This is a genomic window from Streptomyces sp. NPDC051582, from assembly GCF_040681715.1.
In the GTDB taxonomy this organism is placed as follows: domain Bacteria; phylum Actinomycetota; class Actinomycetes; order Streptomycetales; family Streptomycetaceae; genus Streptomyces.
Genome location: NZ_JBFAZJ010000018.1, coordinates 55,811 through 112,248, shown reverse-complemented (window position 1 = coordinate 112,248; position 56,438 = coordinate 55,811). Strand labels below are relative to the sequence as shown.

Genomic DNA, 56,438 nt, shown 5'->3' with positions numbered 1-56,438 from the left:
CGTCGGCCCGGGCACGGCAGCCTCGACAGGAACTCCAAGGTCACCGTCCTGACCGCCGCCGCGGCCGCCGCCGCGGCAGCCCTGACGGGCGCGACGGCCAGCGCGGCCCCCACCCTGCCGCAGGAGCCGGCGGGCGGTGCCCGCGCCCAGGTCGACCGGCTCTTCGAGGAGGCCGAACAGGCCACCGAGCGCTACAACCGGGCGGGCGAGCGGGCCGAGAAGCTGCGCACCGAGATCGACCGGGCCCAGGACGCGCTGGCCCGCGGCCAGGACCGCATCAACACCATGCGCGGCCTCCTCGGCACCTTCGCCGGAGCCCAGTACCGCTCCGGCGGCATCGACCCCGCCTTCGAGCTGATGCTCTCCGAGAACCCGGACGAATACCTCGACAAGGCCTCCCAGCTGAACCGGCTGACGAACCGGCAGACCTGGCAGCTCGACGAACTGCGCAAGGAGCAGCGCCGGCTGGGCCAGCAGCGCCACGAGGCCTCCGAGAAGCTCGCCGAACTCGACGCCGTACGGGCCGACGTGGCCCGCCAGAAGCGCGCCGTCACGGCCAAACTGGCCTCCGCCCGCCGGCTCCTGGGCGCCATGCCCAGCCAGGAGCGGGCGGACTACGAGCGGGCTTCGCGCTCCGGCGGGCGCCCCGACGGCCTGCCCGAGCTGGACTCGCTCGGCCCCTCCTCCGGCCGCGCCGCGACCGCCGTGATGGCCGCCCGGGCCGCGGTCGGGCGCCCGTACATCTGGGGCTCCACCGGCCCCTCCGGGTTCGATTGCTCCGGGCTGATGGTGTGGTCGTACCGGCAGGCGGGGGTCTCCCTGCCGCGCACCTCGCAGGCCCAGCGGTACGCGGGCCGCCAGGTCCCGCTCTCGCAGGCGCAGCCGGGCGACCTGGTCACCTACCGCTCCGACGCCAGCCACGTCGGCATGTACGTCGGCAACGGCCAGGTGGTCCACGCCCCGTACCCGGGGGCGCGGGTGCGCTACGACCCGGTCGGGATGATGCCGGTGTCCTCCGTGACCCGTCCCTGACCCGTCCCCGACCCCTGCGCGGCGCGGGGCGGGGCGTGCGTACGATCGTCGGATGCCCCCGGTCCGTCGGCCCCTCCTCGTACGCGTCCTGCCGCTCCTGCTGAGCGTGCTGCTCGCGGCGTGCGGGGCGCCCGCGGTACGGGACCCCGCCGAACCCGCCATCCGCGAGGCCGTCGCCGCCTGGTCGCGGACCCCGCCCGCGCGGCTCGCCGGGATCCCGCTGGAGGGATGGGCGTACGAGGTCACCGCGGTCCGCCGGGACGGCGACCGGGCCACCGCCCGCGCGCAACTGCGCTACCGGCTCGGCGGCTACGACGCGGCCCCGGCCGGATCGGCGCGCGAGGTGCGGCTCGGCCGCGACGGCGGGGCCGGCGGGGAGTGGCGGGTCACCGGGGACGCCGCGGCGCCGGGCGCGCCCGCGCAGCTGTGGGACCAGGGGCCGGTGGAGGTGGTCCGGGGCGCGCACGCGCTGGTGCTCGGCGCGGGCCGCTCCGCGCGCGACCTGTCCGACATCGCGGCGGAGGCCGAGCGGGCCGTGCCCGCGGCGAGCGCCGCCTGGCCGGGGAAATGGGCGGGCCGGGTGGTGGTGCTGGTGCCGGGCTCCCTGGAGCGGATGGCCGAGCTGCTGGGCCGGCCGACCGCCGAGTACCGGGGCATGGGGGCCGTCACGACGGGCCGCGTGGGCGCCGCGGCGGCCCCGGCCGACCGGGTCGTCGTCAACCCGGAGGGCTGGGCGGAGCTCAGCGCGGCGGGCCGGGGCGTCGTCCTGACCCACGAGGTCACCCACGTGGCCACCCGGGCCGCGACCACCGCCAAGACCCCGCTGTGGCTGTCGGAGGGCTTCGCGGACTGGGCGGCGTACCGCGGCGGGGCCGTCACCGCGCAGCAGGCCGCGCCGGCGCTGGGCCGGGCGGTCCGGGCCGGGCAGCTGCCGGCCGCGCTCCCCGCCGACGGGGCGTTCGCCTTCGGCGGCGACCCGCAGGAGCTGGCCCGCGCGTACGAGGGCGCATGGCTGGCCTGCCGGCTGATCGCGGCCAAATGGGGCGACGCCACGCTGGTCCGCCTCTACGAACGGGCGGGCCGCGAACCCCTGGCGACGGCCCTGGAGGACACCATCGGCGGCGATCTGCCCGGCCTGACCCTGGCCTGGCAGGCGAGCCTGCGCCAGGAGCTGGGCGCGCGGTAGGGGGCGTCCGGCGGCTGGGGCGGGGCCGCGCGGGGGTGTCCGGTACTGTCGGCAGGCGATGCACAAGACCCTGATCGTGACCAACGACTTCCCGCCGCGACCGGGCGGCATCCAGGCCTTCCTGCACAACATGGCACTGCGGCTGGATCCCGACCGGATCGTCGTCTACGCCTCCACCTGGAAGCGCAGCGCGGAGGGCCGCGAGGCCACCGCCGCCTTCGACGCCGAACAGCCCTTCCACGTGGTCCGCGACCGTACGACCATGCTGCTGCCGACCCCGCGGGTGACCCGGCGCGCGGTCGGACTGCTGCGCGAGCACGGCTGCCGGTCGGTGTGGTTCGGGGCGGCGGCCCCGCTGGGGCTGATGGGCCCCGCGCTGCGCCGCGCCGGGGCCAAGCGGATCGTGGCGACCACCCACGGGCACGAGGCGGGCTGGGCGCAGCTGCCGGCGGCGCGGCAGCTGCTAAGCCGGATCGGCGAGGGCACGGACACGCTGACGTACCTGGGCGAGTACACGCGCTCGCGGATCGCCTCGGCGCTGACGGAGCAGGCGGCGGCGCGCATGGTGCAGCTCCCGCCGGGGGTGGACGAGAAGACCTTCCACCCCGGGTCGGGCGGCGCGGAGGTCCGGGCCCGGCTGGGTCTGACGGACCGGCCGGTGGTGGTCTGCGTCTCGCGGCTGGTCCCGCGCAAGGGACAGGACACCCTGATCGAGGCGATGCCGCGGATCCTGGCCGCGGTGCCGGACGCCGTACTGCTGGTGGTCGGCGGGGGCCCGTACGAGGCGGACCTGCGGGCGCTGGCCGTCTCCACCGGGGTCGCGGACTCGGTGGTCTTCACGGGCGCCGTCCCCTGGGCCGAACTGCCCGCCCACTACGGCGCCGGGGACGTCTTCGCCATGCCGTGCCGGACCCGGCGGGGAGGGCTGGACGTGGAGGGCCTCGGCATCGTCTACCTGGAGGCCTCGGCGACGGGCCTGCCGGTGGTCGCGGGAGACTCGGGCGGGGCCCCGGACGCGGTACTGGAGGGCGAGACGGGCTGGGTGGTCCGCGGCGGCGTCCCCGAGGACGCGGCGGACCGCGTGATCGCCCTGCTCCGGGATCCGGAGCTGCGCCGCCGCATGGGGGAGCGGGGCCGCGCCTGGGTCGAGGAGAAGTGGCGCTGGGACCTGCTGGCCGAGCGCCTGCGCGCACTGCTCTGACACTCCCGGGCCGGGGAGCGTCCGCAAACCGCCGCGGTATTACGCCGACCGGGGCGCGACGGCGGCGCGGCCGTGCGGGCCCGTGGCCCTCCGCCCGCGGGCCCGTGATCCTCCGCCACACCTGACTGTTCCTCAGATGTCTGTCAACACCGCCTCTGGGTGGACGGCCCGATTCCGCCCATGATGCGGCCATGACACCTCAACTGACGCGCCGTCACTTCTTGGGCATCGGCGCCCTCCAGACCGCCGCGGTCCTCGGCTTCACCCGCATCGGGCTCCAATCCGCGGCCGCCGCCGAGCCACCCGCCGCCCAGTACGCCCCCGCCATCGTCGTGGGCTCCGGCTACGGCTCGGCCGTGGCCGCCCTCCGGCTCGGCCGGGCCGGGGTGCGGACCGTCGTCCTCGAAATGGGCCGGCTCTGGAACACCCCCGGCCCGGACGGCAAGGTCTTCCCCTCCACCTCCGCTCCCGACCAGCGCTCGATGTGGTTCCGCACCCGCACCGAGGCCCCGCTCGCCCAGTTCCTCTGGCTCGACGTCGTCAACCGGGACATCAGCCCCTACCCCGGGGTCCTCGACCGCGTGAACCACGCAGACATGTCCGTCTACCTCGGCCGCGGCGTCGGCGGCGGATCCCTCGTCAACGGCGGCATGGCCCCCACGCCCCGGCGCTCGTACTTCACCGAGGTGATGCCCCGGGTCGACGCCGACGAGATGTACGGCACGTACTACCCGCGCGCCCGCGCCATGCTCGGCGTCAACGACATCGACCCGGCCTGGTTCGAGTCCACGGAGTGGTACCGCTTCGCCCGGATCTCCCGCAAGCACGCCCGGAACACCGGCCTGAAGACCACCTTCGTGCCCAACGTCTACGACTTCGGGTACATGCAGCGCGAGGCCGCCGGCACCGCCACCCGCTCCGCGCTCGCCGGCGAGGTCATCTACGGCAACAACTTCGGCAAGAAGAGCGTCGACAAGACCTACCTCGCGGCCGCGATCGGCACCGGCAACGTCACCATCGAGACCATGCAGCGCGTCGTCGGCGTACGCCAGGACCCGGCCGGCGGGTACGTGGTGACGGTGCAGACCAGCGATGTGACGGGGAAGGTCACCCAGGTCAGGGAACTCGGCTGCAAACAGCTCTTCCTCGGCGCCGGCAGCCTCGGCACCACCGAGATCCTGCTGCGCGCCCGCGAGCGGGGCACCCTGCCCGGGCTCAACGAGAAGGTCGGGCTCGGCTGGGGCCACAACGGCAACGTCATGACCGCCCGGGCCAATCACCTCTGGGACACGGTCGGCTGCAACCAGGCCACCATGCCCGCCCTGGGCATCGACGACTGGGACAACGCCGCCAACCCGGTGTTCGCCGAGATCGCCCCGCTGCCGATGGGCTTCGAGCACTGGATCTCGATGTACCTGGCCATCACCAAGAACCCCGAGCGCGGGCACTTCACGTACGACGCGGCCACCGACTCGGCGCGGCTCAACTGGAGCCGCGACCAGAACACCCCGTCCGTCCAGGCCGCCAAGAACCTCTTCGACCGGATCAACCGGGCCAACTTCACGATCTACCGGTACGACCTGTTCGGCGACAACAAGAACTTCGCCGACAACTTCACGTACCACCCGCTCGGCGGCTGCGTCCTCGGTGACGCGACCGACGACTACGGGCGCGCCAAGGGCCACCAGGGGCTGTACGTCGTCGACAGCTCCCTGATCCCGGGCTCGCTCGGGGTGAACCCGTTCGTCACCATCACCGCGCTCGCCGAGCGGAACATGGAGCGGATCCTCGCGGAGGACCCGCGCTAGCCCGCGCGCCGGCCCGGCGGCCGAGCGGCCGAGCGGCCGAAAGGCCGGACTCAGCCGCGGTACAGGGCCTCGATCTCGTCGGCGAAGTCCTTCGCCACCACATTCCGCTTCAGCTTCAGCGAAGGCGTGATGTGACCCGACTCCTCCGTGAACTGGGAGGGCAGAATGCGGAATTTCCGTACCGATTCCGCCTTGGAAACCGCCGCGTTGCCGTCGTCCACGGCCTGCTGGACGGCGGCGATGAGGTCCGCGTCCTCGCGCAGCTCCGCCGCGGTGACCCCGGCCGGCTTGCCGTGCTCGGCCGCCCAGCGGCCCAGGAACTCCTCGTCGATCGTGACCAGCGCGGCCACGAACGGCCTCGCGTCGCCGACCACCATGCACTCCGCGACCAGCGCGTGCGCCCGGATCCGGTCCTCGATCACCGCGGGGGCCACGTTCTTGCCGCCCGCCGTGACGATGAGCTCCTTCTTGCGCCCGGTGATCGCGAGGTAGCCGTCCTCGTCGAGGGTGCCGACGTCCCCGGTGTGGAACCAGCCGTCGGTCAGCGCCTCGGCGGTCGCCGTCTCGTTCTTCCAGTACTCCTTGAAGATGTGCTCGCCGTGCAGCAGCACCTCGCCGTCGTCGGCGATGCGCACCACGGAGCCCGGCAGCGGCTGGCCGACCGTACCGATCTTCGTACGGTCCCAGGGGTTGAAGGCGGTGGCCGCGCAGGACTCCGTCAGGCCGTAGCCCTCCAGGACCGTGAAGCCGATGCCGCGGAAGAAGTGGCCGAGCCGCTCGCCCAGCGGGGCTCCGCCGGAGATCGCGTACTCGCCGCGCCCGCCGAGGACGGTGTGCAGCTTGCTGTAGACCAGCTTCGAGAACAGCTTGTGCTTCAGCTTCAGGCCGAAGGAGGGGCCGCCGGGGGCGTCCAGCGCGCGGCTGTACGCGATCGCCGTCTCGGCCGCCGCGTCGAAGATCTTGCCCTTGCCCTCGGCCTGGGCCTTGGCGCGCGCCGAGTTGTAGACCTTCTCGAAGACGCGCGGCACGCCGAGGATCAGCGTGGGGCGGAAGGACTGCAGCTCGTCGGTGAGGTTCTTGATGTCCGGTACGCAGCCCAGGCGGATCGGCGCGAGGACGGCCGCCACCTCCACCAGGCGCCCGAAGACGTGCGCGGCGGGCAGGAAGAGCAGCACGGAACACTCGCCGGTGCGGAACAGCGGGCTCAGGCGCTCCACCACGTTGCCGCACTCGGCGAAGAAGTTGCGGTGGGTCAGCACGCAGCCCTTGGGGCGGCCGGTGGTGCCCGAGGTGTAGACGATGGTGGCCGGGTCGTCGGCGTTGGCCAGCGAGCTGCGCCCGTCGACCTCGGCGTCGGTGACCTCGCTGCCCGCGGCGTTCAGTGCCGCGAGCGCGCCCTGCTCGATCTCCCAGACCTCGCGCAGTTCCGGCAGCCGGTCGCGCAGGGAGGCCACGGCCGCGCTGTGCGCCGGGCTCTCGACGATCACGGCGACGGCGCCGGAGTCGCCGAGGATCCACTGGATCTGCTCGGGCGAGCTGGTCTCGTACACGGGGACGGTGACGCCGCCCGCGCTCCAGATCGCGAAGTCGAGCAGGACCCACTCGTAGCGGGTGCGGGAGATCAGCGCGACGCGGTCGCCCGGCCGGATCCCGGCCGCGATCAGGCCCTTGGCGGCTGCGCGCACCTCGGCGAGGAATTCGGTCGCCGTCACGTCCTGCCAGCCGCCGTCGACCTTGCGGCCCATGACTGCGGTGTCGGGATGCTGAGCGGCGTTGCGGCGGATGAGATCCGTCAGGTTCCCGTCCGACGGGACCTCGTACAGGGCCGGAAGGCTGAACTCGCGCAAGACTGCTGCTCCTCTGGGCGCCATCGCCACCATGTGGACCGACCGGACGTTACCCACCGGTAGTGGGTTCCGGATAGAGGGAACCGGCCAGATGTTCCGTGCGTCACATGACGCGGCCGTGCCATGCCGACAGTAGTCGACCCCGCTGACGACTTGGAAGTAACCGCAGGTAGGCAGCCTGTGAAGGTTCCTCTACCCGCTGCCCCCAAGCCCCCCTAGGGTGGGGCGCATGGGTGGCAGGAAGAGCAGCACGAGAGTCCACGTCGTCAGCGACGTCCACGGCAACGCCGAAGCGCTCGCCCGGGCCGGAGACGGCGCCGACGCGCTGATCTGCCTCGGTGACCTCGTGCTCTTCCTCGACTACGCCGACCACTCCCGCGGCATCTTCCCCGACCTGTTCGGCGTCGAGAACGCCGACCGCATCGTCGAGCTGCGCACCGCGCGCCGCTTCGACGAGGCGCGCGACCTCGGCCGCCGGCTGTGGGCCGGGCTGGACCGGGAACGGCTGATCGAGGGCGCGGTGCGCCGCCAGTACGCCGAGATGTTCGCCGCGTTCCCGCAGCCCACGTACGCCACCTACGGCAATGTCGACATCCCGGGTCTGTGGACCGAGTACGCCGGTCCCGGCACCACCGTCCTCGACGGGCAGCGGGTGGAGATCGGCGGCCGCGTCTTCGGCTTCGTCGGCGGCGGCCTGCCGTCCCCGATGCGCACCCCGTACGAGGTGGACGAGGAGGAGTACGCCGCCAAGGTCGAGGCGCTCGGCGAGGTGGACGTGCTGTGCTCGCACATCCCGCCGGAGGTGCCGGAGCTCTGCTACGACACGGTCGCGCGCCGCTTCGAGCGCGGCAGCGAGGCCCTGCTCGCCGCGATCCGGCGGACCAAGCCGCGGTACGCCCTGTTCGGGCACGTCCACCAGCCGCTGGCCCGGCGGATGCGGATCGGCGGCACGGAGTGCGTGAACGTCGGGCACTTCGCCGCCACGGGAAGGCCGTGGGCCCTGGAATGGTGATCCCGGGCCCCGGAGCGGTGGGACCGGGCCCTGGAGTGGCGACCTCCGCACGCACGGTAGCCTGCACGCGGCGGCCGCAGGCCGCACACTTCCTCGAAAACTCCCCGGAGGGGCGACCGCCATGGCCGAACACACCAGCTCGAGCATCACGATCGAGGCGGCGCCGGCCGACGTGATGGCCGTGATCGCCGACTTCGCGCGCTACCCCGAGTGGACCGGCGAGGTGAAGGAGGCCGAGGTGCTGGCCACCGACGCCGAGGGCCGCGCCGAGAAGGTCCGGCTGCTGCTGGACGCGGGCGCGATCAAGGACGACCACACCCTCGCCTACAGCTGGAAGGGCGCCGACGAGGTCAGCTGGACCCTGGACAAGTCGCAGATGCTGCGCCAGCTCGACGGCTCCTACCGGCTCGCCCCGCTGGACGGCGGCAAGCGCACCGAGGTCACCTACCAGCTGACCGTGGACGTCAAGATCCCCATGCTCGGCATGATCAAGCGCAAGGCCGAGAAGGTCATCATCGACCGCGCCCTGGCGGGCCTGAAGAAGCGCGTCGAGTCGGCCTGATCGATGCGCATCCTGCTCGTCACCGGCCCCGGAGGGGCAGGACGGACCACGGTGGCCGCCGCCACCGCCCTCGCCGCCGCCGGGAACGGCGCGCGGGTGCTGCTGCTCTCCGGCGACCCCGGGGATCCCCTCGCCGCACTGGTCGGAGGGCCGGCGGGGGAGCCCGTCGAAGCCGCGCCCGGGCTGGCCGCCGTACCGGCCTCCGGGGTGCTCGTGGCCCGCGTGGACTCCGGCGAGGAGTTCCGCGCGGAGCTCGTCGCCCTCCAGGAGCGCGGATCCGCCCTCCTCGGCATGGTCGGGGCCCGGCCGCTCGGGGCCGAGGAGCTCACCGAACTGCCCGGCGCCGAGCAGTTCGCCCTGCTGCGCGCGCTGCGGCGGGCCGCCGCGGCCCCCGCCGTCGACCTCGTCGTCGTCGACCTGCCCCCGCTCCACCAGGCCGTTGCCACCCTCGCCCTCCCCGCCCAGCTGCGCCGCTACCTGGCACGGCTGCTCCCGGCCGAGCGGCAGGCGGCCCGCGCCCTGCGGCCCGTGCTGGCCCAGCTGGCCGGCGTACCGATGCCCGCGCAGTGGCTGTACGAGGCCGCCGCGCGCTGGGACGAGGAACTGGCCGCCGTCCAGGCCGTCGTCGAGGCCGGCACCACCTCGCTGCACGTGGTCGCGGAGCCGGGGCCCGGCTCCGACGCCGCACTGCGGACCGGGCTGCTCGGGCTCGCCCTCGAACAGCTCCCGGTCTCCGCGGTCGTCGCCAACCGGATGGTGCCCCAGGGTTCGCCCGACCCCTGGCTGGCCGGGCTCGCCGCCCAGCAGGAGAAGTACGCCGCCCAGTGGGCCGGGGCCGAGTGGGCCGGGGCCGGACCGGCCGGGGACGTGCCCGTGCTGCCGCTCGGCCACCTGGGGCGGGACCCGGCGGGGCCGGACGACCTGACCCGGCTCGAAGGGGCGCGGGGCCTCGTCCCGCAGGCTGCGGGGGACTCCCGCGCCCGCCGTGAGTGGGCCGTCGAGGACCGGCTCGCCGACGACGGGGTACTCGTCTGGGTGGTGCCGCTGCCCGGCGCCCGCAAGCAGGACCTCGACCTGGTCCGGCGCGGCGACGAGCTGCTGCTCGCGGCGGGCCCGTACCGCAGGATCGTTCCGCTCCCCTCGGTGCTGCGCCGCTGCACGGTCTCCGGCGCCGCGCTCGCCGACGGGGTGCTGCGCATCCGTTTCACACCGGACCCGGACCTGTGGCCGCGCCGGGCCTGAACCCGGCGCGGGGCGGTCCGCGGCCCTGAAACGCGTACCCCCGTTCGGGTACCGTCGAAGGTAGTACGTACCGCACGCCCAGCAGCTGCCGCAGGAGAGTCCGCCATGAGCGAGGCCACCGACCGTCCCACCGACGACGACGCCTGGGCCAAGGCCTGCGCCGAGGACCTCGCCGCGGAGCAGGAGCGCCGCCGGGCCCGCGAGGGCTCGGGCGCACCCGGCGCCGGGAGCGGCACCGGGACCGCCGCCGAAGAGCTCTTCAAACTGTTCGAGGCCGTCGCCGACAAGGTGTCCGCACTGAACAACCCGCTGCTCGGCGCCGCCGCCCAGGGCGCCGTACGCCAATTCGTCAACCAGGCGAAGGCCGCCGCCAAGCCCGTCGTCGAGCGCAACCCCGAGGTCTTCGACCACCTCGCGACCGCCGGCTCCGAGCTGCTCGCCGCCTACCGCTCGGCCGTCGAGGGCCACGAGCGCCGCTGGACCCGAGACGAGCCCGAGCCCGGCGGGCCCGCGGACCGTCCGTCCGGTGACCACTCCGACCCGCGCGACGAGGGCGGGAGCGGTCCGACCCAGCGGATCGATCTCGACTGAGACGTTCAGGGGGCGTCCGGCGGATCAGGGCCGGGCCCGGGGGGTCTGGTGCCCCCGGGCTTTCCGGCCCTGATCCGCCGGATGCCCCCTCACCCTCGGGTACGGTTGGCCGTGGCGGGGTTTGACCGGAAACCGAGGGACTAATGGGACTCACCATCGGCGTCGACATCGGCGGCACGAAGATCGCGGCCGGCGTGGTCGACGAAGAGGGCACCATCCTTGAGACGTACAAGGTGCCCACCCCGCCGACCGCGGACGGAGTGACGGACGCGATCTGCGCCGCAGTGTCCGAAGTCAGCAGCAACCACACCATCGAGGCCGTCGGCATCGGCGCCGCCGGATACGTGGACGACAAGCGCGCGACCGTGCTCTTCGCGCCCAACATCAATTGGCGCCACGAGCCGCTCAAGGACAAGGTCGAGCAGCGCATCGGCCTGCCGGTCGTCGTCGAGAACGACGCCAACTGCGCGGCCTGGGGCGAGTACCGCTTCGGCGCCGGGCAGGGCCACGAGGACGTCATCTGCATCACGCTCGGCACGGGCCTGGGCGGCGGCATCATCATCGGCAACAAGCTGCGCCGCGGACGCTTCGGCGTGGCCGCCGAGTTCGGGCACATCCGGGTCGTCCCGGACGGCCTGCTCTGCGGGTGCGGCAGCCAGGGCTGCTGGGAGCAGTACGCCTCCGGCCGCGCGCTCGTGCGGTACGCGAAGCAGCGCGCGAACGCCACCCCCGAGAACGCGGTGGCCCTGCTCGCGCTCGGCGACGGCACCCCCGACGGCATCGAGGGCAAGCACATCAGCGAGGCCGCGCGCGCCGGTGACCTGGTGGCCATCGACGCCTTCCGCGAACTCGCCCGCTGGGCGGGCGCCGGCCTGGCCGACCTGGCCTCGCTCTTCGACCCGTCGGCGTTCATCGTCGGCGGCGGGGTCTCGGACGAGGGCGACCTCGTCCTGGACCCGATCCGCAAGTCCTTCAAGCGCTGGCTGGTCGGCGGCGCCTGGCGCCCGCACGCACAGGTGCTGGCCGCGCAGCTCGGCGGGAAGGCCGGGCTCGTCGGCGCCGCGGACCTGGCCCGCCAGGGCTGACACCCGCTGTTGTCCGAACTGCCCGTCGCGCCCCCTGTGGCACGGCGGGCAGTCTGGCTATGTTGCCGTGCATGCTGCCGAACCCTGTGACGGAACCCGACGGTTCCGCGGTGATCCGAGCCCTCAGCTACAACATCCGCTCGATGCGCGACGACGAGGAGGCGCTGGCCCGGGTGATCCGCGCCTGCGCCCCCGACCTGGTGTTCGTCCAGGAGGCCCCGCGGTTCTTCCGCTGGCGCAAGCACGCGGCCCGGCTGGCCGCGAAGACGGACCTGGTGGTGCTGAGCGGGGGCGCCACGGCCGCGGGCCCGCTGCTCCTGTGTTCGCTGCGGGCCTTCGTGGAGCGGACGGAGGACGTCCTGCTCCCGCGGACCCCGGGCCTGCACCGGCGGGGCTTCGCGACGGCGGTGGTCCGCTTCGGGTCCGCGCGGGTGGCGGTGCTCAGCGCGCACCTCTCGCTGGACGCGGCGGAACGCCGGGCCCAGGCGGGCCTCCTGCTGGACCGGCTCGGCTCCACGGACGCGCCGTACGCGATCGCGGCGGGCGACATCAACGAGCCCCCGACGGGCCCGGCCTTCCGCCGCCTGTCCACGGAGCTCCAGGACTGCTGGACGGTCGCCCCCTGGGGCGGCGAACACACCTTCACCCGCTGCGCCCCGCCGCGGCGGATCGACGCGATCTTCGCGACGCGGGACGTGGAGGTCCTCGGCTGCGGAGTCCCGGCGTCCCTGCCGGACATCACGCAATCGGACCTGGACAGGGCCACGGACCACCTCCCGGTCCTGGCCACCCTGCGCCTGCCGGCACCCCGCTAGCGTCCGGCCGGGGCGGGACCCCCGGGGCCCCGCCCCGCCGGTCGGAGGCCGGCGCGGCGGCGCGAAGCCGGGAGGCCCGCCAGGGCCGAGCCGTGCGAGCGGCGCGTCAAGCGGGTCAGACGACGGCTCCGCGGCCCGGATCGTCGTCCTCGTCGTCACCCTGCGACATCCGCGCGATGAGCGTCGCGAAGCCGCCCAGGAAACCGCCGATCCCCAGTGTCGTGAGCCACCAGGTCATATCCCACTGCAACAGCACCGCCACCAGCAGCAGCACCGGCCCGCCCACCACCGCCAGCCACGCGAACTTCGCCGTCGTGTCCGCCGGCGGCAGCTCCGGCTCCGGGGGCACGAAGTGGCCCTCGTCCTTCTCGTCCGGCTCCGCCGGAGCGTGATCGCGGGGCCCGCTCCCGGGCCCCGCGGCGCCGACCCCCACGCCCGGCGCGAACACCACCGAACTGCCCAGCGCCTTCGGCGCCGGCGGCGGCGGCTCGGCCGGAGCCTCCGGCTGCGGCGCGGGCGGCGCGGCTGCCGGAGGCTCCGGTTCCACGTCTTCCTCCGGCAGCATCAGGTTCTCGATCGGCCGGAACGGCCTCGCCCCCGGCGGGTCCGGCGGCTCCTGCCCGTACCCGGCGACGATCGCCGCCCAGGCCGCCTCCTCGTCCAGCGGGGGGACACCCCCGGGGGACTCCTCGTGCTCAGCCACCGCTGGCCGCCCCCTCCCTGCCGACGCTCTCCGCGAGCCGCCCGACGAACGCAAAACTGTCCGCGAAGATCTGCTCCGCGTCATGGTCCAACGTCGCGACGTGGTAGCTCTGTTCCAGCAGGGTCTCGGTGACGTCCGTCGACGAGATCCGTGCGAGGATCCGCGCCGAGTCGGCCGGGTTCACGACGTGGTCCTGCACGCTGTGCAGCAGCAGAACCGGCTGCGTGACCTGCGGCAGCTCGGTGTCGACCAGCTTCAGGAACTGCTTCAGCGAGGCCGCGGCCCGGGTCGGGACCCGGGTGTAGCCGACCTCCGCGACGCCCGGCTTCGCGATGTCGCTCGCGATGCCCGGGGTGGAGCGCAGGAAGTGCTGCGCCACCGGGAGCGCGAAGGCCAGCGGGTCGTTGATCTTGTTGACCGGGTTGACCAGGACGATGCCGGCCACGGCGTCCCCGTGCCGGGCGGCCAGCCGCAGGGTCAGCGCCCCGCCCATCGACAGACCGAAGACGAACACCTTCGCGCACCGCTCCAGCAGCTCCCGCAGCGCCCGGTCCACCTCGGCGTACCAGTCCTGCCAGCCGGTGAGCTGCATGTCCTGCCACCGCGTCCCGTGCCCGGGCAGCAGCGGCACGGAAACCGTCAGACCCCGCCCGGCCAGGTACTCGGCCCACGGGCGCATGGACTGAGCGGTACTGGTGAAGCCGTGGCAGAGGAGGACACCGACCTCTCCGCCCTCGTGGCGGAACGGCTCGGCTCCAGGGAGGACGGGCACCAGGGTCTCCTTCGACGGGTGGGGGGTGCGTAGCGCTGTGTGACTTCACCGTACGCGACGGGGGTGACACCGACCAGGGTCGTCGCCCCCTCCGCCCCGAGCCAGGGGTTATGGTCTGTTCGACAGACACAGGAAGGCGCATCAGTTGATCTACGGCGCAATGAAGTTCTCCATCGGGGGGTCCCTGAAGCTCGCCTTCAGGCCGTGGGTGGAGGGCTTGGAGAACATTCCCGCCGAAGGGCCGGCGATCCTCGCGAGCAACCACCTGTCCTTCTCGGACTCCTTCTTCCTGCCGGCCGTGCTGGACCGGAAGGTCACCTTCATCGCGAAGGCCGAGTACTTCACCTCCCCGGGCGTCAAGGGCAAGCTGACGGCCGCCTTCTTCAAGGGCGTCGGCCAGCTCCCCGTGGACCGCTCCGGTGCGCGCGGTGCGGGTGAGGCCGCGATCAAGAGCGGCATCGACGTCATCGAGCGCGGGGAGCTGTTCGGTATCTACCCCGAGGGGACCCGTTCACCCGACGGCCGCCTCTACCGCGGCAAGCCCGGCGGGCTGGCCCGCGTGGCCCTGGCCACCGGGGCGCCGGTGATCCCCGTGGCGATGATCGACACGGAGAAGATCCAGCCGCCCGGCAAGGTCGTCCCCAAGCTGATGCGCCCCGGCATCCGGATCGGCAAGCCGCTGGACTTCAGCCGCTACCAGGGCATGGACGGCGACCGCTTCATCCTGCGCTCGGTGACCGACGAGGTCATGTACGAGATCATGAAGCTGTCCGGCCAGGAGTACGTCGACATCTACGCGACGGCCGCCAAGCGGCAGATCGCCGATGCCGAGAAGGCCGAGAAGGCCACCAGGGCCGCGGCCGACAAGAGCGCCGACAAGAGCGCGGACAAGAGCGCCGAGAAGGCCGCGGAGTAGAGCACGGGCGGCATCGCCCGCACGGGGTGGGTGGGGGAGATGGCGAAACGCGAGCGTGTCGTGCGCATGTCGGTCGAGCAGCCGCTGTGGCGCGCGCTGACCGCCTACCGGCTGCTCACCATGGTCTACGCGGGCCTGCTGTTCGCCTCGGCGTACCGGGAATTCGCCCGGCCCTGGGTCGCGGCCGGCTACCTCGCCGTCCTCGCCGTCTGGACCCTGGCGACCCACCGCCGGGTGGCGAACTCCGCCAGCTGCACCAAGCGGTTCCTGGGCGCCGACCTCACCGTCGCGCTCGTCGGCGTCCTGCTCACCCCGATCGCGGACACCCACGCGCGGATCGCCGCGGGCGGCCCCACCCTCCCCTCCATCTGGACGGCGGGCTCCGTCCTCGCCTTCGCCATCAAGGGCGGCTGGCGCTGGGCCGGTTTCGCCTCGACCTTCGTGGCCTTGGCCAACATCGTCGTCCACGGCGGCCGGCCCACCCGCGACACCCTGCACAACGTGCTGCTGGTCTGGGTGGCCTCCATCGCCATCGGGTACGTCGTCGAGGTCGCCCGGGCCAGTGAGGCCACCCTGGCCCGCGCGCTGGAGATCGAGGCCGCGACCCGCGAGCGCGAGCGGCTCGCCCGCGACATCCACGACGGGGTCCTCCAGGTGCTCGCCATGGTCCAGCGCCGCGGTGCCGAGCTGGGCGGCGAGGCCGCCGAGCTCGGCCGGATGGCCGGGGACCAGGAGGTGGCGCTGCGCACCCTGGTCTCCAGCGGGCTGGTGCCCACCTCCCGGATCTCCCGCGACGAAGCGTTCGGCGCGCTGGTGGACGCGTACGAGGTGGAGGAGCCGGGCGCCGACGAGGGCGAACTGGACCTGCGGGGCCTGCTGGCCCCGCACGCCGGATCCCGGGTCAGCTTCGCCGAGCCGGGCACGCCGGTGCCGCTGCCGGTGCCCGCGGCGAAGGAGCTGGCGGCGGCCGTCGGAGCCGCCCTCGACAATGTGCGCAAGCACGCCGGCGAGGGGGCCAGGGCCTGGATCCTGGTCGAGGACTGGGGCGACGAGGTGATCGTGACCGTCCGGGACGACGGCCCGGGCATCCCGGCCGGCCGCCTCGACCAGGCCGAGGGCGAGGGCCGCATGGGCGTGGCCCTGTCCATCCGCGGCCGGCTGCGGGACCTCGGCGGCAGCGCCGAGCTGGTGTCCGTCCCCGGACAGGGCACCGAAGTGGAACTGAAAGTACCGAGGGGGAGGACCCAGTGACCCGGACCGCCGAGCCGCAGCAGCAGTCTCAGCCGCAGCCGCACGAGATCAAGGTGATGGTCGTCGACGACCACCCGATGTGGCGGGACGCGGTCGCCCGCGACCTCGCCGCGGCGGGCTTCGACGTGGTCGCCACGGCCGGCGACGGCCCCGAGGCCGTCCGCCGGGCCGCGCCGGCCGCCCCCCACGTCCTGGTGCTCGACCTCAACCTCCCCGGCATGCCCGGGGTGCAGGTCTGCAAGGAACTCGTCGGAGCCAACCCCGCGCTGCGCGTCCTGGTCCTGTCCGCGAGCGGCGAGCACGCGGACGTCCTGGAGGCGGTGAAGTCCGGCGCCACCGGCTACCTGCTGAAGTCCGCGGGCGCCCAGGAGCTGATCGACGCCGTCCGCCGCACCGCCGCCGGCGACCCGGTGTTCACCCCCGGCCTGGCCGGGCTGGTGCTCGGCGAGTACCGGCGCCTGGCCACCGACCCGGCGCCCGCCGCCCCCGACGAGCCGAAGGTCCCCCAACTGACCGACCGGGAGACCGAGGTGCTGCGACTGGTGGCCAAGGGGCTCTCGTACAAGCAGATCGCGGAGCGCCTCGTCATCTCGCACCGCACGGTGCAGAACCACGTGCAGAACACCCTGGGCAAGCTCCAGCTGCACAACCGGGTGGAGCTCGTCCGGTACGCGATAGAGCGCGGCCTCGACGACGCGTGACGGGGACGTTCACCGTCTCGTACGTCGCACTCATGTCCTCGTACGAGTGAACGGGGGGACGCAACGTCCCTTGAATCCACCGGAATTGACCCTTCCCGGGCACTTGCTGTGACCTGAGTCACCACTAGCGTGACCGCCATGCGGGCTCAGTCTGCTCAGTGGGCCCTGTGGCGAAGGGAGATTCCATGAAGGTCGGAGTGCTGACGGGCGGCGGCGACTGCCCCGGTCTCAACGCGGTCATCCGGGCCGTCGTCCGCAAGGGCACCCAGGAGTACGGGTGCGAGTTCGTCGGGTTCAAGGACGGCTGGCGCGGCGCGATCGAGGGCGACACCGTCCCGCTCGGCATCCCCGCCGTCCGCGGCATCCTGCCGCGCGGCGGCACCATCCTCGGCTCCTCGCGGACCAACCCGTTCAAGCAGGAGAACGGGGTCCGCCGGATCAAGGAGAACCTCGCCAAGTACGAGGTCGAGGCCCTCGTCGCGATCGGCGGCGAGGACACGCTGGGCGTGGCCGCCAAGCTGTACGGGGAGTACGGGATCCCGTGCGTCGGCGTCCCGAAGACCATCGACAACGACCTGTCGGCCACGGACTACACCTTCGGCTTCGACACGGCGGTGGGCATCGCCACGGAGGCCATCGACCGGCTGCACACCACGGCCGAGTCGCACATGCGGGTGCTCGTCGTCGAGGTGATGGGCCGGCACGCCGGCTGGATCGCCCTGCACTCGGGACTGGCGGGCGGTGCCAACGTCATCCTCATCCCCGAGCAGCGCTTCGACGTCGACCAGGTGTGCGCCTGGGTGACCTCCCGGTTCAAGGCGAGCTACGCGCCGATCGTGGTGATCGCGGAGGGCGCGATGCCCAAGGACGGGGAGATGGTGCTGAAGGACGCCACCACCGACTCGTTCGGGCACGTCCGGCTGTCGGGCGTGGGGGAGTGGCTGGCCAAGGAGATCGAGGCGCGGACCGGCAAGGAGGCCCGGACCACGGTGCTCGGGCACATCCAGCGCGGCGGTACGCCGAGCGCGTTCGACCGGTGGCTGGCGACCCGGTTCGGGCTGCACGCCATCGACGCCGTGCACGAGGGCGACTTCGGGAAGATGGTCGCGCTGAAGGGGACGGACATCGTGAGGGTGCCGATCGCCGACGCGACGGCGAAGCTGAAGACGGTGGACCCGGCGCTGTACGAGGAGGTCGGGGTCTTCTTCGGCTGAGCCGGAGTGGGTGAACGGGCCGTGGGTGGTACCGGTCGTAAAGTGCCGGAACGACCCATGGTCCGTCTTGTTTTGCGCGGCACGGCACGGGAGCGAACGTGGAGATCCTGGCATTCGGGGTGCACACCGGCCGACCCCGTTCTGACGGCCCCGCGCGGCGGGTCCGGGTCCGGGGCGTCAGACCGTTGCCGGGGTCATGCCGAGCAGGAGGTCGCGCAGGAGGGACGGGCCGTCCAGGGTGAGGATCGACTCGGGGTGGAACTGGACTCCCGCGAAGGCCGGGGACCGCAGCGCGTGGACCTCCCCCGTCACCGCGTCGCGGGAGACCTCCACCGCCCGCTCCGCCAGGCGGGCCGCAGCCCCGTCGGGGCAGTGGGCCGTGTACGTGTTGTAGAAGCCCACCACCTCCTCCCTCCCGAAGAAGTCGATCCGCGTCTGCGCCCCCTGCGCCGGCTCGGCCTTGCGGATCAGCGGCAGGCCCAGTTCCGCCGCCAGCAGCTCGTGGCCCAGGCAGACGCCCAGCAGCCCGTGCCGGTGCCCGGCCAGGAGCTCCGCCGCCAGCCCGCGCAGCATCCGCATCTTCGGGTCGGCCGCGTCCGCCGGGTTCCCCGGCCCCGGGCCGAGCACGATCGGGCCGGCCCACGACAGGGCCGCCTCCCGCAGCCCGGGATCGTCGTAGCGGCGTACGGTCACCTCCAGCCCGGTCACCCGCAGCACGTGTGCCAGCATCGCCGTGAAGGTGTCCTCGCCGTCCACCACCAGCGCGTGGCCGAGCCGGGCCGCGGGCCGGTCCTGCATCCGCAGCCAGAACGGCGCCAGGTCCGTCCGCCGGGCCGCCAGCGCCGCCTGCACCCGGGGGTCCCCGCCCAGGCGCGCCCCCTCGAAGGCGGCCCGCGGCGCCGCCGGGCGGACCCCGAGCGCCGCCAGCACCCCGGCCGCCTTCGCGTGCGTCTCCGCGACCTCCCCCGCCGGGTCCGAGTGCCGCACCAGCGTCGCCCCCACCGGCACCCGCAGCGCGCCGTCCGCCGCGATGTCCGCGGTCCGGATCAGGATCGGCGAGTCCAGCGTCTGGGACCCCGAGGCGTCCACGCCCAGCAGGGCCAGCGCCCCCGCGTAGTAGCCGCGCCCGCCCGCCTCGTACCGCTCGATCACCCGGCAGGCGTTCTGCACCGGCGAGCCCGTCACCGTCGCCGCGAACATGGTCTCGCGCAGCACCTCCCGCACGTCCAGGGAGGACCGGCCGCGCAGCTCGTACTCGGTGTGCGCGAGGTGCGCCATCTCCTTCAGCCGCGGCCCGACGACGACCCCGCCCATGTCCCCGACCGTGCACATCATCTTGAGCTCCTCGTCCACGACCATGGACAGCTCCTCGGTCTCCTTGCGGTCCCCGAGGAAGGCGAGGAGGGATTCGGGGGTCGGGCCCCCGGCCGGGTAGCGGTACGTGCCGCTGATCGGGTTCATCACCACCGTGCCGCCCGACATCCGTACGTGTACTTCCGGGCTGGCCCCGACCAGCGTCCGCTCCCCGGTGTGGACGACGTACGTCCAGTACGCGCCGCGCTCGCCCACCAGCAGCCGCCGGAACAGCGCGAGCGCGTCGGCCCGCCCGAAGCCCTCGATCCGGCCCCCGTACGTGCGCCGGATGACGAAGTTCGCCCCCTCGCCCCGGCCGATCTCGTCCCGGATCACGCGCTCCACGGTGGCCGCGTACTCCTCGTCGGGCACGTCGAAGCCGCCGTCCTCGACCCGCACCGGGTGCTCCGGCAACGCGGCCAGCGCCTGCGCGAGCGGGATCTCGTACGCCTCCTCGGCGGTCAGCACGGACAGCGGCGTGCCGTCGTCGCGCACGTCGAACCCGCGCTCGCGGATCTGCCGGAACGGGACGAGGGCGAGGGTGGGCAGTTCCCGTACGGGCAGCTCGGCGAGGCGCCCGGCCTCGTGGACCGGGCCGATCAGCACCTCGACGGTGTCGTGGTCGCGGCCGGGAGTGCGGCGGCGCAGCAGGGCGAACGGCGGGCAGTCCTCGCCGAGCAGGCGGCTGACCAGAGCGGGGGTGCGGCTGGGTTCCATGGGCGGGCGTCCTTCTTCGTCGCGGGAGTGAAGAGGAACGGCCGGGCCCGGAAACGCCGAAGGCCGCCCCTCGGGCGGCCTTCGCGTCGTGCGTGTCAGTGGGTACGCGCGAGAAGTGGGCCGCCGGGAGCGGGCCACCACCAGTTCTGGTTCGAGTGCGCGTACATGCCGCCGACGATAGCCCACCGGCGAGCGGCCCTGCGAGCCCGATGCGATCGCAGAGACACCCGTCTCACGGAGTGGGCACCGGGCTGGACGTGGCGTAAGACGCCGTAATGTGTACGGGGTGACCGTGAACGCTGAAACCCAAGCCCCCGCCGCCAAGGCGACCTGGCGAGACCTTCCCGCGGCGCAGCAGCCTTCGTACCCCGATGCCGAGGCACTGCGCGCTGTTGTCGCGGACCTCGAATCGTATCCTCCCCTCGTTTTCGCGGGTGAGTGCGACCAGCTGCGCGCCCGTCTGGGAGCCGTCGCCAAGGGCGAGGCGTTCCTGCTGCAGGGCGGCGACTGCGCCGAGGCCTTCGACGCCGTGTCCGCCGAGCACATCCGCGCCAAGCTGAAGACGCTGCTCCAGATGAGCGCCGTCCTGACGTACGCCGCCTCCGTGCCCGTCGTCAAGGTCGGCCGCATCGCCGGCCAGTACTCCAAGCCCCGCTCCAAGGACACCGAGACCCGCGACGGCGTCACCCTGCCGACCTACCGCGGTGACTCCGTCAACGGCTTCGCCTTCACCGAAGGGGCCCGGATCCCGGACCCCGAGCGGCTGAAGCGCATGTACCACGCGTCCGCGTCGACGCTGAACCTGGTGCGGGCCTTCACCACCGGTGGTTACGCCGACCTGCGCCAGGTGCACGCCTGGAACCAGGACTTCGTGAAGTCCTCCCCCTCCGGGCAGCGCTACGAGCAGCTCGCGCGGGAGATCGACAACGCGCTGAACTTCATGAAGGCGTGCGGCACCGACCCGGCCGAGTTCAAGGCCGTCGAGTTCTACGCCTCCCACGAGGCGCTGCTGCTCGACTACGAGGGCGCCCTGACGCGTACGGACTCCCGCACCGGGAAGCTGTACGACACCTCCGGCCACATGGTCTGGATCGGCGAGCGCACCCGCCAGCTGGACCACGCGCACATCGAGTTCTGCTCGCAGATCGCCAACCCGATCGGCATCAAGCTCGGCCCGACCACCACGGTCGACGAGGCGCTGACGTACATCGACCGGCTGGACCCCGAGCGCGAGCCGGGCCGGCTGACCTTCGTCGTCCGCATGGGCGCCGACAAGGTCCGCGACAAGCTCCCCGAGCTGGTCGAGAAGGTCACGGCCTCGGGCGCGACGGTCGCCTGGGTCACCGACCCGATGCACGGCAACACCTTCGAGGCGGCCTCCGGCCACAAGACGCGCCGTTTCGACGACGTGCTCGACGAGGTCAAGGGCTTCTTCGAGGTCCACAAGGCCCTGGGTACGCACCCGGGCGGCATCCACGTCGAGCTCACCGGTGACGACGTCACCGAGTGCGTGGGCGGCGGCGACGAGATCTTCGTCGACGACCTGCACCAGCGCTACGAGACGGCCTGCGACCCGCGGCTCAACCGCAGCCAGTCCCTGGACCTGGCCTTCCTCGTCGCCGAGATGTACCGCGACCAGTAAGCGGATCAGTACGTAGGGCGAGCCCCTACGGAGAAACCTACGATGGTGGGGCACGGATCGATGTGATCCGTGCCCCACCGTCGTTTCCAGGGCTTTTAGGCAAGCCTCACTTTAGGTACGGTTAGGTAAGCCTCACCGAATACGGGATGGCTGCAGAAACCATTCCTGCCAGGGAGGTGAGCCGCGTGTACGTCTGCTCTTGCTTCGGGATCACCGACAAGCAGGTCAAGGACCACGCGGCCGCCGGGGCCTGCACCCCCCGCCAGATCGCCTCCGTCACCAAGGCCGGCACCGACTGCGGATCCTGCGTGCGGACCATCCAGGGCATCCTGGGCCGCGGCGCATGCCCGCGCCGGGAGCTGCTGGAGAAGGGCAACGCGGCCGCCGTGCTCGCCGCCGACCCGGAGCTCGCGGAAGCCGCGTAAGACGCGCGGGAACCGCCCCGAGGCGCGGGAACCGGGTGGGAACCGCGCGGGGCCGAGCCCGCGGCTCAGCTCTCCGGCTGCTCGATCAGCTGCGCGATGTAGAGCGGCTCCCCGATGCTCTCGATGAGCTCAAGCTGGGTGTCGAGGTAGTCGATGTGGTGCTCCTCGTCCCCCAGGATCTCCTCGAAGAGGCGCGCCGAGGTCACGTCGCCCTTGCCGCGCATCACCTCGATGCCCCGCTTGAGGCGGTCGATGGCCTCGACCTCGACCTGTCGGTCCGCCTGGAACATCTCCGTCAGGGTCTGGCCGACGCGCACGTGGAAGAGCCGCTGGTAGTTCGGCAGCCCGTCCAGCATCAGGATGCGCTCGGTGATCTTGTCCGCGTGCTTCATCTCATCGATGGACTCTTCACGCGTGTACTTCGCGAGCTTGGTCCAACCCTTGTTGTCCTGGATCCGGTAGTGGAGCCAGTACTGGTTGATCGCCGTGAGCTCGCCGGTCAACTGCTCATTCAGAAACTCAAGGACCTCGGGGTCGCCCTGCATCGCAGAGGCTCCTTCCAGGCAATGTCAGCTACGTGACGGGGCTGGGGGGTATCGCGGTATCGCCCCCCGGCCGTGACCGGGGGAGTGCGCGCATCCTTGCACCGCCGCAGGGGGGCGTCCAGTAAGTGCCTCCTTAGTGTGAGTTGGCGCGACTTGCCCGTATAGGGGCATACCTGGTCGTGACCACCCTGCCGCGTCTGTCACCATGGAGGCATGGGTCAGCCGGAAAGCCGGGAATCTCCGGGAGCAGAGCAACTGGAGCTTCCTCCGGGGCAGCGGCTGCAGCGCGGCTGGCCGGTCACCCACTACGGCCCGGTCCCCAAGTTCAAGCCGGACCGCTGGGAGTTCCGTGTCTTCGGGGCCACCGCCGACGGTGACAAGCACTGCTGGAACCACGAGGATTTCACGGCCCTGCCGTTCGAGTCCGTCGTGGCGGACCTGCACTGCGTGACGAAGTTCAGCATGCCGGGCGCCGAGTGGGGCGGAGTCCTCGCCCGCGACATACTTGCCCTGGCGCCGCCGTCGCCGCAGGTCACGCACGTGATGGTGTGGGCCGAGTACGGCTTCAGCTCCAACCTGCGGCTCGCCGACTTCGCCTCGGACCGGACCGTGTTCGCCACCCACGAGGGCGGCGAACTCCTCACCGCCGAACACGGTTTCCCGGTACGGCTCGTGGTCCCGCACCTGTACGCGTGGAAGGGCCCCAAGTGGGTCCGCGGCATCGAGTACATGACCGCCGACCGCCGCGGCTTCTGGGAGGAGCGCGGCTACCACAACATCGGCGACCCCTGGCGCGAGCAGCGCTACTCGTACCAGGAGGAACCGGGGGACGGTCCCGAGCTGTAGGTCCCGGCCCCGGCTCAGTGGTACTGGTGGACGACCGCGTGACCCTTGCCGCGGCCGATCATCCACTTGTTGACCGGGGTGGTCACCACGAAGGCGAGCGCGAGCGAGATCGCCAGCGCGATCCAGAACAGCGCCTCCGAGAGGTGCGCGTCCATCGCTCCCGGCCAGAGCGCGATCACGCCGTTGTCGATCAGCTCCATGACGGCGATCGAAAGAGTGTCCGCCGCCAGCGCCACCCGGACGGCCGAACGCAGGTCCACGCCGGCGGCGAGGATCCCGCGCAGGGTGAGCGCGTAGCCGAAGAAGAACGCCAGGGCGATCGCCAGGATCATCGTCGGTACGTTTCCCCAGCCCAGTGCCGTGCCGATCACCATGCCCAGCACCTCGCCGACGGCGCATCCGGTGAGGCAGTGGAGCGTGGCCCGGGCGGCCGTGGCCCAGCTCGCCCCGCCGTGGTCGCCGTGCCCGTGCTCTTCATGTGCGTGTGCGCTGTCCATCGCAACCCCCTGGGGAAAGCCGGATGACGGTCTGCCTGCGTACGACGCAACCGTATACCCCACAGGGGTATTCCCGCCCCTGGTCAGCGGAGCGCGCGCAGTTCCTTCAGCAGGGCCACGTCCGCCGCGTGGCCCTCCTTCCCGCCCGGCGTCTCGGTGATCAGCGGGACGCCCTCCATCGCGGGGTGCGAGAAGAGCTCGGCGAAGGCGTCCCGGCCGATGTGGCCCTGCCCGATGTTGGCGTGCCGGTCCTTGTGGGAGCCCACGCCCTCCTTCGAGTCGTTCGCGTGGATCAGCTTCAGCCGTCCCTCGCCCACGGTGTCCACCAGCAGGTCCAGCGTCTGCTTCGTCCCGCCCGGCTCCGCCAGGTCGTGCCCGGCGGCGAAGACGTGGCAGGTGTCCAGGCAGATCCCCAGCTTCGGGTGGTGGTCGAGCGCCTCGAAGTACGGGCCGAAGTCCCAGGTCCGCGAGCACAGCGAGGAGCCCTGCCCGGCCGTGGACTCCAGCAGCAGGAAGGGGTCGTCGTCGTGGGTCAGCTCGTCCAGCAGCGGCAGCATGTACTCCCTGACCTGCGCGTACGCCGCCTCGCGCGGTCGTCCTCCGGTCGCCGAGCCGGTGTGTACGACCACCCCGAGCGCGCCGATTTCCCGGCCGCGGCGCAGCGAGTGCCGCAACGACTCCACCGACTTCTCGACGGTCGCCTCGGTGTGCGAGCCGAAGTTGATCAGGTAGGGGGCGTGGACGTACGCCGGGATCGACTCCTCGGCACACCGGCCGCGGAACAGCTCGTCCTGCGCCGGGTTCCCGACCGGGGTGGCCCAGCCGCGCGGATTGGCGACGAAGACCTGTACGGCCTCGGCGCCCATCTCCCGCGCGTACGCCAGCCCCACCGAGGCGAGCCCGCCGGCGACGGGGACGTGCCCGCCCACGGGATTGCGCATGGCCTGGTCCGCCGCTTCCGCCGCTGCCGTCGTTTCCATCGCCCTACAGCCCCTTGGTCCGCAGCACGATCGTGCTGCCCTCGGGGGCGCTCTGGCCGCCCGGCACCGACTGGGCGTCCACCGTGTTGCTGAAGGAGATGAGCGGCCGCTCCACCTTCACCTTGAAACCGGCCGCCTCCAGCGTCTTGCGGGCCACGTCCGCCTCCTGGCCGGTCACGTTCGGCACCGGGATCTGGCGGGGGCCCTTGGAGACGGTGAGCGTCACCGTGTCGCCGGTCGCGGCCTGGGAGCCGGCGCCGATCGATTGATTGGCGACCGTACCGGCGGGGAACGGGGAGTTGACCTGCTCGGCGGCCGTCTCGACCTTGAGGCCGAGGTCCTGGAGGGCGGCCCGAGCCTGGTCCAGGGGCTGTCCGACCACGCTCGTCACCTGGACCGGCCGGCCCTTGCTGACCACGATCGCGACCGCCGTGTCGGGCGAGCGCTTCTGTCCGCCGGCCGGGTTGGTGGAGATCACCGAGCCCTGGGCGACGTCCTGGCTGAACGCCTGCGTGATCATGCCGGGCGCCAGACCGCTCTTGACCAGCTCGGCCTTCGCCTCCTCCAGCGGCCGGCCCTTCAGGTCCGGCACGAAGACGACCTCCGGGCCGCGCGAGACCGTGAGCACCACCGCCCCGTTGCCGCGGATGCGCTTGCCGCTCTCGGGGTCGGAGTTCATCACCGTCCCGCGGTCGAAGGTGTCGCTGAACTTCCGGTCGATCCGCTTCACGCCGAGGCCGGCCGCCGAAAGCTCGGTCTTGGCCTGCGCCTCGGTCTTCCCGAGCAGGTTGGGGACCTTGGTGAACTGGCCGGCGTTGATGTACCAGACCCCGGTGCCGAGACCGAGCGCGAGCAGGACGCCGGCGATGACGAGCAGGGTGCCGCGGCGCGGTCGCCGCGATCGGCCCGGTCGCGGCGGCAGCGGCGCCTCGGCGCGGGCCTGGGACAGGCTCTGCGCGGGCGTGGCCTCCGGGCGCTCCAGCCGGGACGTCCGGTTCACGGGCTGCTGCGCCGTGACGGGCCGCGGGATCACGCTGGTGCGGTCCTCGGCGGCGCCCCGCTGCTCGGCCCGCGCCTGCGGCGGCACCGCGTCCAGCTCTGCGTCGCCGAGCAGCGCGCGGGCGTCGAGCGTCAGCCCGAGCAGCCCGGCGGCGTCGGTGGGCCGCAGCTCCGGATCGCGGGAGGTGGCGTACGTCACGAGCTGGTCCAGGATGCCGGGCAGCCCCGGAACGGCGGCCGACGGGGGCGGCACGTCCTCGTGGAGGTGCTGGTAGAGCACCTGGGCGGGGGTGCCGCCGGTGTGCGGCTTGGAGCCGGTGAGCATCTCGTACAGGACGACGCCGCAGGCGTAGACGTCCACGCGGGTGTCGGTGGCGCCGTTCTCGATCTGCTCCGGGGCGAGGTAGGAGACGGTGCCGAGGACGGCGCCGGTGGTGCTGGTGACGGTGTCGACGCTGCGGACCAGGCCGAAGTCCGCGACCTTGACCCGGCCGTCGTCGCCGATCAGGACGTTCTCGGGCTTCATGTCGCGGTGTACGAACCCGGCGCGGTGGGCGGCGCCGAGGGCGGCCAGGACCGGCTCCAGGATGTCGAGGGCCGCGCGGGGCTGGAGCGCGCCGCGCTCGCGGAGCACGTCGCGCAGCGTGCAGCCGGAGACGTACTCCATGGCCAGGTACGTGTACGGCCCGTCGGTGCCCTGGTCGAAGACGGCGACGACGTTGGGGTGCGCGAGGCGGGCGACGGACTTGGCCTCGCGGATGAAGCGGTCGACGAAGCCGGCGTCGGCGGCGAGCGCCGGGTGCATCACCTTGAGTGCGAGCACGCGGTCGAGGCGGGTGTCGACGGCCCGGTAGACCGTCGCCATGCCGCCGGCCGCGATGCGCGCGTCGACGCGGTAGCGGCCGTCGAGTGTCTGCCCGACGAGGGGGTCATCCAGGGTCGTATCCACCCGGCGATTCTACGAGCGTCCGTGCTGCCGCCGACCAGGGGCCGGTGAGGTTGCAGCGCAGCTGTGACGTGGGAGGCGCCGCGCGGGGTGCCCCTGCCTGCGGCGCAGCCGTGAGACGAGGCAGCGGCCCGGGGCCCGCGGCGAGCGCCCACGCTCTCCCCCCGCCCCGCCCGGGGGCGAGGGGGGACGGTGGGCACGCGTCGTGAGTTCCCGTACCCCCGCCACCTCAGAACGCCGGGCGTTCCGGGTCCAGGGCGGCTCGGCCCTCGGTGGGGGAGGAGGCTTCCGCGAAGCGGCGCTGGGGGATGCGGCCCGCACGGTGGGCCAGCCGGCCCGCCGACACCGCGTCGCGCATGGCAGCCGCCATCAGGACCGGGAACTGGGCCCGGGTCACCGCCGAGGCGAGCATCACCGCCGCGCACCCCAGCTCCATCGCCAGCGCCACGTCCGAGGCCGTGCCCGCCCCCGCGTCCAGGATCACCGGGACCCCGGCCCGCTCCGCGATCAGCTCGAAGTTGTGCGGGTTGCGGATCCCCATCCCCGACCCGATCGGCGACCCCAGCGGCATGATCGCCGCGCAGCCCACGTCCTCCAGCTTGCGGGCGAGGACCGGGTCGTCATTCGTGTAGGGGAGGACGGTGAAGCCCTCGTCCACCAGGGTCTCCGCCGCGTCCAGCAGCTCCACCCCGTCGGGCAGCAGCGTCCGTTCGTCCGCCACCACCTCCAGCTTGATCCAGTCGGTGCCCAGCGCCTCCCGCGCCAGGCGCGCGGTCAGCACGGCCTCGCCCGCCGTGAAGCACCCCGCCGTGTTCGGGAGTACGGAGATGCCCAGTTTCGTCAGCACCGACAGGACGGAGCCCTGCACCGTCGGGTCCAGCCGCCGCATGGCCACCGTGGTGAGCTCCGTACCGGACGCGACCAGCGCCCGTTCCAGGACGTCCAGGCTCGGCGCCCCGCCCGTGCCCATGATCAGGCGGGACGAGAAGGTCCGGCCGGCCAGCTGAAAGGCGTCGTCAGCCATCGCGCTCAGCCCCCCTGGACCGCGGTGAGGACCTCGACCCGGTCGCCCTCGCCCACCGGTGTGAGCGGCCACTGCCCGCGCGGGACGACGGTCTCGTTCAGTGCGGCCGCCACGCCGGACGGAGCCGCGGTCAAGGTGGCGACCACCGCGTCGAGGGTGGTGCCGGCCGCGATCTCGCGCGGCTCGCCGTTGACGGAGATGGTCATGCGTACGACTCCTGACGTGCGGCGGAGAACCGGCGCGGGGTGAACGGGCGGGCGATCTCCGGCACCGTGCCGGTGGTCAGCAGCTCCGCCATCACGTCGCCGGTGAGCGGGGTCAGCAGCACCCCGTTGCGGTAGTGCCCGGTGGCCAGGTGCAGGCCGGGCAGTTCGGTCGGGCCGAGCAGCGGGGCGTTGTCCGGGGACCCGGGCCGCAGTCCGGCCCGGGTCTCGGTCAGCGGCAGTTCGGTGATGCCGGGCACCAGCTCGTGGGCGTCGCGCAGGAGTTCGTAGACCCCGCCCGCGGTGACGGTGGTGTCCCAGCCGAGTTCCTCGCTGGTGGCCCCGATGACGAGCTCGCCGTTCTCGCGCGGCACCAGGTAGACGTGGCTGCCGCGCACCACCGCCCGCACCGTCCGCGAGAGGAACGGCGCGTACGCCGCCGGCACCGCGAGCCGCAGCACCTGGCCCTTCACGGGCCGTACGGGAGGCAGCGCCTGCGGCGGTACGCCGGCCAGCCGGCCGCTGAGCGAGCCCGCGGCCAGCACCACCTGGTCGGCGCGCAGCTCCGTACCGTCGTCGAGCCGTACGCCGACGGCCCGGTCGGCGGCGGTCAGCAGCCGCTCCGCGGCCGCCCGGCGGATCTCCACCCCGGCGCGCTCGCACGCGGCCAGCAGCGCGGCCGCCAGCCGGCGCGGATCGACCTGGTGGTCGCCGTCCACGCGCAGGCCGCCCCGTACACCCGGCGCCAGCATGGGCTCCAGGCGGCGGCACTCGCGGCCGGTGAGCCATTCGGACTCCAGGCCGCAACGGCGCTGGAGGGCGTGCAGTTCACGCAGGTGCAGCCGGTCGTCGGCGTCGAGGGCGACGGCGAGCGTGCCGCAGGCCCGGTAGCCGATGTCCATCCCGCCGCTGGCCTCGGCCAGCTCGGCGGCGAACTCCGGGTAGCGGGCCGCGGAGGCGAGGTTGAGTCCCAGCAGGGTCTCCTCGCCGTAGTGCAGCTCCGTGACGGCGGCGAGCATGCCGGCCGCGACCTGCGCGGCGCCGCCGCCGGGCGCCGGGTCGGCGAGTACGGTCCGCAGTCCGTGCCGGGCCGCCCGCCAGGCGGTGACCAGGCCGATGATCCCGCCCCCGACGACGAGGACGTCGGACCCGGAGGACGCGGAGGACCCGGAGGATCCCGAGGACCCGGGGGATCCGGCGGAGCCCGCGGCCCCCGGGGATCCCGGATCGGATCCGTTCAGAGATGAGTGCATGGGCGTCCAGCCCCTCCCTTCGCCGGCATGACCCGGATCAGGTTCGTACGGTCGGAGGCCGCTCAGCCTCCCTCTCAGCCCGGTGCGCCCGGACTCCCGCGATAGGTACGGGCGCCAGCCTAACCCCGCCGCCGGGGGCGGGTAAGGCTGCCTCCCCGGCGACCGCGCCGAGCCGCTGTTCCTGACGAAGCGTCAGATCGCTAGGCTGGGCGGTGTGAGCGAGCAGACGGAACAGACTCAGAGCGGCGTCGTCATCGTCGGCGCCGGAATGGCCGGGGTGCAGACCGCGGTCGCGCTGCGGGAGCAGGGGTGGCGCCGCCCGATCACCCTGCTGGGCGCCGAACCCCACCAGCCGTACGACCGGCCGCCGCTGTCGAAGGCGGTGCTGCTCGGCAAGGCCGAGGACTCCGCGTTCGACGTGGACTTCGAGGGGCTCGGCATCGTGCTCCGGCTCGGGGTGGAGGTCACCGGACTGCGGGCCGCCGAGCGCGAGCTGGACACCGAGGCGGGGCCGGTCCCGTACGACGTCCTCGTCCTGGCGACCGGCGCCGAACCGCTGACCCTGCCCGGGTCCGAGGGCGTACCCGGCGTGCACCTGCTGCGCACCCTGGACGACGCGGCCCGGCTGCGGCCGGTGCTGGCGAGCGCTCCGGCGACCGTGGTGGTCGGCGCGGGCTGGATCGGCGCGGAATTCGCCACCGCGGCGCGCGAGGCGGGCTGCGCGGTCACCGTCGTCGAGGCGGCCGACCGGGTGCTGGCCGGGGCGCTGCCCGCGGAGGTCGCGGCCCCCATGGCCCACTGGTACGAGCAGGCCGGGGCCGCGCTGCTGACCGGCGCCAAGGTCTCCTCGGTGGAGTCCGGGCGGGTCCTGCTCGCGGACGGGCGGGAGCTGCCGGCGGGCGCGGTGGTCGTCGGCATCGGGGCCCGGCCGGCGACCCGGTGGCTGGCGGGCTCGGGGGTGGAGCTCGGGCCGGAGGGCGCGGTCACCGCGGACGAGTACCTGCGGACCGGCCTGCCCGATGTGTACGCGGTCGGCGACTGCGCGTCGTTCCCGTCGGCCCGCTACGGGGCGCGGCTGCTGGTCCACCACTGGGACAACGCCCTCCAGGGGCCGCGGGTGGTCGCGGCGAACGTCGTGGCGGGCAAGGCGCTCCAGGTCTACGACCCGGTGCCGTACTTCTGGTCGGAGCAGTTCGGGCGGTTCGTCCAGTACGCGGGCCACCACGCGGGCGCCGACGAGCTGGTGTGGCGCGGGGACCCCGCCGAGGCGGGCTGGTCGGTGTGCTGGCTGCGGGACGGGGCGCTGGCCGCGGTCCTGGCGGTCGGCAGGCCGCGGGACCTGGCGCAGGGGCGGAAGCTGATCGAGACGGGCGCCCCGGTGGACCCGGCCAGGGTCGCCGATCCCGCGGTTCCGCTGAAGTCGGCGCTGGTCTAGGCAGTGGGCCGGACGGCGGGCCGGGCGGTGGGCCAGCCGATGCTCCCGGCGCTGGTCCCGCACCCCGCCCGGACCCCGCCCGGGCGGGGTCCGGGGACCCGGACGGGTCGGCCCGGGTACCGGGTGTCAGTCCGAGGTGGCAGGCTTGTGCCCGTGACCGAGATTGACGCAAAGATCGACGCCCTTGTCCCCGCCTGGCTGTACGTACCCGACATCGCCGAGATGCTCGACATCGAAGTGACCCGGGTCCGCCAGCTGGTCAAGGAAGGTCAGCTGATCGCCGTACGCCGGGGCGAGAACCGTTCGCTCCAGGTGCCCGCCCCCTTCATCGACGGCGACAAGATCGTCAAGGGCCTGCCCGGCCTGCTGACCGTGCTCCGCGACGACGGCTTCTCCGACGAGGAGATCCTGGAGTGGATGTTCACCCCGGACCCGACCCTGCCCGGCACCCCCGCGCAGGCGCTGAGCGAGAATCGCGGCACGGAGGTGAAGCGCCGCGCTCAGGCGCTCGCCCTCTGACCGGCTGATCCACCGGCGTACGGGCCCGCCCGGGCCCGTACGCCACCACCAGGGGGGAACACCCATGCAGCAGCTGTCCGACGCCCGGCTCTACCTGTGCACGGACGCCCGCAAGCGGCAGGGGGACCTCTCCGGGTTCCTCGACGCGGTCCTGGCCGGCGGCGTCGACATCGTCCAGCTGCGCGACAAGGGCATGGAGGCCGGCGAGGAGCTCGAACACCTCCAGGTGTTCGCCGAGGCCGCGCGCCGGCACGGCAAGCTCCTCGCGGTGAACGACCGCGCCGACGTCGCCCACGCCATCGGCTCCGACGTCCTGCACCTGGGCCAGGGCGACATCCCGGTGCCCGCCGCCCGCGCGATCCTCGGCGAGTCCGTGCTCGTCGGCCGTTCCTGCCACGCCGAGTCCGAGGTCGACGCCGCCGTCGCCGAGCCGGGCGTGGACTACTTCTGCACCGGCCCCTGCTGGCCCACCCCCACCAAGCCCGGCCGGTACGCGCCCGGGCTCGGGCTGGTCCGGTACGCGGCCTCGCTGGCCCCCGCCCGCCCCTGGTTCGCCATCGGCGGCATCGACGCCGGCAACCTCGACGAGGTCCTCGACGCCGGAGCCACCCGCATCGTGGTCGTCCGCGCGCTCACCGAGGCCTCCGACCCGGGCGCGGCCGCCGCCGACCTGGCCAAGCGGGTCCGGGAGCGCGTTTCCGCCTAACGGAACACCGGCCGCCCGTGCAGGTGTCCAAAAACGTGTCCAAAAGGCGGACACGGCTTCGGGGACCGCGAAGGCACGTCTAACCTGCCCGTATGGCCCTTGGTACCGCTTCCACCCGTACGGACCGTGCACGCACGGTCCGCGACCTGCTGGCGTCCGGGGGCAAGTCGTACTCCTTCGAGTTCTGGGCCCCCAAGACGGAGAAGGGCGAGCGCAACCTCTGGAACGCGCTGCGCCGGATCGAAGCCGTGGGCCCGAGCTTCGTGTCCGTCACCTACGGGGCCGGCGGCTCCACCCGCGGCGGCACCGTCAAGGCCACCCAGCAGATCGCCGCCGACACCACCCTCACCCCCGTCGCGCACCTCACCGCGGTCGACCAGTCCGTCGCCGAGCTGCGCCACGTGATCGGCCAGTTCGCCGACGCCGGCATCCGCAACATGCTCGCGCTGCGCGGGGACCCGCCGGGCGATCCCATGGGCCCCTGGGTCAAGCACGCCGAGGGCGTGGACTACGCGGCCGACCTCGTGCGCCTGCTCAAGGAGTCCGGCGACTTCTGCGTGGGCGTCGCGGCCTTCCCCGAGATGCACCCGCGCTCGGAGGACTGGGACACGGACATCCGTCACTTCGTGGACAAGTGCCGCGCCGGTGCCGACTACGCGATCACCCAGATGTTCTTCGATCCGGAGAATTATCTGCGGTTGCGCGACAGTGCCCAGAAGGCGGGCTGCGAGACGCCGATCATCCCCGAGGTCATGCCTGTTGTGGGCATCAAGCAGCTCGACCGGCTGCCCCAACTGAGCAACGCAGTCTTCCCCGCAGCCGTGAAAGAGCGCATGCTCGCCGTCAAGGACGATCCAGCCGCTGTACGCTCCATTGGGATCGAGTTCGCCACGGAGTTCTGCGCGCGGCTGCTGTCCGAGGGTGTCCCGGGGCTGCACTTCATCACGCTGAACAATTCCACGGCGACTCTCGAAATCTACGAGAACCTGGGCCTGCACCAGCGGGCCTGATCGGCCGACCCCCGTTTCCTGGGCGGTTGGCCGTACCGAGAGGTGCCACGCATGGGAATGACGGTCCTCTACATCGCGTTCGGTTTCGTCGCGCTGTGGCTGCTTGCCGAGGTCCTGATGCAGTACAAGGCCCGGCTGCGCTGGCGGTTGCTCGCGTTCGCCGGGTTCCTCGGTGTGGTCGCCGGGGTGGTGCTGCCGTCGGTTCCGGTCATCGGCCTCGGCGCGGCCGCGTTCGCCGTGGGCCAGATCCTGGTGACGCTCTCCTTCCGCAAGGGCTTCGAGGCCGGCTGGGCGCTGCGCCGCGGCGGTGAGCCCGTACGGAAGCAGACCCGGCGCCGGCGCGCGGGCGGTCCGCGCCCCGAGCCCGCGCTGGAGGTGACCGGCCTGGAGTACGGGGCCGATGGCACGGCGGCGGACCCCGAGGGCGGCGAACGGGCCGAGGCGTCCGACCGGGAGGGGCCGGAGCCGCAGTTCCGTTCCGAGGCCGAGGAGTTCTACAGCCCGGAGCCGCTGCCCGAGGACACGGGCTCGTACGGGATACAGAGTTTCGCCCCCACCGCCGACGCGGGCCGGACGGCGGGGTTCGCCCCGTCCTTCGCCGCGGCCGAGCAGGACTCCCACCAGTACGCCTCCTACGGCGCCCAGGGCTACGACCCGCAGGGCCAGGGCGGCTACGACTACTCCGCGGGCTATCCGGCGGGCGGCGAACAGCAGGTCTACGCCGCCTACTCGGATCCGTACATCGGCACCGGCGGGGCCGTGATCCCGCAACAGCCCTACGACTACGCCCCGTACGCCGGCTACGCGGCCGGCGACCCGTACGCGAGCGCGGGCGGCCAGCAGCAGTACTCGATGGACACCCCGCCCGGCGGGGTGTGGGTGCCGCAGCAGCGCTCCACCGACGGGGCCGCCCCGGGCTACCCCGGGGACGAGCAGAACCCGTACCCGCAGCAGCAGCAACCGCAGCAGTACCCGTACCAGGGCACCGGCGAGTACGAGCAGTACCGCTACTGAGGCACGACGGGTACCGGCGCGCGGGGTGAGCCCCCGGGAGGAGGTCCTCCCGGGGGCTCCGGCGTCACTGGGAGCCGCGGAACGCCGCGCCCTCCACGATCAGCCCGGCCACCAGGGCCCCCGTCATCCCCGCGTGCGCGAGCCCGCCGCCGGGGTGCGCCCAGCCGCCCGCGAGGAACAGCCCGGGCAGGGCGGTGGTGTTGGCGGGGTAGAGCATCGCGCCGCCGGCCCCGGCGAGGGCGGGCGGGGGCACCGCGCCGCCCGGTGCGCCGGTGTCCGCCTCGGTGTCCGCCGGAGTGCGCTCGCGGCTCCACAGCAGCCGCTCACGCAGTCCGGGCACGGCCCGGGCCGCCAGGTCCAGCAGCTCCTGCGCGCGGGGCGCAGGGGCGCCCCCAGGGCCGCACAGGGCGCTCACGGTCACCGCCTCGTGGTCCGCGTCGGGCCGTACGGCGGGGTCGTCGGGGCGCAGCACGGTCAGCTGGGTGCCCGGGGAGTGGACCAGGGTGCGGTGGACGGCGTCCGCGGGGCGGGCTCCGCGCAGCGCGAGCAGCAGGGTGATCCGGCCGGCCACCCCCGGCCCGCGGGCCGGTACGCCGCCGGCGGGCAGCGGGGCACGCAGCTGCCGCGGGTCGACCCCGCACACCACGAAGTCCGCGGCGGCCTCGGCGCCGTCGGCCAGCAGCAGCCCGGCCGCCCGGCCGTCCCGCTCCAGGACCTCCCGTACGGGCGCATCGAAGACGAAGGCGACCTTCCGTTCGAGGCAGCGCTCGTACACGGCGGTGGCCAGGGCCCGCATGCCGCCGCGCACGTACCAGCTGCCGAAGGTCTGCTCCATGTACGGGAGCACGGCCGCCGAGGCGGGCGCGGTGGCCGGGTCGACCCCGTACGCCCGCACCCGCGCGGCGAGCAGCTCCCCGAGCCGGCCGCCCAGCTCGCGGTCGGCCACCTCGGCGAGGGTCGGCGGGCGGCGGCGCAGCAGGCCGCTCTTGCGCAGCGCCGGGTACGGATCCCCGCCCAGCACCTGCCAGTCGGGGCGCAGCGGCTCCTCCAGCAGCGGGCGCCGGGTGGCGTTCCAGGCGTCCCGGGCGCGGCCCAGGACCCCGTTCCAGCGCTCTCCGGCCCCCGGGCCGAAGGCCTGGTCGAGGACGGTGGCGGCGCCGCCGCGCGAGCCGCCCGGCAGGGTCACGGCGGTGCCGTCGGCGAGGACGTGCCGGACGGCCGGGTCGACCTGGACCAGCTCGACGCAGTCCTCCAGCGGCCGCTTGCCGGTCTTGACGAACAGGTCGCGGTAGACGGCGGGCAGGTGCAGCAGACCGGGCCCGGTGTCGAAGGCGAAGCCGCCCTGTTCGTGGCGGCCGACGGAACCGCCGTACGTGGACCCGCGCTCGTACACCGTCACCTGGTGCCCCGCCACGGCCAGCCGGGCCGCCGTGGCCATGGCGCCCATGCCGGCGCCGATCACCGCAATTCGTGCCATGCGGATGACCCTATCGAGCGGGGTCGGGGGAGTCCGGAGCAGGTCAGGGGGACGGCCGGGGTCAGCGGGGTGGTACCGCGGCCCGCGCGGCCGCCTCGCGCTCCTCGGCCGCGAGCCGCTTCTCCTCGCGGCGCTGGGCCCGGCGGCGCAGGAAGCGGCGGATCCGGCTCCAGAGGAAGACGAGTATGGCCAGACCGGCCGCCAGCAGGACGGCCGCGATGATCGCGGCCGCCTGGGGGTTGAACATCGCGAAGGTGACGATGCCCGCCACGCCCAGGTCCTCGGCCGTGCTCAGCACGATGTTGCTGAAGGGCTCGGGTGAGGTGTTGACGGCCATCCGGGTGCCGGCCTTGACGAAATGGCTGGCCAGCGCGGTGGAACCACCGACCGCGCCGGCGGCGATGTCGGAGAGCGACCCGCTCTGGCCGGCCAGCAGGGCGCCGACCACGGCCCCGGCCAGCGGCCGGATCACGGTGTGCACCGCGTCCCAGAGGGAGTCCACGTACGGGATCTTGTCGGCGACGGCCTCGCAGAGGAACAGCACGCCGGCGACGATCAGCACGTCGGTGCGCTGGAGGGACGCGGGGACCTCGTCGGTCAGTCCGGTCGCGCCGAAGACGCCGAGCAGGAGGACCACGGCGTAGGCGTTGATCCCGCTGGCCCAGCCGCTGGTGAAGACCAGGGGGAGCACACTCACCGGGCCATCATGCCGCAGGACCGGGCCCCGGCAGGGGTGATCGGGGAGACGGGGCGGATCGGCGCGGCAGAGCCGTGAGGGGACGGCCGCCGTACGGCGGCCGTCCCCTCACCCATGTCTGCGGGGGCCTACTGCCCCTGTTCGTCGCGGCGGCGCTGCCACCGCTCCTCGATGCGGGTCATCATCGACCGACGCTGCCGGTTTCGGCCGTGGGCCGAACCGCCTGCACTGCCGGAGACGGGCTGCTCGCCAGGCTTGGGTGCCTTGCGCCAACCGGTGACCACGAGGACCGTACAGCCGAGCATGACGAGGAATCCCACCACGCTGACCCAGAGTACGTTCGGAATGATCACACCGGTCATGAGGAGCGCGATACCCACCACAATGCCTGCGACTGCCTGGTAGACCCGTCGCCGGGTGTACGTACGCAGTCCGCTTCCCTCAAGCGCTGTCGCGAACTTGGGATCTTCGGCGTACAGCGCTCGCTCCATCTGCTCGAGCATTCGCTGCTCGTGCTCCGAGAGCGGCACGGGAGTCCTCCTCATCCGTCGGTCGCGGGGGGTAGCGACCAGGGGTCCCCTTCAGGATAGGCGGGGAATCGCCCCCGTGATACCCGCCCTCTGCGCAAGGTTCCAAAAACAGTGCCCGAAAAAGGCACCGCCCCAAAAGGCGCCGCCCGAGCCAAACCTTGCGCGAAACCGTACCGCCGGGTGGGCGGTCATGAGGCGCTTATTCCCCACTGGCCCGTCCACCATGCCGGTCACTGAGCACGATCATACGGGGCCGACCGGCTGAACGGAGGGTGTCCGGCGTACTCCCTGAGCGGAACTCCGCAGATCAGGCGGGCTTGCCGCCCAGGACGTGCAATTGCGTGGCGACCGCGTGGAAGGCGGGCAGCTCGGCGGCCGCCTCCTCCAGACGCAGCAGCGCCTCGACCGCGCCCGGCTCGGTGTCGACCAGGACGCCGGGGACGAGGTCGGCGAAGACGCGGACCCCGTGCACCGAGCCGACCTCCAGGCCGGCCCCGCCGACCAGCGCGGCGAGCTGCTCGGCGGTGAAGCGGCGGGGCACCGGGTCGCCCGAGCCCCAGCGGCCGGCCGGGTCCGTGAGTGCCGTACGGGCCTCGGTGAAGTGGCCGGCGAGGGCGCGGGCCAGCACCGCTCCGCCCAGGCCCGCGGCGAGCAGGCTGAGCGTGCCGCCGGGGCGCAGGGCGGCGACCGCGTTGGCCACGCCCTCGGCCGGGTCGTCCACGTACTCCAGCACGCCGTGGCAGAGCACCACGTCGTACGCGTCGCGGTCTACGACGTCCAGCAGGCCCTGGGCATCGCCCTGGACCCCGCGGACCAGGTCGGCCACGCCCTCCTCGGCGACGCGGCGCTCCAGCCCGAACAGCGCGTTCGGGCTGGGGTCGACCACGGTCACCCGGTGGCCCAGCCGGGCCACCGGCACGGCGAACTTGCCGGTGCCGCCACCGGTGTCCAGCACGTCCAGCACGTCCCGCCCGGTCGCCTTCACCCGGCGGTCGAGGGCCTCCTTGAGGACCTCCCACACCACGGCGGTGCGAAGGGAGGCGCGGGGGCGGGAAGTGTCCGACACGGCTGATGGCTCCTCGGCGCGACAAGGGTGGGCGATGCGAGCCCCACCCTATTGCCTGCACGAAGCCGTGCCGGTCACCCCGCCCAGCTCAGCCCGCGTCCGGATGCTCCGGGCGCGGCTGCGGCAGCGTGGGCGCCACCGGCTGGAGGGCGAGCATCCGCTCCACCAGCCGCAGGAACATCTCCACGGCGCGCACCAGATCGTCCGCGTCCCGGACCGTCGCCGCGTCCGCTATCCCGGCCTCGGCCCTTGCCCGGCGGTCGGCGCCGGAGGCGAACAGCGCGCTCCACTCCGTCAGCTCCGGGGCTATCTCCGGCAGTACCTCCCACGCGCTGCGGATCCGGGGCCGGCGCCGCGCGCCGACCGGCTCCGGCTTCCCGCGCGCGGCGAGGACGGCCGCGGCGGTGCGCAGTGCGGCCAGGTGGGCGGTGGCGTACCGCTCGCCCGGCCGGTCCAGCAGGGCGGCCTCGGCCAGGCCGGCGTGGGCCTTGGCGAGCAGATCGAGCGCGGCCGGAGGAGCTGCCGACCTGCGCGGGACGGGGTGGACAGGGGACGGGGACGGTGTGGCCATGACGAACCTCCTGTCGTTGCGTACTGCCGTGTCTGTGTTTGTGCCTGCCCTCATCGTGACGGTCGACACTGACAATCGCGCTGACCTGCGGCGATGCCTGCGCCCGTCTGCCAACTGCCCCCCTGGGCAGACGAGGTGTCATCAATGGTGCTAGTTTTTGAACTGACCAGTCAGTTCAAAAGGAGGGGAGACGGCGTGGACAGCCCGCACGGAGCGGCCGTCAAGGCCGAGGACTTCGGACTCAAGGGCCCGCGCGGCTGGGTGTTCCGGGGAGTGCGTCTCGACGCGGAGCCCGGCTCGCTCGTCGCCGTCGAAGGCCCCTCCGGCAGCGGCCGGACCTGCCTCCTCCTCGCCCTCACCGGACGCATGAAGGCCACCGAGGGCCACGCCGAGGTCGCCGGCCACCGGCTGCCGCGGCACATGGCCGCGGTCCGCCGGATCGCCGCGCTCGGCCCGGTCACCGGTGTCAACGAACTCGACCAGTCCCTCACCGTCGCCGAGCAACTGCGCGAGGGCGCACTGCTCCAGCGCCGCTACGAGGGCCCCGTCCGCGCCCTGCTGCGCCCGCGCGGCGAGCGCCGCGTCGCCGCACAGGCCCGGATCGACGCCGCCCTGGCCGCCGCCGGGCTGGACCTCGCGTCCCTGCCCAAGGGCCCGCGCACCTCCGTACGCGACCTGGAGCGGCTGGAGGCGGTCCGGCTGTCCGTGGCCATCGCCCTGCTGGGCGCACCGCGCCTGCTGGCCCTCGACGACCTGGACCTCAAGCTCTCGGACGCCGAACGCGCCGAGGCCTGGGCCCTGCTCCGCTCCATCGCCGCCGCCGGGACCACCGTCCTCGCGGTGTGCAGCGAGGCGCCGGACGACGTGACGGTCCTGCGCACGGACGCCGCCGTCGGCGCCGAGCCGGGCACGAACGGCACGAACGGCACGAACGACACGCGTGGCACGACCGAAGAGACCGAAGAGACCGAAGAGACCCAAGAGTCCGAAGACATCACGAAGGGGGCGGACGATGCGCTCGCCGAAGCTGGCCGCGCTTGAGCTGAAGCGGTTCGGGCGGGGGAAGCTGCCCCGGGCCGCCCTCGTCGCACTGCTCCTGCTGCCGCTGCTCTACGGAGCCCTGTACCTCTGGTCCTTCTGGGACCCGTACAGCCGGCTCGACAAGGTCCCCGTCGCGCTCGTCAACGCCGACCAGGGTGCCACCGTCGAAGGCAACCGCATCGACGCCGGCGGCGAGATCACCAAGAAGCTGCACGCCAGCAAGACCTTCGAATGGCACGACGTGAGCGCCGAGGAGGCGGCCAAGGGCCTGGAGAACGGGACGTACTACCTGTCCCTGACCATGCCCGCCGACTTCAGCACGAAGATCGCCTCCAGCTCCGGTGCGGACCCCGCGACCAGCGCCCTCCAGGTGCGCACCAACGACGCCAACAACTACATCGTCGGCTCGATCTCCCGCACGGTCTTCGCCGAGGTCCGCTCGGCGGCGTCCACCAACGCCTCCCGCGGCTTCCTCGACAAGATCTTCGTCTCCTTCTCCGACCTGCACGACAAGACCGCCGAGGCCGCCGACGGCGCCGACAAGCTCAAGGACGGCGCGAGCAAGGCCCAGCAGGGAGCGAAGGAGATCGCCGACAACCTCGACACGGTCGAGGAGAAGAACGGCGAGCTGACCGGCGGGCTGACGAAGCTCGACACGGCCGCGGGCAAGCTGGAGACCGGCACGAAGGACCTCGCCGCCGGCACCCAGCAGATCGCGGACAAGATCAACGGCACCGCCTCCCAGGTACGCCCCTACCTGGACAACCCCAAGCAGCTCGCCGACGCCGCACTGCTGGTCGCGGACACCGCCCGGGTCGTCAACGACCACCTGGAGACGATCGGCAAGAAGGCCCCCGCCGCAGCCAAGGTCAGCAAGCAGGCCGCGGCCCTGGCGGCCGACACGTACACCCGCACCTGCACGGGCGCGGCCGCCAAGCCGCTGCCGGTCGCCTGCGCCGACCTGAAGAAGCTGAAGGACACCACCGCCGAGGCCGCCCGGCTCACCGGCGACGTCGACGCGCTGGTCAAGGACTCGGGCGGCGATCTGGCAGGCCTGCGCACGCAGCTCACCGACCTGGAGAAGCAGGCCCGCAAGCTCGCCGCGGGCGCCCCCGGCCTCGCCGGCAAGCTGGACCAGGCCGTCGCCTCCGCCAACGCCCTCAACACCGGCGCCCACAAGGTCGCCACCGGCACGGCCCAGCTCCACACCGGTCTCGGCAAGGCCACCGACGGCTCCGAGGCCATCGGCGCGGGAGTCGGCAAGATCGGCGACGGCGCGCACAGCCTCGACGGCGGCATCTACAAGCTCGTCGACGGCAACGGCGCCCTGGCCGACGGCCTGCACCAGGGCGTAGACAAGATCCCGGACTACGACCGGCAGCAGCGCGACGCCCGTACCGAGGTCATGGCCGACCCGGTCAAGCTCGCCAACCAGTCCCTGCACAAGGCGCCCAACTACGGCACCGGCTTCGCGCCGTACTTCATCCCGCTCTCCCTCTGGGTCGGCGCGATGGTCGCCTACATGCTGATCGCGCCGATGAACAAGCGGGCGCTGGCCGCCGGCGCCTCGCCCTGGCGGATCGCCCTGGCGGGCTGGCTGCCCGTGGCAGGGCTCGGCGCCGCACAGGTGGGGGCGCTGATGTCCGTGCTCCACTGGGGCCTCGGCCTGGAGATGGCCCGCCCGGCCCTGACCGTCGGCTTCCTCTTCCTGGTCACCGGCTGCTTCGCGGCGATCGTCCAGTGGCTCAACGCCAAGTTCGGCGCCGCCGGCCGCATCCTGGTCCTGGCCGTCCTGATGCTCCAGCTGACCTCGGCGGGCGGTACGTACCCCGTTCAGACCAGTCCGGGGTTCTTCAACGCCATCCACCCGTACCTGCCGATGTCGTACATCGTCGAGGGCCTGCGCCGCCTCATCACCGGCGGCGACCTCGGCCCGGTCTGGCAGGGCTGCGCCGTCCTGGCGGCGTTCACCGCGGGATCGCTCGCCCTCACCGCGCTTGCCGCCCGCGGCAAGCAGGTGTGGACGATGGACCGGCTGCACCCCGAACTGAGCCTGTAGGGACCGGGCCCGTAGAGATCGGTTGACCTGTGAGAATCAGCGCCATGGAACGCAGCAGCACCGGTACCGGCGGCGGCCGCCGGCAGGCGACCCGCCAGAAGCTCTACGAGGCGGCCGTCACCCTCATCGCCGAGCAGGGCTTCTCCGCGACCACGGTCGACGAGATCGCCGAGCGGGCGGGGGTCGCGAAGGGCACCGTCTACTACAACTTCGCCAGCAAGAACGAACTCTTCGAGGAGCTGCTGCGGCACGGGGTCGGGCTGCTGACGGCCTCGCTGCGCGACGCGGCCGAGGAGACGGAGCGGCGGGGCGGCAGCCGCGTCGAGGCGCTCGACGCGATGATCCGGGCGGGACTGGTGTTCATCGACCGGTACCCGGCCTTCACCCAGCTGTACGTCGCCGAGCTGTGGCGGACCAACCGGGCGTGGCAGTCCACGCTGATGGTGGTCCGGCGGGAGGCGGTGGCCGTCGTGGAGACGGTGCTGCGCGAGGGCGTGGAGCGGGGGGAGCTGAGCGCGGAGATCGACGTGCCGCTGACCGCCGCCGCGATGGTGGGCATGGTGCTGGTGGCGGCGCTGGACTGGCAGTCGTTCCAGAGCGAGCGGTCGCTGGACGACGTGCACTCGGCGCTGTCGCTGCTGCTGCGGGGCCGGGTCAGCGGGAACCGCTGACGGGGAGTCCCCGGGCCGGTCCGGGCCGGCCCTGGGTGACCCCCGATCGGCGGTGCCGCGGGGGTGCCGGGACGGCGTAGAACTGGGGGCGCCGTCCGCCGCGCGTGAGTACGCGTACCTAGTCGCGGAAATGAGTACGTGCGCGGATGGCCCCCACCTGCGCGAACGCCAGACTGGGGATACGGACGGGGACCCGGTCCGGACCGCCGACACGGGGCGGCCGGTGCGGACCGGGTACCTATGCCGATGTGCGGCGCGAAACGGCGGGGCCCCGGGGGAACGGGCCCCGCCGTTTCGCGTCCGCCCGCGGGGCCCCGGCCCCGGCCGGGGCCCACCGAGTCAGCCGCGGCCCTTGAGGGGGAGACGGGACAACAGCGCCGAGACGGGGGCCAGCCGGGCCGCCGCGGACGTCGCCAGCGCCGACCACCGCGCGGCCGCCGACCAGCGCAGGCGCGCCCCCGAGCGGGGGAGGAGCACCGCGCGGACGCGGGCCGTGCGGGTCAGCGGAGCCAGCAGCGCGGCGCGGGCCAGCAGGACGTCCGTCCCCAGGCCGTCGTACGCGGCCTCCGTGCCCGGCGGGGCGTACAGCGAGCGCTCCACCGCCTCCGCGACCCGGTGCACCGCCTGCGCCGCCTCCGGCTCCAGCCGGCCGAGCTCCACCACCCTGGCCGCCGCCCGGCGCGGTGACAGGGCCTCGTCGGGGGTGATGCCCACGTCCCAGGCCGCGTCGGACAGCTCGGTCCACGCCGCCAGGACCTGCCCCGCCGCCAGCCGGCGTCCCCGCAACCGCGTCCGCCACAGCAGCGGGAGCAGCGGGAGGGCCAGCAGGGCAAGGATCGGCAGGGCCCAGCCCAGCACGCCGACCAGAGAGGGTCCGCCGCCGGCGGAACCCCCCTTCGGCCGGGGAGCCGCCACCCCGCACTCGCCCAGCTTCTTCGCCTCCGGCGGGCAGTCCTCGGCCTTCGACGGCGCCGCCGACGGCTGCGTCGCGCCGGTCGAGGGCAGCGTCGCCGGCGCGGACGGCTGGGCCGCGGGGAGCTCGGACCGGGAGTAGTCCGGGACCGTGATCCCCTGGCGCGGCGTCGGCTCGAACCGGGTCCAGCCCACGCCCTCGAAGTACAGCTCGGGCCAGGCGTGCGCGTCCCGCATCGACACGTTCACGCTGCCGTCCGCCTGCTTCTCGCCGGGCGTGAACCCCACCGCCACCCGCGCCGGGATCCCGAGCGAGCGCGACATCGCCGCCATCGAGAACGCGAAGTGGATGCAGAACCCCTCCTTGTCGGCGAGGAACCGCGCGATGGCCTGCGGCCCCGTGCCCGAGGCCACCTTCGTGTCGTAGCGGAAGCCGCCGTTCACGGCGAAGTAGTCCTGGAGCTTCACCGCCCGGGTGTAGTCGTCCTTCGCGCCCTTCGTCACCTGGCGGGCCGTGTCGCCGACCACCGCCGGCAGATTGTCGGGGATCTTCGTGTACTCGGCCTTGATGAGCGGGTTCGGCTCCGGCGCCGCCTGCAACTGCTCCGCCGTCGGCCGCAGCAGCAGGCTCTGCACGGTGTACATCGCGCCCTGGACGTTCTGGTACCTGTCCCGGCCCAGCTGGTCGCCGACCAGCGTCCGGCCGGCCGGCTCGAACCGCCACTTGCCCGGGATGGTCACGGACATCGCCGGATAGGGCATCGGCAGGTAGCGCTGGGCGTACGTGTCGGCCGCCGAGACGCTCGTCCGTACCTCGGTGCCCGTCGCCCGGACCTGCTCGCTCATCCCCGGCGGGGCCGGCAGCCGCTCCGGCACGTCGGTCAGGGTCCGCCCCGAGGCCTCCCACTTGACGCCGTTGAACTCGTCCAGTGCCAGGATCCGCAGGTACTGCTCGCCGAGCTGCGGGCTGTCCGTGCGGTACTTCAGCACCACGCGGTTGTCCTGGGCGTTCAGGCTGCCCTGGAGGGAGACCAGCGGGTTGACCGCCGAGATCGTCCCGCCGACGCCGGAGCCGTCCCCGGCCCCGCCGCCCTGCGTGCCCAGCAGTCCGCCGCCGAGTGCGGGCAGCGCCGCCGGCACCGCCAGCGCGATCCCCAGCGCCACCGCGCCGATCCGCCGTCCGGTCCGAACGGGAGCCAGCGCCCGGCCCGGGCCCGAGCCCGCGCCGACGCCTGCGTACCCCGGGCCCGAGGAGGCCCCCGCGCCGGGGGCGGCGCCGAAGACCCGGCCCCACTGGGCGAGCCGGTCGCGGCCCTCGGCCAGCAGCAGCAGCAGGTAGCCGCAGCCGGCCAGCAGGAAGGAGATCCAGGAGGCCCCGGCGCCGCCGGAGAGCCCCGCGGCGACCGAGTACAGCGCGAGCAGCGGCAGCCCGGCGGCCGCCGCGGTCCGCAGGGTCACCGCCAGGAGGTCCACCAGCAGCCCGATCGCCAGCACCCCGGACAGCAGCAGCAGCCGGATGCCGTCCGTCAGCGGAGCGGGGATCGCGAACTCGCCGACGTCCTGGACGCCCCGCTGGAACAGGGCGCCGAAATCCGTCACCAGATAGGCCATCGGCCCGGACCCGGTGGACTCTCCCTTGCCCGCGAACAGGAACATCAGCACCAGCAGCGACACCAGCACCTGCGAGGCCACGGTCAGCGTGCGCCCCAGGGGCACCCGCCGCGCCCCGGCCCCCACCGCGCCCTGCACGGCCAGCAGGGCCCCCGCCTCCAGCACCCAGCCCGAGGAGTCCACCAGCGCGGCCAGCGACCACGAGGTGAGCAGCGTCGCCAGCATCGCGAAGAGCGTCACGCGCGCCCGCCCGCTCATCCCCAACCTCCGGAGGTACCCGTGCCGAGCGGAGCGTTGCCGGCCTGCCGCCACAGCTCCCCGAACGCCACCCCGGGCGGCGCGGCCAGCGCGGTCCAGCCCGTGTCGCGCAGCCTGCCCACCCGTTGCTCCACCCGCGAGGGCCGCCCGGTCCACTGAGCGGAGTCCAGGACGAAGGCCACCGCCGCCCCGCAGCGCCCGCGCATCTTGGCCGCCACTTCCGTCTGTACGTCGTCCAGGTCTCCGAAGAAGGCGATGAGGAGCCCGTCACCACCGGCTCCGCCGAAGCCCCCGGCTCCGTGGCCGCCGCCGCTGCGCACGGCGTCGTACGCGCGGGCGAGGCCGGCGCCGTCGGAGTGCCCGACGACCGCGAGGGTGTCCATCATCAGCCCGGCCGCCTCCGCGGACTCCTGCCCTCCGGACGTGAAGCCGCTGCCGTCGCCGGGCACCGAGGTACCCGAGTCGGTCAGCAGCCGCACCGAGAAGCCCTGTTCGAGCAGGTGCACCAGGGCCGAGGCGGCCCCGGAGACCGCCCACTCGAACGCGGAGTCCGGTCCGGCGCCCTCGAAGGCGGTCCCGCGGGTGTCCAGCAGGACCGTGGCCTTGCTGCGCTGCGGCTGCTCCTCGCGGCGCACCATCAGCTCGCCGTAGCGGGCGGTGGAGCGCCAGTGCACCCGGCGCAGGTCGTCGCCGCGCCGGTACCCGCGCGGGATCACGTCGTCGTCGCCGGCCAGGGCCAGCGAGCGGCGGCTGCCGTCGCCGTAGCCGGAGGTCTCGCCGGTCAGCCGGACCGCGGCCAGCGGCTCGGTGCGCGGGATGACGGTGAGGGTGTCGTACGTGCTGAACGAGCGGGTCAGCTCGACCAGCCCGAAGGGGTCGGTCAGCCGCAGCTGGAGCGGGCCCAGCGGGTAGCGTCCGCGCAGGTCGGAACGGACCCGGTAGGAGACCTCGCGGCGTCCTCCGGGCTCGACCCGGTCCAGGACGAAGCGGGGCCGGGGGCCGAGGACGTAGGGCACCCGGTCCTGGAGCATCAGCAGTCCGGTGGGCAGCCGCGAGACGTTCTCCATGCGCAGCTGCACCCGGGCCTCGGAGCCCGCGGGCACCCGCATGGGGGTCAGCCGGCGGCTGCCGGAGACCCGGTGGCGGGTGCGGTGCAGGGCGAGGACGCAGATCAGCGGCAGGACGGCGAGCAGCAGCCCGACCCGGAGCAGTTCTCCCTGGCCGAGCACGTACGCGCACAGGGCGGCGGCCACCCCGGCGGCCAGGAAGGACCGGCCGCGGGTGGTCAGCCCCGCCAGCGAGGCGCGCAGCCCGCCGGCGCCCCGGCCCGTGCTCCCGCCACCGGCGCCGCGCGGGGCACCGGCGCTCATCAGAAGCCCCGGATGCCCGCGCCGGGCGGCATCTCGCCGCGGGCGTGCGCGGCAGGGACGGGGGTGCGCTGGAGGATGTCGTGGACGACCTGCTCGGCGGTGCGCCGGTTCAGCTGGGCCTGCGCGGTGGGCAGCAGGCGGTGCGCGAGGACGGGGCCGGCCAGCGCCTGCACGTCGTCGGGCAGGACGTAGTCCCGGCCCGACAGGGCGGCGGAGGCCTTCACGGCGCGCAGCAGGTGGAGGGTGGCGCGGGGCGAGGCGCCCAGGCGCAGGTCCGGGTGGCTGCGGGTCGCGGAGACCAGGTCGACGACGTAGCGCCGGACGGGCTCGGCGACGTACACCTCGCGGACGGCCTCTATCAGCTTGACGATGTCGTGGGCGTGCGCGACGGCCTGGAGGTCGTCGAGCGGGGAGGTCCCGCCGTGCACGTCGAGCATCTGGAGTTCGGCGTCGGGGCTCGGGTAGCCGACGGAGACGCGGGCCATGAAGCGGTCGCGCTGGGCCTCGGGGAGGGGGTAGGTGCCCTCCATCTCCACCGGGTTCTGGGTGGCGACCACCATGAACGGGCTCGGCAGCGTGTACGTCGTGCCGTCGATGGTGACCTGGCGCTCCTCCATCGACTCCAGCAGGGCGGACTGGGTCTTCGGCGAGGCGCGGTTGATCTCGTCGCCGATGACGATCTGCGCGAAGATCGCTCCCGGCTTGAACTCGAACTCGCGGCGCTGCTGGTCGTAGATGCTGACGCCGGTGATGTCGGAGGGCAGCAGGTCCGGAGTGAACTGGATGCGCTGCACCGAGCAGTCGATGGACTTCGCCAGCGTCTTGGCGAGCATCGTCTTGCCGACGCCGGGGACGTCCTCGATCAGCAGGTGCCCCTCGGCGAGCAGCACGGTCAGCGCGATGCGTACGACCTCGGGCTTGCCCTCGATCACGCTCTCGACGGAGTGGCGCACCCGCTCCGCCGTGCTCGTCAGATCCGCGAGGCTCGCTCGGTCGTCATACGTCGTCACCTGGTTCTCCTCGGCCCTTTCCGCAGGGCCGACGCTCTCGGCGCACTCCGGCCCACCCCGACAAGGACGCCGGCCCGGACGGTTTTCCGGGCGGCGTCTTCCCGCATTCTTGACGGCGCCCAGGCCCTGTGTCACTCACGAGGCGGGATCGATCTCCCGCAGGAGTCCGGTGTGCACGTCGAAGACGAAGCCTCGCACATCGTCGCGGTGGGGCAGGAAGGGGTTCGTCCGGACCCGCTGCATGGACTGGCGGACGTCCTGGTCCACGTCCCGGAAGGCCTCCACGGCCCAGGCGGGGCGCTGGCCGACCTCGTCCTCCAGCTCGTGCCGGAAGTCCTCGGTCAGGCTTTCGAGGCCGCAGCCGGTGTGGTGGATCAGTATCACCGTGCGGGTGCCCAGGGCGCGCTGGCTGATCGTGAGCGAGCGGATGGTGTCGTCGGTGACCACGCCGCCCGCGTTGCGGATGGTGTGGCAGTCGCCGAGCTCCAGGCCGAGGGCCTTGTGCAGGTCGAGGCGGGCGTCCATACAGGCCACGACGGCCACGTGCAGGACGGGGCGGGCGTCCATTCCGGGATCGGTGAACTTCGCGGCGTACTCCCGGTTCGCCGCGACCAGCCGGTCCGTGACGGAGCCGCTGCCGGATGCCTGGGGGGTGGTCCCTGCGGGCAGGGATGCGGAAGTCGTCATGCCTACGACGTTAGTGGTCACCGCTGGTAAAGGCATGGAGTGAGGGTGGACAAAGAACGTCAACCGGCCTTGTTGTGAGCTAACCCACAGGGGTGAGGCGGGGGCGACCATACGGGTGATAAGCGGCTTTTGCGGATTCCGTACGAGTGGGGCGCACGGCGCGCGGGGCGGTTCGTTGACCGCGGCGACCGTTGCACTAAAGTGACGCGAACCGGCCGGAGCCCGGCCCTCACCGGCCGCCCGGCCTCCTGGTAACACTCCGCGTGCGCGGCGCGGCGTATGCCTGCCGCGCCGTTATCTGAGAGGGCGCTTTGACTAGCGAGTCCCGACATGTCCCGGTGATGCTCCAGCGGTGCCTGGACCTGTTGGCCCCGGCGCTGGAGAGGCCCGGGGCCGTCGTCGTCGACTGCACCCTCGGCCTCGGCGGCCACAGCGAGGCCCTGCTGACCCGGTTCCCCGAGGCGCACCTGATCGGCCTCGACCGCGACAAGGAGGCCCTGCGGCTCTCCGGCGAGCGGCTCGCGCCCTTCGGTGACCGCGCCACCCTCGTCCACGCCGTGTACGACGAGCTGCCCGACGTACTGGACCGGCTCGGCACCCCCGCCGTCCAGGGCGTCCTCTTCGACCTCGGCGTCTCCTCCATGCAGCTCGACGAGGCCGACCGCGGGTTCGCGTACGCGCAGGACGCGCCGCTGGACATGCGGATGGACCAGACGACCGGGATGAGCGCCGCCGAGGTGCTCAACACCTACCCGCCGGGCGAGCTCGTACGGATCCTGCGCCAGTACGGCGAGGAGAAGCAGGCCAAGCGGATCGTCTCGGCCGTCGTCCGCGAGCGGGACAAGGAGCCGTTCACGAACAGCGCGCGGCTGGTCGAACTGATCCGCGACGCGCTGCCGCAGGCCGCGAAGCGGACCGGCGGCAACCCGGCCAAGCGGACCTTCCAGGCACTGCGCATCGAGGTCAACGGCGAACTTTCGGTCCTGGAGCGGGCCATCCCGGCGGCCGTGGAGCGGATCGCGGTGGGCGGCCGGATCGCGGTGCTCTCGTACCACTCGCTGGAGGACCGGCTGGTCAAGCAGGTCTTCGCGGCGGGCGCGGCGTCGACCGCGCCGCCCGGGCTGCCGGTGGTGCCGGAGAAGTACCAGCCCAAGCTGAAGCTGCTCACCCGGGGCGCGGAGCTGCCCACGGAGGAGGAGATCGCCGAGAACCGCCGGGCGGCTCCGGCCCGCTTCCGCGGGGTCGAGCGCATCCGGGAGGCGCGGCTATGAGCAGAGCCGGGGGACTGGGGCGGCTGCGCGGCGGCTCCGCGGGACAGGCGGCGCTGACGCCGTTCGTCCTGCTGGTGGTGGCGTTGCTGGCCGGCGGGCTGATCAGCCTGCTGCTCCTGAACTCGGCGCTCAACCAGGGGTCCTTCCAGCTGAGCAAGCTGAAGAAGGAGACCACGGCGCTCACGGACGAGGAGCAGGCGCTGCAGCGGGACGTGGACGGGTACTCGGCCCCGGACGCCCTGCAGCGGCGGGCGCACGAGCTGGGCCTGGTCCCGGGCGGGAGCCCGGTCTTCATCGGCCCGGACGGCAAGGTGACGGGCACGGCCGCGGTCGCGGAGCCCCCGCCGCCGCCCCCGAGTCCCTCGGCGTCCCCGGCGGCCGCCCCGGCCGGGGCCCCGGCAACCGCCCCGGGCGGCCCCCAGGCGGGCACTCAGGCCTCCGCCCCGGCCGCCGGTCCCGGTTCGCCCCCCGGCGGCGCCCAGGGAGCCGCCGGCACCCCGGGCCCCGCCCCGAACGGGGCCCCGGGCTCCGCTGCGGCGGGGGCCCCGCAGGCCGGGCAGCCCGCTCCGGGCGGTGCCCCCCAGCCCAACCCGACCTCCGGAAGGTGACGTCGTGACGCGGACCCTCCCCCAGCTCCCGCCGGGGGCACCCCCGGCGGGAACCGCCCCCTGCACCGGTCCGTCCGCGGGTACGGCGCCCCGCCCGGCCGCGGCGGTGGGCGCGTGAGCGCCCCCGGCGGGCGGCGGGTGCCCGGGCCCGGGGGCGGACCGGGGCGCTCGCGCGCCGCCACGCGGCCCGCCACCCGGCGGCCCGGCCCCGCGCGGCAGCCGCACACCATCCGGCTCGGCAGCCCCAAGCCGCGGCTGCGGCTCGTCAGCGTCGGGCTGACCCTCGTCATGGTGGCCTTCGTCGTACGGCTGCTCCAGGTGCAGGCCGTCGACGCCTCCGCGTACTCCGCCAAGGCCTCGGAGAACCGCTTCGCCAGCTACACCCTCGCCGCCGAGCGCGGCGAGATCACCGACCGCAAGGGCGTCGCCCTCGCGACCAGCGTCGACGCGTACGACATCACCGCCGACCCGAAGATGTTCACCCCGCAGGACAGCAAGGCCCCGGACGCGCCCGAGCAGGCCGCCGCCCTCCTCGCGCCGATCCTCGGCAAGGACGCCAAGGAGCTCACCGCCCGCCTCAAGACCAAGAACACCCGCTACGTCGTCCTGGCGCGGCGCCAGACCCCCCAGGTCTGGAACCAGATCAAGGACCTCAAGCGGGTCTTCGCCGACAAGGCGGCCGCCGACAAGAAGAACAACGGACCCGGCGCCAACGTCCTCGCCGGCGTGTTCAACGAGGACAGCAGCAAGCGCGTGTACCCGGGCGGTGACCTGGCCGCCGGGATACTGGGCTACGTCAACGCCGAGGGCAAGGGCGGCGGGGGCCTGGAGTCCTCCCTCGACAAGAAGCTGGCCGGCAAGGACGGCGCGATCACGTACGCCCAGTCCGGCGGCCGCCGCGTGCCCACCGCCGGCTCCAGCGAGAAGCCCGCCGTACCCGGCGAGGACGTCGAGCTGACCATCGACCGCGACATCCAGTGGGCGGCCCAGAGCGCCATCGGCGAGCAGGTCGCCAAGTCCGAGGCCGACCGCGGCTACGTCATCGTCCAGGACACCCGTACCGGCGAGGTGCTGGCCATGGCCAACGCCCCCGGCTTCGACCCCAACGACCTGTCGAAGGCCAGCTCCGCCGCCATGGGCAACGCGGCCCTCCAGGACGTGTACGAGCCCGGCTCCACCGCCAAGGTGATGTCGATGGCCGCCGTGCTGGAGGAGAAGAAGGCCACCCCCGAGACCCACGTCGAGGTCCCCAACCGGCTGCACCGCGGCGACCGGCTGTTCAAGGACGACATCGACCACCCGACCTGGTACCTGACCCTCAACGGGGTCCTCGCCAAGTCCTCCAACATCGGCACCATCCTGGCCACCGGCCAGCTCGGCGCCACCCAGCCCGAGGCCAACCGGGTCCTCTACTCCTACCTGGACAAGTTCGGCATCGGACGGCCCACCGGCCTGAACTACCCGGGCGAGTCCCGCGGCATCCTCGCCAAGCCCGAGGCCTGGTCCACCTCCCAGCAGTACACGATCCCTTTCGGCCAGGGCCTCTCCCTCAACGCCATGCAGGCCGCCTCCGTGTACTCCACGATCGCCAACGGCGGCGTACGGATCGAGCCCACCCTGGTCCGCGGCACCAAGGGCCCCGACGGCCGCTTCACCCCGGCCCCGGCCCCCGAGAAGACGACCGTGATCAGTGCGGAGACCGCCAAGACCCTGGCCCGGATGCTGGAGTCGGTCGTCGACGACCAGGAGGGCACCGGCACCAAGGCCCGCATCCCCGGCTACCGGGTCGGCGGCAAGACCGGCACGTCCAACCGGGTGGATCCGGCCACCGGCCGCTACAAGGGCTACACCGCCTCCTTCGCCGGTTTCGCCCCGGCCGACAACCCGCGGATCACCGTCTACTGCGCCATCCAGAACCCCACCAAGGGCAGCTACTTCGGCGGCCAGATCTGCGGACCGATCTACAAGAAGGTCATGGAGTTCGCCCTCAAGACCCTCCAGGTCGCCCCGACCGGAACCGCCCCGGCCGGGCTCCCCGTCACCTTCGACGCCGGACCCCCGCCCGCCACCCAGCCCTCCGCAGCGCCCTCCGCACAGCCCAGCCGGCAGCCCGGCCAGTGACCCGGCGGGCCGGCCGGCCCGCCAGAAATCCGTGAGGCACCATCAGTGACAACGATCACCCCGAAACCCGGGAACCCGTCGGCCGACGACCACGCGGCCGGGCCCTCACTTCGCGAGCGGCCCGCCGCGCCCGGTACGCTCACCGCCGTGCCCCACGCTGATCAGCCCAGAACCGCCCAGCAAGACGCCCCGGCAACGCCGCCGGGAGCGCCCCGGCCCCAGGCCGCCCGCCCGACACCCCTGGGCGAGCTGGCCGACCTGCTGGGTGTCGAAGCCCCCGGCGCGGCCCCCGCGGACACCGCGGCGCAGCCCCCGCGGATCACCGGCATCACGCACGACTCCCGTGCCGTGCGCCCCGGCGACCTGTACGCGGCCCTGCCCGGCGCCAAGCTGCACGGTGCGGACTTCGCCGCCCAGGCGGCCGCCCTCGGCGCCGCGGCCGTACTGACCGACCCGGCGGGCGCCGCACGCGCGGCCGCGACCGGGCTGCCGGTCCTGGCCGTCGCCGACCCGCGCGGCCGGATGGGCGAGCTCGCCGCCACGATCTACGGCCGTCCCGGCGAGGGCCTGCTCCAGATCGGCATCACCGGAACCTCCGGCAAGACCACCACGGCCTACCTCGTCGAGGGCGGACTGCGCGGCGCCGGACGCTCCACCGGACTGGTCGGCACCGTCGAGATGCGCATCGGCGACGAGCGCATCAAGTCGGAGCGCACCACCCCCGAGGCCACCGACCTCCAGGCCCTGTTCGCGGTCATGCGCGAACGCGGGGTCGAGGCCGTCGCCATGGAGGTCTCCAGCCACGCCCTGGTGCTCGGCCGGGTCGACGGATGCGTCTTCGACGTCGCCGTCTTCAACAACCTGAGCCCGGAGCACATGGAGTTCCACTCGGACATGGAGGACTACTTCCAGGCCAAGGCGCAGCTCTTCACCGAGCGCCGCGCCCGCCTCGGCGTGGTCAACATGGACGACGAGTACGGCCGCCGCCTCGCCAAGGAGGCCACGATCCCGGTGGTCACCTTCTCCGCCGAGGGCGACCGGGCCGCCGACTGGCGCGCCGAGGACGTCGTGTTCGGGCACATGGACTCCACGCTGACCGTGGTGGGCCCCGAGGGGCAGCGCGTACGGGCCACGGCCCCGCTGCCCGGCCCGTTCAACGTCGCCAACACCGTCGCCGCGATCGTCACGCTCGCCGCCGCCGGCCTCGACCCGCAGACCGCCGCCGACGGCGTCGCCGCGGTCCCCGGGGTCCCCGGCCGGCTGGAGCGGGTGGACGCGGGCCAGCCGTACCTGGCCGTCGTCGACTACGCGCACAAGACGGACGCCGTCGAATCGGTGCTCCGCGCACTGCGCGAGGTCACCACCGGCAAGCTGCACATCGTGCTCGGCTGCGGCGGCGACCGCGACACCACCAAGCGCGCCCCGATGGGCGCCGCGGCGGCCCGCTTCGCCGACACCGCCGTACTGACCTCCGACAACCCGCGCTCCGAGGACCCCCTCGCGATCCTCGCCGCGATGTTCGGGGGCGCCGCGTCCGTACCGGCCGAAGAGCGCGGCACGGTCCTCGTCGACGCCGACCGGGCCGCGGCCATCGCCGCGGCCGTCGCGCGCGCCGAGCCCGGCGACACCGTGCTGGTGGCCGGCAAGGGCCACGAGCAGGGCCAGGACACGGCGGGCGTCGTACGGCCCTTCGACGACCGCGCGGTGCTCCGTGCCGCGATCGAACGCCAGCAAGGCAGCAACGTCCGACAGGCCGAGGTGAACCAGTGATCGCCCTTTCCCTCGCCGAGATCGCCGACATCACCGGCGGGCGGCCCCACGACATACCGGATCCGTCCGTGCGGATCACCGGGCCCGTGGTCATCGACTCCCGCCAGGTGGAGGCCGGCAGCCTGTTCGCCGCCTTCGCCGGCGAACACGTCGACGGCCACGAGTACGCCGAGCGGGCGGTGGCCTCCGGAGCCGCGGCCGTCCTCGCCGCCCGGCCCGTCGGCGTACCCGCGATCGTCGTCGCCGACGTCGAGAAGGCCCTGGGCGCCCTCGCCCGGGCCGTCGTCGAGCGCCTCGGCACCGATGTGGTGGCCCTGACGGGCTCCGCCGGCAAGACCTCCACCAAGGACCTCATCGCCCAGGTGCTCCAGACCCACGCACCCACCGTGTGGACCCCGGGCTCCCTCAACAACGAGATCGGCCTGCCGCTCACCGCGCTGCGCGCCACGGAGGAAACCCGGCACCTGGTACTGGAGATGGGCGCCCGAGGCATCGGGCACATCGACTACCTCACCGGCCTGACCCCGCCGCGCATCGGACTCGTCCTCAACGTCGGGACCGCGCACATCGGCGAGTTCGGCGGCCGCGAGCAGATCGCGCAGGCGAAGGGCGAGCTCGTCGAGGCCCTGCCGGCCGCAGCGGACGGCGGAGTCGCCGTCCTCAACGCCGACGATCCGCTGGTGCGTGCGATGTCCGCCCGGACGAAGGCCCGTACGGTGCTGTTCGGCGAGGCCGACGACGCCGACGTACGGGCCACGGAAGTCCGTATGACACCGGCGGGACAGCCCTCCTTCACACTCCACACACCCACCGGGTGCGGCGAAGTGACCTTGCGCCTGTACGGTGAGCACCACGTGTCGAACGCGCTCGCCGCGGCCGCCGTCGCCCATGTACTGGGCATGTCCACCTCGGAGATCGCCACCGCGCTCTCGGGGGCGGGCACCTTGTCCCGGTGGCGGATGGAGGTCACCGAGCGGGCGGACGGCGTGACGATCGTCAACGACGCCTACAACGCGAATCCCGAGTCCATGCGGGCCGCACTGCGCGCGCTTGCCGCGATGGGCGGCGCGGCCAGGGCCGACGGGGGACGCACGTGGGCGGTGCTCGGTCCCATGGCCGAGCTCGGGGACGCATCGTTGGCCGAGCACGACGCGGTGGGACGGCTTGCCGTCCGGCTCAACGTGAGCAAGCTCGTCGCAGTCGGGGGCAGGGAAGCGTCCTGGCTGCAACTGGGCGCATATAACGAGGGTTCGTGGGGTGAGGAGTCGGTGGTCGTGTCCGACGCGCAGGCGGCGATCGACCTGTTGCGCAGTGAACTGCGCCCGGGTGACGTCGTGCTGGTGAAGGCTTCCAGGTCGGTCGGCCTGGAGCGGGTCGCTCTGGCTCTGGTGTCCGGTGAGGGCGAGGTCGCCGACCGATGAGGCAGATCCTCTTCGCCGGTGTCATCGGCATGTTCCTGACCGTGGTCGGCACGCCGCTGCTGATCAAGCTGCTGGCCCGGAAGGGCTACGGCCAGTTCATCCGCGACGACGGCCCGCGCGGCCACGCCGGGAAGAAGGGCACGCCCACCATGGGCGGCATCTCCTTCATCCTGGCGACGATCATCGCGTACGCCCTGACGAAGGTGATCACGGGCAGCCCGGCCACGTTCTCCGGCGTGCTGGTGCTCTTCCTGATGTCCGGCATGGGCCTCGTGGGCTACCTCGACGACTACATCAAGATCGTCAAGCGTCGCTCGCTCGGTCTGCGGGCCAAGGCCAAGATGGCCGGCCAGCTGATCGTCGGCATCGCCTTCGCGGTGCTGGCGCTGCAGTTCAAGGACGCCCGCGGCAATGCCCCGGCCTCCACCAAGCTGTCGTTCGTCACGGACTTCGGCTGGTCGATCGGCCCGGTGCTGTTCGTCGTCTGGGCGCTGTTCATGATCCTGGCGATGTCCAACGGCGTGAACCTGACGGACGGTCTGGACGGTCTGGCGACCGGCGCCGCGGTGATGGTCTTCGGCGCGTACACGTTCATCGGCGTCTGGCAGTTCCAGGAGTCGTGCGCCAACGCGCAGACCCTGACGAACCCCAACGCCTGCTTCGAGGTACGAGATCCGCTGGACCTCGCCATCGTCGCCTCCGCGCTGATGGGCGCCTGCTTCGGCTTCCTGTGGTGGAACACCTCGCCCGCCAAGATCTTCATGGGTGACACCGGCTCGCTGGCCCTCGGCGGCGCCCTCGCCGGTCTCGCGATCTGCTCCCGCACGGAGTTCCTGATCGCCCTCCTCGGCGGCCTCTTCGTCCTCATCACCATGTCGGTCGTCATCCAGGTCGGCTCCTTCAAGCTCACCGGGAAGCGCGTCTTCCGGATGGCCCCGCTCCAGCACCACTTCGAACTGAAGGGGTGGTCCGAGGTCCTGGTGGTGGTCCGGTTCTGGATCATCCAGGGCATGTGCGTGATCGTGGGTCTCGGACTCTTCTACGCGGGATGGGCAGCGGACAAGTGACGTCCTGGCAGGGCAAGAACATCACCGTCGCCGGCCTCGGCGTGAGCGGCATCAGCGCCGCCCGCGCCCTGGCCGGCCTCGGCGCTTCGGTGACCGTCGTCGACGGCGGCGACGGCGAGGGCCACCGGGCCCGCGCCGCCGAACTCGGCGAGCTGGGCATCTCGGTAC

Annotated in this window: 52 protein-coding genes and 1 riboswitch (2 of these 53 running past the window's edge); of the genes, 32 read left to right on the top strand and 20 right to left on the bottom strand. The window is 73.2% G+C overall.

Features of this window, described 5'->3' with window-relative positions:
* The 4 genes from AB0M92_RS23450 to AB0M92_RS23435 form a co-directional block, all read left to right on the top strand.
* Positions 1–1,032, top strand: partial view of an NlpC/P60 family protein gene (locus AB0M92_RS23450; RefSeq protein WP_366104225.1) — the 3' portion only. 12 nt of this gene lie to the left of the window's left edge; the window shows 1,032 of its 1,044 coding nt (coding positions 13–1,044); its start codon lies off the left edge, out of view; its stop codon occupies positions 1,030–1,032.
* Positions 1,033–1,084: 52 nt separating this feature from the next.
* Positions 1,085–2,218, top strand: coding sequence for a hypothetical protein (locus AB0M92_RS23445; RefSeq protein WP_366104224.1), 1,134 nt, complete (start codon positions 1,085–1,087; stop codon positions 2,216–2,218).
* Positions 2,219–2,276: 58 nt separating this feature from the next.
* Complete coding sequence (locus AB0M92_RS23440; protein ID WP_366104223.1) at positions 2,277–3,419, top strand: glycosyltransferase family 4 protein; 1,143 nt, start codon at positions 2,277–2,279, stop codon at positions 3,417–3,419.
* Positions 3,420–3,610: 191 nt separating this feature from the next.
* Entirely contained in the window at positions 3,611–5,227 is a 1,617-nt protein-coding gene (locus AB0M92_RS23435; RefSeq protein ID WP_366104222.1) for a GMC oxidoreductase, read from the top strand.
* A gap of 50 nt (positions 5,228–5,277) precedes the next feature.
* Here AB0M92_RS23435 and AB0M92_RS23430 read toward each other — a convergent pair whose 3' ends face one another.
* Positions 5,278–7,074: an AMP-dependent synthetase/ligase gene (locus tag AB0M92_RS23430; RefSeq protein WP_366104221.1), complete on the bottom strand. Its 1,797-nt coding sequence runs from the start codon at positions 7,072–7,074 to the stop codon at positions 5,278–5,280.
* Between the two features lie 229 nt (positions 7,075–7,303).
* Between AB0M92_RS23430 and AB0M92_RS23425 the strand changes: the two genes are divergently transcribed.
* From AB0M92_RS23425 to AB0M92_RS23400, 6 genes are all read left to right on the top strand, one after another.
* Entirely contained in the window at positions 7,304–8,086 is a 783-nt protein-coding gene (locus tag AB0M92_RS23425) for a metallophosphoesterase (protein ID WP_366104220.1), read from the top strand.
* Between the two features lie 121 nt (positions 8,087–8,207).
* A complete protein-coding gene (locus AB0M92_RS23420; RefSeq protein WP_030863550.1) occupies positions 8,208–8,648 on the top strand; it encodes an SRPBCC family protein in 441 nt (146 codons plus the stop codon).
* Between the two features lie 3 nt (positions 8,649–8,651).
* Positions 8,652–9,890, top strand: a complete 1,239-nt coding sequence (locus AB0M92_RS23415) for an ArsA-related P-loop ATPase (protein ID WP_366104219.1) — start codon at positions 8,652–8,654, stop codon at positions 9,888–9,890.
* Between the two features lie 105 nt (positions 9,891–9,995).
* Positions 9,996–10,481, top strand: coding sequence for a DUF5304 domain-containing protein (locus tag AB0M92_RS23410; protein ID WP_366104218.1), 486 nt, complete (start codon positions 9,996–9,998; stop codon positions 10,479–10,481).
* Between the two features lie 143 nt (positions 10,482–10,624).
* A complete protein-coding gene (locus AB0M92_RS23405; protein WP_366104217.1) occupies positions 10,625–11,566 on the top strand; it encodes an ROK family glucokinase in 942 nt (313 codons plus the stop codon).
* A 71-nt stretch (positions 11,567–11,637) separates the two neighbouring features.
* On the top strand, positions 11,638–12,381 hold the full coding sequence (locus AB0M92_RS23400) for an endonuclease/exonuclease/phosphatase family protein (RefSeq protein WP_366104216.1): 744 nt from the start codon (positions 11,638–11,640) through the stop codon (positions 12,379–12,381).
* 115 nt (positions 12,382–12,496) lie between these two features.
* Here the strand turns inward: AB0M92_RS23400 and AB0M92_RS23395 are convergent, their stop codons facing one another.
* Both AB0M92_RS23395 and AB0M92_RS23390 read right to left on the bottom strand, forming a co-directional pair.
* Positions 12,497–13,084, bottom strand: a complete 588-nt coding sequence (locus tag AB0M92_RS23395) for a hypothetical protein (RefSeq protein ID WP_366104215.1) — start codon at positions 13,082–13,084, stop codon at positions 12,497–12,499.
* Entirely contained in the window at positions 13,077–13,856 is a 780-nt protein-coding gene (locus AB0M92_RS23390) for an alpha/beta fold hydrolase (protein ID WP_366104214.1), read from the bottom strand. Before AB0M92_RS23390 ends, AB0M92_RS23395 begins: the two co-directional genes overlap by 8 nt.
* 145 nt (positions 13,857–14,001) lie before the next feature.
* Here AB0M92_RS23390 and AB0M92_RS23385 point away from each other — a divergent pair, with 145 nt between their 5' ends.
* From AB0M92_RS23385 to AB0M92_RS23370, 4 genes are all read left to right on the top strand, one after another.
* A complete protein-coding gene (locus AB0M92_RS23385) occupies positions 14,002–14,772 on the top strand; it encodes a lysophospholipid acyltransferase family protein (RefSeq protein WP_366104213.1) in 771 nt (256 codons plus the stop codon).
* 39 nt (positions 14,773–14,811) lie between these two features.
* Entirely contained in the window at positions 14,812–16,023 is a 1,212-nt protein-coding gene (locus tag AB0M92_RS23380) for a DUF5931 domain-containing protein (RefSeq protein WP_366104212.1), read from the top strand.
* Positions 16,024–16,079: 56 nt separating this feature from the next.
* Positions 16,080–16,724 carry a response regulator transcription factor gene (locus AB0M92_RS23375; protein ID WP_366104269.1) on the top strand — a complete coding sequence of 215 codons (645 nt, stop codon included), beginning with the start codon at positions 16,080–16,082 and terminating at the stop codon, positions 16,722–16,724.
* A gap of 185 nt (positions 16,725–16,909) precedes the next feature.
* Positions 16,910–17,938, top strand: coding sequence for a 6-phosphofructokinase (locus AB0M92_RS23370; RefSeq protein ID WP_366104211.1), 1,029 nt, complete (start codon positions 16,910–16,912; stop codon positions 17,936–17,938).
* Positions 17,939–18,115: 177 nt separating this feature from the next.
* Here the strand turns inward: AB0M92_RS23370 and AB0M92_RS23365 are convergent, their stop codons facing one another.
* Positions 18,116–20,008, bottom strand: a complete 1,893-nt coding sequence (locus AB0M92_RS23365; protein ID WP_366104210.1) for an anthranilate synthase family protein — start codon at positions 20,006–20,008, stop codon at positions 18,116–18,118.
* 286 nt (positions 20,009–20,294) lie between these two features.
* Between AB0M92_RS23365 and AB0M92_RS23360 the strand changes: the two genes are divergently transcribed.
* Positions 20,295–21,650, top strand: coding sequence for a class II 3-deoxy-7-phosphoheptulonate synthase (locus AB0M92_RS23360; RefSeq protein ID WP_366104209.1), 1,356 nt, complete (start codon positions 20,295–20,297; stop codon positions 21,648–21,650).
* Between the two features lie 185 nt (positions 21,651–21,835).
* Entirely contained in the window at positions 21,836–22,075 is a 240-nt protein-coding gene (locus AB0M92_RS23355; RefSeq protein WP_030863597.1) for a (2Fe-2S)-binding protein, read from the top strand.
* Between the two features lie 65 nt (positions 22,076–22,140).
* Here AB0M92_RS23355 and bfr read toward each other — a convergent pair whose 3' ends face one another.
* Positions 22,141–22,620, bottom strand: coding sequence for a bacterioferritin (bfr, locus tag AB0M92_RS23350; protein ID WP_030863600.1), 480 nt, complete (start codon positions 22,618–22,620; stop codon positions 22,141–22,143).
* Positions 22,621–22,833: 213 nt separating this feature from the next.
* Between bfr and AB0M92_RS23345 the strand changes: the two genes are divergently transcribed.
* Positions 22,834–23,466, top strand: coding sequence for a sulfite oxidase-like oxidoreductase (locus tag AB0M92_RS23345; protein ID WP_366104208.1), 633 nt, complete (start codon positions 22,834–22,836; stop codon positions 23,464–23,466).
* A gap of 14 nt (positions 23,467–23,480) precedes the next feature.
* Here AB0M92_RS23345 and AB0M92_RS23340 read toward each other — a convergent pair whose 3' ends face one another.
* The 6 genes from AB0M92_RS23340 to thiO form a co-directional block, all read right to left on the bottom strand.
* Positions 23,481–23,963 (bottom strand): DUF4396 domain-containing protein, encoded by a 483-nt coding sequence (locus tag AB0M92_RS23340; RefSeq protein WP_366104207.1) that lies wholly within the window; start codon positions 23,961–23,963, stop codon positions 23,481–23,483.
* Positions 23,964–24,046: 83 nt separating this feature from the next.
* Positions 24,047–24,904, bottom strand: coding sequence for a deoxyribonuclease IV (locus AB0M92_RS23335; protein WP_366104268.1), 858 nt, complete (start codon positions 24,902–24,904; stop codon positions 24,047–24,049).
* Positions 24,905–24,947: 43 nt separating this feature from the next.
* Complete coding sequence (pknB, locus tag AB0M92_RS23330) at positions 24,948–26,891, bottom strand: Stk1 family PASTA domain-containing Ser/Thr kinase (RefSeq protein ID WP_366104206.1); 1,944 nt, start codon at positions 26,889–26,891, stop codon at positions 24,948–24,950.
* 226 nt (positions 26,892–27,117) lie between these two features.
* Positions 27,118–27,912, bottom strand: coding sequence for a thiazole synthase (locus AB0M92_RS23325; protein ID WP_366104205.1), 795 nt, complete (start codon positions 27,910–27,912; stop codon positions 27,118–27,120).
* Positions 27,913–27,917: 5 nt separating this feature from the next.
* Positions 27,918–28,118, bottom strand: a complete 201-nt coding sequence (gene thiS / locus AB0M92_RS23320) for a sulfur carrier protein ThiS (protein ID WP_030156043.1) — start codon at positions 28,116–28,118, stop codon at positions 27,918–27,920.
* Entirely contained in the window at positions 28,115–29,368 is a 1,254-nt protein-coding gene (gene thiO / locus AB0M92_RS23315; protein ID WP_366104204.1) for a glycine oxidase ThiO, read from the bottom strand. The genes thiS and thiO overlap by 4 nt, the downstream gene beginning before the upstream one ends.
* Positions 29,366–29,478, bottom strand: a riboswitch (TPP riboswitch). (Overlaps the previous gene by 3 nt.)
* A 104-nt stretch (positions 29,479–29,582) precedes the next feature.
* Between thiO and AB0M92_RS23310 the strand changes: the two genes are divergently transcribed.
* The 5 genes from AB0M92_RS23310 to AB0M92_RS23290 all read left to right on the top strand — a co-directional run bounded on the left by AB0M92_RS23310 (position 29,583) and on the right by AB0M92_RS23290 (position 34,052).
* On the top strand, positions 29,583–30,803 hold the full coding sequence (locus AB0M92_RS23310; RefSeq protein ID WP_366104203.1) for an FAD-dependent oxidoreductase: 1,221 nt from the start codon (positions 29,583–29,585) through the stop codon (positions 30,801–30,803).
* 153 nt (positions 30,804–30,956) lie between these two features.
* A complete protein-coding gene (locus AB0M92_RS23305; RefSeq protein WP_030863625.1) occupies positions 30,957–31,322 on the top strand; it encodes an Rv2175c family DNA-binding protein in 366 nt (121 codons plus the stop codon).
* Between the two features lie 64 nt (positions 31,323–31,386).
* On the top strand, positions 31,387–32,028 hold the full coding sequence (thiE, locus tag AB0M92_RS23300; RefSeq protein ID WP_366104202.1) for a thiamine phosphate synthase: 642 nt from the start codon (positions 31,387–31,389) through the stop codon (positions 32,026–32,028).
* Between the two features lie 92 nt (positions 32,029–32,120).
* A complete protein-coding gene (gene metF / locus AB0M92_RS23295; protein ID WP_366104201.1) occupies positions 32,121–33,038 on the top strand; it encodes a methylenetetrahydrofolate reductase [NAD(P)H] in 918 nt (305 codons plus the stop codon).
* 51 nt (positions 33,039–33,089) lie between these two features.
* Positions 33,090–34,052, top strand: coding sequence for a hypothetical protein (locus AB0M92_RS23290; protein ID WP_366104199.1), 963 nt, complete (start codon positions 33,090–33,092; stop codon positions 34,050–34,052).
* 64 nt (positions 34,053–34,116) lie between these two features.
* Here the strand turns inward: AB0M92_RS23290 and AB0M92_RS23285 are convergent, their stop codons facing one another.
* From AB0M92_RS23285 to AB0M92_RS23265, 5 genes are all read right to left on the bottom strand, one after another.
* Complete coding sequence (locus AB0M92_RS23285; protein ID WP_366104198.1) at positions 34,117–35,529, bottom strand: NAD(P)/FAD-dependent oxidoreductase; 1,413 nt, start codon at positions 35,527–35,529, stop codon at positions 34,117–34,119.
* Between the two features lie 61 nt (positions 35,530–35,590).
* On the bottom strand, positions 35,591–36,226 hold the full coding sequence (locus AB0M92_RS23280) for a DUF4126 domain-containing protein (protein WP_366104197.1): 636 nt from the start codon (positions 36,224–36,226) through the stop codon (positions 35,591–35,593).
* 128 nt (positions 36,227–36,354) lie between these two features.
* Entirely contained in the window at positions 36,355–36,756 is a 402-nt protein-coding gene (locus AB0M92_RS23275) for a DUF3040 domain-containing protein (RefSeq protein ID WP_030156028.1), read from the bottom strand.
* A 307-nt stretch (positions 36,757–37,063) separates the two neighbouring features.
* Positions 37,064–37,822, bottom strand: a complete 759-nt coding sequence (locus AB0M92_RS23270; protein ID WP_366104196.1) for a methyltransferase — start codon at positions 37,820–37,822, stop codon at positions 37,064–37,066.
* 88 nt (positions 37,823–37,910) lie between these two features.
* Positions 37,911–38,393: an SAV_6107 family HEPN domain-containing protein gene (locus AB0M92_RS23265; protein ID WP_366104195.1), complete on the bottom strand. Its 483-nt coding sequence runs from the start codon at positions 38,391–38,393 to the stop codon at positions 37,911–37,913.
* Positions 38,394–38,588: 195 nt separating this feature from the next.
* Between AB0M92_RS23265 and AB0M92_RS23260 the strand changes: the two genes are divergently transcribed.
* Genes AB0M92_RS23260 through AB0M92_RS23250 form a run of 3 tightly spaced genes read left to right on the top strand, consistent with a single transcriptional unit; the run spans position 38,589 to position 42,164 of the window.
* A complete protein-coding gene (locus AB0M92_RS23260; RefSeq protein WP_366104194.1) occupies positions 38,589–39,434 on the top strand; it encodes an ATP-binding cassette domain-containing protein in 846 nt (281 codons plus the stop codon).
* Positions 39,406–41,493, top strand: coding sequence for a YhgE/Pip domain-containing protein (locus tag AB0M92_RS23255; protein ID WP_366104193.1), 2,088 nt, complete (start codon positions 39,406–39,408; stop codon positions 41,491–41,493). The genes AB0M92_RS23260 and AB0M92_RS23255 overlap by 29 nt, the downstream gene beginning before the upstream one ends.
* Positions 41,494–41,537: 44 nt before the next feature.
* Positions 41,538–42,164, top strand: a complete 627-nt coding sequence (locus AB0M92_RS23250; RefSeq protein ID WP_030156018.1) for a TetR/AcrR family transcriptional regulator — start codon at positions 41,538–41,540, stop codon at positions 42,162–42,164.
* A gap of 339 nt (positions 42,165–42,503) precedes the next feature.
* On the opposite strand, the gene AB0M92_RS23245 is transcribed toward AB0M92_RS23250, so the two are convergent.
* The 4 genes from AB0M92_RS23245 to AB0M92_RS23230 form a co-directional block, all read right to left on the bottom strand.
* On the bottom strand, positions 42,504–44,945 hold the full coding sequence (locus AB0M92_RS23245) for a transglutaminaseTgpA domain-containing protein (RefSeq protein ID WP_366104192.1): 2,442 nt from the start codon (positions 44,943–44,945) through the stop codon (positions 42,504–42,506).
* Entirely contained in the window at positions 44,942–46,315 is a 1,374-nt protein-coding gene (locus AB0M92_RS23240; protein ID WP_366104191.1) for a DUF58 domain-containing protein, read from the bottom strand. Before AB0M92_RS23240 ends, AB0M92_RS23245 begins: the two co-directional genes overlap by 4 nt.
* The gene (locus AB0M92_RS23235; protein ID WP_366104190.1) at positions 46,315–47,325 is read right to left on the bottom strand and encodes a MoxR family ATPase; all 1,011 of its coding nucleotides are present in this window, start codon (positions 47,323–47,325) and stop codon (positions 46,315–46,317) included. The genes AB0M92_RS23240 and AB0M92_RS23235 overlap by 1 nt, the downstream gene beginning before the upstream one ends.
* 135 nt (positions 47,326–47,460) lie before the next feature.
* On the bottom strand, positions 47,461–48,012 hold the full coding sequence (locus AB0M92_RS23230; RefSeq protein ID WP_366104189.1) for a carbonic anhydrase: 552 nt from the start codon (positions 48,010–48,012) through the stop codon (positions 47,461–47,463).
* Between the two features lie 341 nt (positions 48,013–48,353).
* Here AB0M92_RS23230 and rsmH point away from each other — a divergent pair, with 341 nt between their 5' ends.
* From rsmH to murD, 7 genes are all read left to right on the top strand, one after another.
* Positions 48,354–49,283, top strand: a complete 930-nt coding sequence (rsmH, locus tag AB0M92_RS23225) for a 16S rRNA (cytosine(1402)-N(4))-methyltransferase RsmH (protein WP_366104267.1) — start codon at positions 48,354–48,356, stop codon at positions 49,281–49,283.
* Positions 49,280–49,891, top strand: coding sequence for a hypothetical protein (locus AB0M92_RS23220; protein ID WP_366104188.1), 612 nt, complete (start codon positions 49,280–49,282; stop codon positions 49,889–49,891). The genes rsmH and AB0M92_RS23220 overlap by 4 nt, the downstream gene beginning before the upstream one ends.
* A gap of 114 nt (positions 49,892–50,005) precedes the next feature.
* Positions 50,006–52,012 (top strand): penicillin-binding protein 2, encoded by a 2,007-nt coding sequence (locus AB0M92_RS23215; RefSeq protein WP_366104187.1) that lies wholly within the window; start codon positions 50,006–50,008, stop codon positions 52,010–52,012.
* A 45-nt stretch (positions 52,013–52,057) separates the two neighbouring features.
* Entirely contained in the window at positions 52,058–53,782 is a 1,725-nt protein-coding gene (locus tag AB0M92_RS23210; protein WP_366104186.1) for a UDP-N-acetylmuramoyl-L-alanyl-D-glutamate--2,6-diaminopimelate ligase, read from the top strand.
* Complete coding sequence (gene murF, locus AB0M92_RS23205) at positions 53,779–55,203, top strand: UDP-N-acetylmuramoyl-tripeptide--D-alanyl-D-alanine ligase (protein ID WP_366104185.1); 1,425 nt, start codon at positions 53,779–53,781, stop codon at positions 55,201–55,203. The genes AB0M92_RS23210 and murF overlap by 4 nt, the downstream gene beginning before the upstream one ends.
* The gene (gene mraY, locus AB0M92_RS23200; protein WP_030156005.1) at positions 55,200–56,270 is read left to right on the top strand and encodes a phospho-N-acetylmuramoyl-pentapeptide-transferase; all 1,071 of its coding nucleotides are present in this window, start codon (positions 55,200–55,202) and stop codon (positions 56,268–56,270) included. Before murF ends, mraY begins: the two co-directional genes overlap by 4 nt.
* On the top strand, positions 56,252–56,438 hold the 5' end (the start) of the coding sequence (gene murD / locus AB0M92_RS23195) for a UDP-N-acetylmuramoyl-L-alanine--D-glutamate ligase (RefSeq protein WP_366104184.1). 1,241 nt of this gene lie beyond the right edge of the window; only the first 187 of its 1,428 coding nucleotides appear in the window; it begins with the start codon at positions 56,252–56,254; its stop codon lies beyond the right edge, outside the window. The genes mraY and murD overlap by 19 nt, the downstream gene beginning before the upstream one ends.

Excerpts from the sequence above, each read along its gene's own strand:
- AB0M92_RS23445 (WP_366104224.1), top strand. The coding sequence starts at position 1,085 with ATGCCCCCGGTCCGTCGGCCCCTCCTCGTACGCGTCCTGCCGCTCCTG.
- AB0M92_RS23440 (WP_366104223.1), top strand. The coding sequence starts at position 2,277 with ATGCACAAGACCCTGATCGTGACCAACGACTTCCCGCCGCGACCGGGC.
- AB0M92_RS23435 (WP_366104222.1), top strand. The coding sequence starts at position 3,611 with ATGACACCTCAACTGACGCGCCGTCACTTCTTGGGCATCGGCGCCCTC.
- AB0M92_RS23425 (WP_366104220.1), top strand. The coding sequence starts at position 7,304 with ATGGGTGGCAGGAAGAGCAGCACGAGAGTCCACGTCGTCAGCGACGTC.
- AB0M92_RS23420 (WP_030863550.1), top strand. The coding sequence starts at position 8,208 with ATGGCCGAACACACCAGCTCGAGCATCACGATCGAGGCGGCGCCGGCC.
- AB0M92_RS23415 (WP_366104219.1), top strand. The coding sequence starts at position 8,652 with ATGCGCATCCTGCTCGTCACCGGCCCCGGAGGGGCAGGACGGACCACG.
- AB0M92_RS23410 (WP_366104218.1), top strand. The coding sequence starts at position 9,996 with ATGAGCGAGGCCACCGACCGTCCCACCGACGACGACGCCTGGGCCAAG.
- AB0M92_RS23405 (WP_366104217.1), top strand. The coding sequence starts at position 10,625 with ATGGGACTCACCATCGGCGTCGACATCGGCGGCACGAAGATCGCGGCC.
- AB0M92_RS23400 (WP_366104216.1), top strand. The coding sequence starts at position 11,638 with ATGCTGCCGAACCCTGTGACGGAACCCGACGGTTCCGCGGTGATCCGA.
- AB0M92_RS23380 (WP_366104212.1), top strand. The coding sequence starts at position 14,812 with ATGGCGAAACGCGAGCGTGTCGTGCGCATGTCGGTCGAGCAGCCGCTG.
- AB0M92_RS23375 (WP_366104269.1), top strand. The coding sequence starts at position 16,080 with ATGGTCGTCGACGACCACCCGATGTGGCGGGACGCGGTCGCCCGCGAC.
- AB0M92_RS23370 (WP_366104211.1), top strand. The coding sequence starts at position 16,910 with ATGAAGGTCGGAGTGCTGACGGGCGGCGGCGACTGCCCCGGTCTCAAC.
- AB0M92_RS23365 (WP_366104210.1), bottom strand. The coding sequence starts at position 20,008 with ATGGAACCCAGCCGCACCCCCGCTCTGGTCAGCCGCCTGCTCGGCGAG.
- bfr (WP_030863600.1), bottom strand. The coding sequence starts at position 22,620 with ATGCAGGGCGACCCCGAGGTCCTTGAGTTTCTGAATGAGCAGTTGACC.
- AB0M92_RS23345 (WP_366104208.1), top strand. The coding sequence starts at position 22,834 with ATGGGTCAGCCGGAAAGCCGGGAATCTCCGGGAGCAGAGCAACTGGAG.
- AB0M92_RS23340 (WP_366104207.1), bottom strand. The coding sequence starts at position 23,963 with ATGGACAGCGCACACGCACATGAAGAGCACGGGCACGGCGACCACGGC.
- AB0M92_RS23335 (WP_366104268.1), bottom strand. The coding sequence starts at position 24,904 with ATGCGCAATCCCGTGGGCGGGCACGTCCCCGTCGCCGGCGGGCTCGCC.
- AB0M92_RS23325 (WP_366104205.1), bottom strand. The coding sequence starts at position 27,912 with ATGGCTGACGACGCCTTTCAGCTGGCCGGCCGGACCTTCTCGTCCCGC.
- thiS (WP_030156043.1), bottom strand. The coding sequence starts at position 28,118 with ATGACCATCTCCGTCAACGGCGAGCCGCGCGAGATCGCGGCCGGCACC.
- thiO (WP_366104204.1), bottom strand. The coding sequence starts at position 29,368 with ATGCACTCATCTCTGAACGGATCCGATCCGGGATCCCCGGGGGCCGCG.
- thiE (WP_366104202.1), top strand. The coding sequence starts at position 31,387 with ATGCAGCAGCTGTCCGACGCCCGGCTCTACCTGTGCACGGACGCCCGC.
- metF (WP_366104201.1), top strand. The coding sequence starts at position 32,121 with ATGGCCCTTGGTACCGCTTCCACCCGTACGGACCGTGCACGCACGGTC.
- AB0M92_RS23290 (WP_366104199.1), top strand. The coding sequence starts at position 33,090 with ATGGGAATGACGGTCCTCTACATCGCGTTCGGTTTCGTCGCGCTGTGG.
- AB0M92_RS23285 (WP_366104198.1), bottom strand. The coding sequence starts at position 35,529 with ATGGCACGAATTGCGGTGATCGGCGCCGGCATGGGCGCCATGGCCACG.
- AB0M92_RS23265 (WP_366104195.1), bottom strand. The coding sequence starts at position 38,393 with ATGGCCACACCGTCCCCGTCCCCTGTCCACCCCGTCCCGCGCAGGTCG.
- AB0M92_RS23255 (WP_366104193.1), top strand. The coding sequence starts at position 39,406 with ATGCGCTCGCCGAAGCTGGCCGCGCTTGAGCTGAAGCGGTTCGGGCGG.
- AB0M92_RS23250 (WP_030156018.1), top strand. The coding sequence starts at position 41,538 with ATGGAACGCAGCAGCACCGGTACCGGCGGCGGCCGCCGGCAGGCGACC.
- AB0M92_RS23245 (WP_366104192.1), bottom strand. The coding sequence starts at position 44,945 with ATGAGCGGGCGGGCGCGCGTGACGCTCTTCGCGATGCTGGCGACGCTG.
- AB0M92_RS23240 (WP_366104191.1), bottom strand. The coding sequence starts at position 46,315 with ATGAGCGCCGGTGCCCCGCGCGGCGCCGGTGGCGGGAGCACGGGCCGG.
- AB0M92_RS23230 (WP_366104189.1), bottom strand. The coding sequence starts at position 48,012 with ATGACGACTTCCGCATCCCTGCCCGCAGGGACCACCCCCCAGGCATCC.
- rsmH (WP_366104267.1), top strand. The coding sequence starts at position 48,354 with ATGCTCCAGCGGTGCCTGGACCTGTTGGCCCCGGCGCTGGAGAGGCCC.
- AB0M92_RS23220 (WP_366104188.1), top strand. The coding sequence starts at position 49,280 with ATGAGCAGAGCCGGGGGACTGGGGCGGCTGCGCGGCGGCTCCGCGGGA.
- mraY (WP_030156005.1), top strand. The coding sequence starts at position 55,200 with ATGAGGCAGATCCTCTTCGCCGGTGTCATCGGCATGTTCCTGACCGTG.